Genomic DNA, 57,671 nt, shown 5'->3' with positions numbered 1-57,671 from the left:
CCCGCACCGACCGGGCGGGGCGGCGTCCCCGCGCGAGGCGGTCCTCCGGGCCGTGGGGCCGGGAGGACCACCCCTCAGAGCAGGCGCTCGCCCCGGATGGCGGCGTCGAGCACGACGGCGGTGTGCACGAACGGCACCGGCCGGCCGGCCCGTTCCAGCGCCTGGCTGATCTGCATCAGGCAGCCGGGGTTGGCGGTGACGAGCAGGTCGGCCCCGGTGGACAGGATGTTGGCCGCCTTGCGGTCGCGAGCTCGGCGGCCGGCTCGGGGTTGAGGATGTTGTAGACGCCCGCGGAGCCGCAGCAGATCTCGGCGTCCGGGATCTCGACCAGCCGCACCCCGGGGATGCCGCGCAGCAGCTCCCGCGGCTGACGGACCACCTGCTGGGCGTGCCGGAGGTGGCAGGCGTCGTGGTAGGCGATGACGACCTCGCCGTCGGTCCGGTCGTCGTCCGCCGGCGCGGCTCCCACCGGGTGGCGCGGGGCGACGGGACCCAGCTCGACGAGGATCTCGGACAGGTCCCGCACCTTCTCGCTGAACGCCCGGGCCCGGCCGGCGTAGTCGGGGTCGTCGGAGAGCAGGTGGACGTACTCCTTCATCGTGGAGCCGCAGCCGGCGGAGTTGACCACGACCGAGTCCACCCCGGCCTCCTCGAAGGTGTCGATGAGACGACGCGCGAACTCCGCACCCTCCTCCTCGCGGCCCGTGTGCACCGAGAGGGCGCCGCAGCACCCCTGGCGCCGGGGCGCGACGACGTCGCAGCCCTCGGCGGCCAGCACCCGGGCGGTGGCGGCGTTGACCTCGCCGAAGAACTCCCGCTGGACGCACCCGGTGAGCATGCCCACGACCGCCCGCCGTGGCCCCAGGGCCGGGGTGCGCTCGGGCACCTCCACGCGGGGACCGAGCGGGGGAGCCAGCGACTGCATGACCTCCAGCTCGGGGCTGACCCGGCCGACCAGGCCGGTCCGTCCGACCAGCCGCAGGGCTCCGGTGCGCTGGGCCAGCCGCAGGGGACCACGCAGCGCCCTCAGCCGTGCCGGGTGGGGGAACAGCCCGAAGATGAGGGACCGCAGCGCCCGCTCGCGGGCGGGCCGCTCGACCCGGCGCTCGATCTGCGCCCGGGTCGTCTCCAGGATGCGGTCGTAGCGTACGCCGGACGGGCAGGCGGTCACGCAGGCCATGCAGCCCAGGCAGGCGTCCAGGTGGGCCACGGTGGAGCCGGTCAGGGGCGCCCCCTCCCGGGCCGCGCGGACGAGGTCGATGCGTCCGCGGGGGCTGTCCATCTCCTCGCCCCAGAGCTGGTAGGTCGGGCAGGTGGTGAGGCAGAACCCGCAGTGGACGCAGTCGTCGAGCAGCTCGGTGCTGGGGGGACGGTGGTCGTCGAACGCCGGGTCCGCCACGACGCCCGAGCTCAGGCCGCGCACGGTCGGCATCCCCAGGTGGGTGACGTCCTGCGCGGCGGGCACCCGGGCGGGCTGGGTCGTGGTCGGCAGGCTGGTCGAGGCCGGCGACATGGTCGGGCGGGGGCGGGGGCGGTCCATCACAGTCCTCCGACGAAGCGTCCGGGCGCCAACGCCCGGGTGGGGTCGAACTCGTCCTTGACGCGGCGCATCAGGTCCAGGCCGGGCACCTCGCCCCAGCTGTCCGCGACCGCCTTGACCTCGGGCGGGGCGTCCAGCACCACCGTGGAGCCGCCGAGCCGTTCGCTCACGGCCCGCAGGTCGTCGAGGGCGGCCCGGGCATCCTCCGGCGCCGACGCTGCGGGCAGGAGCGCGTGCAGCACCCCCACGCCCGCCGACCCGGTCACCGTCATCCCGTGGGCGACGGCCGCGGCGACCAGCTCGGCCACCCCGGAGATGCGGGCCGTGGCGCGCACGAGCACGGGCCGCTCGTCGTGCGCGGCCGCGAGGGGACGGGCCCACCAGCCGGGGGCCCGGTCGGTGGACGACACGGACGGGGCGCCGCGCGAGGCGAGGGGGGCCAGCACGTCGACGAGGCGGGCCGCGCGCGCCTGCACCCCGCCGTCGGTGCCCCCCAGCAGGACGGCCACCTGGGGGGCCTGGCCGGGGCGGGCGTGCACCTCCAGGGCCTGCGGCACGGTCTGGGAGTGGACGGCCGAGCCCAGCACGGTGGCCAGGTCCTCCTCGGCGACGTCGAGGACCACCCACCGCTGCGCCTGCGGCAGGGGGTGCAGCCGGACGGTCACCTCGGTGACGACGGCCAGCGTGCCGAACGACCCGGTGAGCAGCTTGGCCAGGTCGTAGCCGGCGACGTTCTTGACGACCCTGCCGCCGGCCTTGGCGACCGTCCCGTCGGCCCGCACGAACCGGACGCCGATGACCAGGTCGCGCACCGAGCCGGTCCACAGCCGCCGGGGGCCGCAGAGGTTGGTGGCCACGGCACCGCCCAGGGTGGAGCCGCGCACCTCGGCCCCCCCGGCACCCGCCACGGGAGGGGCGGCGTCCGCCACCAGGTCGTCGACGACCAGCTGGTGGCCGCCCTCGGCGAGCCGCTCGGCCAGCCGGGCCAGCGGCATGCCCGCGCCCGCGATGGCGATCAGGTCCCCCCGGGAGTGCTCCACGAGCGCGTCCATCGCCGTCGTCTCCAGGATGACGTCGAGACGCTCCGGGGGCCGGCCCCAGGCCACCTTCGTCCCGTGCCCGCGCACGACGACGGCCAGGCCCTGCGCGTGGCAGGCGCGCAGCAGGGCCGAGGTCTCCTCGGTCGACCCCGGCCGGGCGACGACGCGGGCCGGGACCCCGTCGACCTGGTCCTCGGGTCCGGCCTCCCGGACCGGGCAGGTGCCCGCCAGCTGCTCGAGCGGGGTCATCAGAAGAGCTCCACGCCGTCGGTGGCCAGGGCGTGCGCGCCCTGGACGACCCGGGGCCGCTCTCCGCAGAGCCGGGGCGTGGGGTAGATCTTGCCGGGGTTGGCGATGCCGTCGGGGTCGAAGGCGCAGCGCACCAGCTGCATGGTGTCCAGGTCCTCCTCGGTGAACATCCGCGGCATGTAGCGGGCCTTGTCGGCGCCCACGCCGTGCTCGCCGGTGATCGACCCGCCGTGCCGGATGCACAGGTCGAGGATCATCCCGGACACCTCCTCGGCGCGTTCGGTGGCGCCCTCCTCGGCGGCGTCGAAGAGCACGAGGGGGTGCAGGTTGCCGTCGCCGGCGTGGAAGACGTTGGCCACGCGCACGCCCCGCTCGGCGCTGATCCGGGACATCTCGCGCAGCACCTCCGGCAGCGCCGTCCGGGGGACGACGCCGTCCTGCACGATGTAGTCGGGGGAGATGCGGCCGACGGCCGCGAAGGCCGACTTGCGGCCCTTCCAGATCTCGGCCCGCTCGAGGGCGTCGGTGGCCATCCGGAACTCGAAGGCGCCCTGCTCGGCACAGATCCGTTCCACCTGGTCGTACTCGTGGGCCACCTCCTCGGCCGCACCGTCCAGCTCGACGACGAGCACGGCCCCGGCACCGGCCGGGTAGCCGCAGGAGACGGCCTTCTCGGCCGCCTCGATGGCCAGGGCGTCCATGATCTCGATCGCGGCCGGCACGATGCCCGCGGCGATGATCGCGCTCGTCGCGGCCCCCGCCTGGTCGATCGTGGCGAAACCGGCCAGGACGGTGCGTACCTCCTCGGGCAGCCGGGTCAGCCGCACGACGGCCCGGGTCGCCACGCCCAGCGTCCCCTCCGAGCCGACGAAGGCGCCCACGAGGTCGTAGCCCGGGGCGTCGGGGGCCTCGGTGCCCAGGCGGACCTCCTCGCCCGAGGGGGTGACCAGGTCCAGCGCCAGCACGTGGTTGGCGGTGAAGCCGTACTTGAGGCAGTGCGCGCCGCCGGAGTTCTCCGCGACGTTGCCGCCGATCGAGCAGATCTGCTGGCTGCTCGGGTCGGGCGCGAAGTAGTATCCCCGGGGGTTGGCCGCCTTGGTGACCTGCAGGTTGATCACCCCGGGGTCCACGACGGCCCGCTGGTCCTCGGGCCGCAGCTCGTGCAGCGTCCGGAGCCGGCTGGTGACCAGCAGCACCCCGTCGGCGCGGGGGAGGGCGCCCCCGGACAGGCCGGTGCCGGACCCGCGGGCCACGAAGGGCACCCGGTGCCGTGCGCAGGCCCGCACGGTCTCGGTGACGTGGTCGGCGGAGTCGGCGAGCACCACGAGCGCAGGCGTCACCCGGTAGGCGGCGAGCCCGTCGCAGGCGTAGGTCTCCAGCTCGGCCGGGTCGGTGAGCAGCAGGGGGTCGGGGACGGCGCCGCGCAGGTCGGCGAGGACCTGCGCCACCGTCCCGCCCCGGGCGGGGCCGCCCTCCTGGGCACCCTCCCCGCCGCGGGCCCGCACGTCAGCCTGGGGGGCCGGTCCACGCACCTCGGGCTCGAGCGTCATACCTCGACCTCCTCGTCGTCGCTGCTCCCACTAGGACGGCCCCGGTGGGGGCCGCCCGTCGGGTCGCCGGCGCTCAGGGCATGGTCTCGTAGGCCGGGACGGTGAGGAAGTCGGCGAACTCGTCGGCCACGGCCACCTGCAGGAACAGGTCCTTGGCGGGGCCGTAGTCGACGCTGCCGTCCGCCGCCCCCGGCAGGGTGGGCACGATCTCGTCGGCGAGCCGCCGCACGAGCTCCCGGGTCACCGTCTCCCCGGTGTCGGCGAGGGTGACGTCGTTGTGGATCCACTGCCAGATCTGGCTGCGGGAGATCTCGGCGGTGGCGGCGTCCTCCATGAGGTTGTGGATGCCGACGGCGCCGCGGCCGGTGAGCCACACGGCCAGGTACTGGACCGCCACGTCGATGTTGGCCCGCAGCCCCTCCTCGGTCACCTCGCCCGGGGTGCCCTTGACGTCGAGCAGCTGGTCGGCCGTGACCTGCACGTCCTCCCGGGTGCGGTCGACCTGGTGGGGCTGGTCGCCGAGCACGGCGTCGAAGACCTCCATGCAGGTCCCGACCATGCCCGGGTGGGCCACCCACGACCCGTCGAAGCCGTCCTCGGCCTCACGCTGCTTGTCGCCCCGCACCTTGGCGTAGGCCGCGGCGTTGACCTCCTCGTCCTTGGACGGGATGAACGCGGCCATCCCGCCGATGGCGTGCGCGCCGCGCTTGTGGCAGGTGCGCACGAGCAGGTCGGTGTAGGCGCGCATCATCGGCGCCGTCATGGTCACCGCGTTGCGGTCCGGCAGGACGTAGTCCCCGCCACGGGTGCGGTAGGTCTTGATCACGCTGAACAGGTAGTCCCAGCGGCCGGCGTTCAGGCCCGCGGAGTGCTCGCGCAGCTCGTAGAGGATCTCCTCCATCTGGAAGGCGGCGGGGAGCGTCTCGATCAGGCACGTGGCCCGCACCGTGCCGCGGGGGATGCCGAGGTGCTCCTGGGCGATGACGAAGGCGTCGTTCCACAGCCGGGCCTCGAGGTGGTGCTCCATCTTCGGCAGGTAGAAGTAGGGGCCCTTGCCGGCGTCCAGCTGCGGCTGCGCGCAGGCGGTCATGTAGAGGGCCATGTCGACGAGGCCGCCGGAGGTGCGCTGCCCGTCGACGAGGACGTGCTTCTCGTCCAGGTGCCAGCCCCGGGGGCGAACGACGATCGTCGGCAGCCGGGACTGGTCGGTGGTGGCCAGCGCGTACTCCTTGCCCTCGGGGGAGGTGAAGGAGATGGTGCCCAGGACGGCGTCGCGCAGGTTCAGCGGCCCCTCGACCACGTTCTCCCACATCGGGGTGTTGGCGTCCTCCTGGTCGGCCAGCCACACCCGGGCCCCGGAGTTCATGGCGTTGATCGTCATCTTGCGGTCGGTCGGGCCGGTCATCTCCACCCGCCGGTCGACGAGGCCGGGCGCGTGCTCGGCCACCCGCCACGAGTCGTCCTCGCGGATCTGGCGGGTCTCGGGCAGGAAGTCGAGGTCCTGACCGTCGGCCACCGCCGCCACGACCTCCGCGCGGGCCGCCAGCCGCTCCTGGCGCCGGGTCTCCAGCTGCCGGTGCAGGGCCGCCACCAGCTCGAGGGCGGACCGGGAGAGGATCTCCTCGTAGCCGGGCCGGAGCGCGCCGGTCACCTCCACACCCTCGGGCAGGTCCAGCACGGGCGTCGTCGCATCGGTCATCCGAGTCCTCCTGGTGTTCCGCATCATGGAATGAAGCGTCCGTCGTGTGGAATCAGAGTCTACCGGCCGCGTCGGTCCCCGACCACCCCCCGCGCCCGGCCCGGCATGTGGCCCCCGTCACCCGCGGGGTGGCGGCCCGCCCGTCCGTGGGGCGGCGGGTCGCCTACAGTGACGGGGTGGGTGCGCACGAGATCGTCATCACCGCCGACGAGGTGCCAGGTCGGGAGGACCTCGTCACGCTCTACGACGCGGTCGGGTGGTCGAGGTACACCACCGACCCCGAGGTGCTCGAGGCCGCGGTGCGCGGGTCGACCCGGGTGGTCGTGGCCCGCTACGGGGAGGACCTGCTGGGCCTGGCCCGGGTCGTCTCCGACGGGGCCACCATCGCCTACCTGCAGGACGTGCTCGTCCGTCCCGAGCTGCAGCGGGAGGGGGTCGGCCGAGCACTCGTCCACGCGGCGATGGAGCCGTTCGCCCACTGCCGCCAGAAGGTGCTGCTCACCGACGACGACCCCGCCCAGCGGGCCTTCTACGAGTCGTTGGGCTGGGTCGAGGTCCGTGAGCACGGCGACGGCCGGCTGCGGGCCTTCGTGCAGATCACCTGAGCCGTCCCCGCCCGCACGCTCGAGGGTTCCGCCCCCGCCCCCGGTCCGTGGGAGACTGGCGGGACCGCCCGCCCCCACTCCATACCCGAGGTTGAGACCCAGCGTGTCCCCGCTCGCCCGCAGCAAGACCGACTCCGTGCCGCAGCCGGCGTCCACCCCGCCGGAGCTCATCCGCAACTTCTGCATCATCGCCCACATCGACCACGGCAAGTCGACGCTGGCCGACCGGATGCTGCAGGAGACGGGGGTCGTCGAGCAGCGCCTGATGCGGGCCCAGTACCTGGACCGCATGGACATCGAGCGCGAGCGCGGGATCACCATCAAGTCCCAGGCCGTGCGCATGCCGTGGGCCGTCGACGGGACCACCCACATCCTCAACATGATCGACACGCCCGGGCACGTCGACTTCACCTACGAGGTCAGCCGCAGCCTGGCCGCCTGCGAGGGGGCGGTGCTGCTGGTCGACGCCGCACAGGGGATCGAGGCGCAGACCCTGGCCAACCTGTACCTGGCCATGGAGAACGACCTGGTCATCATCCCGGTGCTCAACAAGATCGACCTGCCGGCGGCGCAGCCGGAGAAGTACGCCGAGGAGCTGGCCGGCCTCATCGGCTGCGACCCGGCCGAGGTGCTGCAGGTCTCCGGCAAGACGGGCGCGGGCGTGCCCGAGCTGCTGGACCGCATCGTCGAGCTCGTGCCGCACCCGGTCGGGGACGCCGACGCGCCCGCCCGCGCGATGATCTTCGACTCGGTCTACGACACCTACCGGGGCGTGGTGACCTACGTCCGCGTCGTCGACGGGGGGCTGTCGCCCCGCGAGAAGATCGCGATGATGTCGACCAAGGCGACCCACGAGCTGCTCGAGATCGGCGTCATCAGCCCCGAGCCGGTGCCCTCCCAGGGTCTGGGCGTGGGCGAGGTGGGCTACCTGATCACCGGCGTCAAGGACGTGCGCCAGTCCAAGGTGGGGGACACCGTCACCGGGGCCGGGCGGATGGCGACGAAGGCCCTGGGCGGCTACCACGACCCGCGCCCGATGGTCTTCTCCGGCCTCTACCCCATCGACGGGTCCGACTACCCGCTGCTGCGGGACGCCCTCGACAAGCTCAAGCTCAACGACGCGGCGCTCGTCTACGAGCCGGAGACCTCTGCCGCGCTGGGCTTCGGCTTCCGGGTCGGCTTCCTCGGCATGCTGCACCTGGAGATCGTCCGCGAGCGCCTCGAGCGCGAGTCCGGCCTCGACCTGATCTCCACCCTGCCCAACGTGGAGTACGAGGTCCGGCTGGACGACGGCACCGTCGTCGAGGTGACCAACCCCAGCGAGTTCCCCTCCGGCAGGATCGCCTCGATCACCGAGCCGGTCGTGCGCTCGACGATCCTGGCCCCCAGCGAGTACATCGGCGCGATCATGGAGCTGTGCCAGACCCGTCGGGGGACCCTCAAGGGGATGGACTACCTCTCGCCCGAGCGGGTCGAGATGCGCTACACCCTGCCGCTGGCCGAGATCGTCTTCGACTTCTTCGACGCCCTCAAGTCCCGGACCAAGGGCTACGCCTCGTTCGACTACGAGCCGGACGGCTCGCAGGAGGCCGACCTGGTCAAGGTGGACATCCTCCTGCAGGGCGACACCGTGGACGCCTTCAGCGCGATCGTGCACCGGGACAAGGCGTACGCCTACGGGGTCCAGATGGCCACCAAGCTCAAGGAGCTCATCCCGCGCCAGCAGTTCGAGGTGCCCGTCCAGGCCGCCATCGGCGCCCGGGTCATCGCCCGCGAGACCATCCGGGCCATCCGCAAGGACGTGCTGGCCAAGTGCTACGGCGGGGACATCAGCCGCAAGCGCAAGCTGCTGGAGAAGCAGAAGGAGGGCAAGAAGCGGATGAAGATGGTCGGGTCCGTCGAGGTGCCCCAGGAGGCCTTCATCGCCGCGCTCTCCCAGGACGGCGGGGCGGCCGAGAAGGCCAAGAAGTGACCCGGGAGGCACGCCGGTCTCCCTCCGCGGGCACTACGCCCTCGGCCACCCGGTCATCGGGCCCCGTCCGCTGGCCCGGACCCGGTCCTTCACCCGCCGGGGCGGGCGGATGCCGCACACCCACCAGCGCGCCTGGGACCAGCTCTCGGCGCAGGTCGTCCTCGAGGTCCCCCGCGCCGCGGGGGACACCTCCACGGTCGTGGACCCCTCCTTCCGGCTCGACCCGGAGCAGGTCTTCGGGCGGTGCGCACCGCTCGTGGTCGAGGTCGGGTCCGGGGCCGGGGACGCGCTGGTCGCCGGGGCGCTCGCCTCCCCGGGCCGGGACTTCCTGGCCCTGGAGGTATGGCGTCCGGGCACCGGTCACGCGCTCGCCAAGATGGCTGCGGCCACCGGTGGGCAGGCCCTGCCCAACGTCCGGGTCGTCGAGGTGGACGCGGCGCTTGCCCTGCGGACCATGCTCGAGCCCGGCACCGTCGAGGAGGTGTGGACCTTCTTCCCCGACCCGTGGCCCAAGGCCCGCCACCACAAGCGTCGGCTGGTCGGCCCCGACTTCACCGACGCGGTGGCCGACCTGCTGCGCCCGGGCGGCCGGTGGCGGCTGGCCACCGACTGGGACGACTACGCCCGGGTGATGAGGGACGTCGTCGGTGCCGAGCCGCGGCTGGAGCTGGAGTCCACCGACCGCTTCCCGCTGCGCCCGGTCACCCGCTTCGAGCGCCGCGGCACCGAGGCCGGCCGGCGCATCACCGACCTGACCTACATGCGGGTCGACTGATCCAGGCGGCGCGGGGCGGGGGCCTCTAGTCCCCGACGGTGTTGCGGGCCCGCTTGACGAGCCGCGGGTCGGGCCGCAGGACGACGTCGTGGTCCTTGCCCTCGTAGTCGAACTGGGACAGGAAGTGACGCATCGCGTTGATCCGGGCCCGCTTCTTGTCGTTGGACTTGATCGTCATCCACGGTGCCCAGTCGGTGTCCGTGCGTCGGAACATCTCCTCCTTGGCGGCGGTGTAGTCGTCCCACCGGTCCAGCGACTCCAGGTCCATGGGGGAGAGCTTCCACTGCCGCACCGGGTCCAGCTGACGGATCGCGAACCGGGTGCGCTGCTCGGTCTGGGTCACCGAGAACCAGAACTTGGTGATCGAGACGCCGGAGTCGACGAGCATCTTCTCGAACTGCGGCGCCTGCTCCATGAACAGCTCGTACTCGGCGTCCGAGCAGAACCCCATGACCCGTTCCACCCCGGCCCGGTTGTACCAGGACCGGTCGAAGAGCACCATGTCGCCGCTCGTGGGCAGGTGCTCGATGTACCGCTGGAAGTACCACTGCCCGGCCTCGACCTCGGTCGGCTTGTTGAGGGCCACGACGGTGGCGCCGCGCGGGTTGAGGTGCTCCATGAACCGCTTGATCGACCCGCCCTTGCCGGCCGCGTCCCGTCCCTCGAAGACCAGCACGTGCCGGCTGCCGTTGTCCTTGGCCCAGTACTGGAACTTGAGCAGCTCCACCTGCAGGAGCCACTTCTCGACCTCGTAGTAGTCCCGGGTCATCCGCTCGGCGTAGGGGTAGTCCTCGCGCCAGGTGTCGACCGCGCTGCCGTCCGGCGTGATGAGGTCCGGGTCCGACCCCTGGTCGTCCCGGACGGTGTACCCCTCGTCGCGGAGCCGGTCGATGTACTCCCGGAGACGTTGCTGCACCCTCCGACCCTATCGCCCGGCCCCCGTGCGTCGCGGGACGGGGCGGTCCGTCCCCGGCCGTCGGCGACAATGGGGGAATGCCCTCGACCTTCCCGCCCGGAGACCCCGCGCCCCCGGACGGGGCGCTGCCCGCCACCGCCCTGGAGGGTATGGCCGCGCGCACCCTGGGGGTGTACCTGCACGTGCCCTTCTGCCGGGTCCGGTGCGGCTACTGCGACTTCAACACCTACACGCTCCCCGAGCTGGGGGCCGACGCCGACACGGGCCGCTACCTGGGGGCGGCGCTGGCCGAGGTCGAGCTGGCGGGCCGGGTCCTGGCGCCGGGCGACCCGCCACCGGCCAGCACGGTCTTCGTCGGCGGGGGGACCCCGACGATGCTCGCCCCGGCGGCCCTGGGGGCGTTGCTCGGACGCGTGCGCGACACCCTCGGCCTGACGGACGAGGCCGAGGTCACGACCGAGGCCAACCCCGACACGGTGACCCCGAGGGTGGCCGAGGAGCTGGCCGCCCAGGGGTTCACCCGGGTCAGCCTCGGCATGCAGTCGGTCGTCCCGCACGTCCTGCGCACCCTGGACCGTACCCACGACCCCGCCAACGTCGAGCGGGCCGTCGCCGCCGTCCGGGCGGCCGGGCTCCAGGTCAGCCTCGACCTGATCTACGGCACGCCGGGGGAGTCCCTGGAGGACTGGCAGAGCAGCCTCGAGACGGCGGTGTCGCTGGAGCCCGACCACGTGTCGGCCTACGCCCTGGTGGTCGAGGAGGGCACCCGCCTGGCGGCCCAGGTCCGCCGCGGCGAGCTGCCCGCCCCGGAGGACGACGACGAGGCCGACAAGTACGAGCTGGCCGACCGTGTCCTCGCCGCGGCCGGCTACCACTGGTACGAGATCTCCAACTGGGCCCGGGGCGACGCGCACCGGTGCCGGCACAACGTGGCCTACTGGCGCGGTGGCGACTGGTGGGGGGTCGGACCCGGGGCGCACAGCCACGTCGGCGGGGTGCGGTGGTGGAACGTCAAGCACCCACAGGCCTACGCCGACCGGCTGGCCGAAGGCCTCAGCCCGGCCCACGCCCGGGAGGTGCTGGACGACGGGCAGCGCCACGACGAGACGGTGCTGCTGCGCTCGCGGCTGGCCGAAGGCCTGCCGACCGACCTGCTGAGCGCCCCGGCGCGGACGGCCGTGGCCGGCCTCGTCGCCGACGGGCTCGTGGACGGTCCGGCGGCGGTGCGGGGCCGGGTCGTGCCGACCCTGCGCGGTAGGCTGCTCGCCGACACCGTGGTCCACCGGCTGCTGCCGGGCTGAGCCGAGATCCGGGTCCCCCGTCCTCGACACGCCGGTGCCCGCTGCGCCCCGCCGGGAGCGGGCGCCGGTAGAACGGGAACGAGGAGCAGCCCCTGCCGGGTATGAGCCGGCAGGGACTGGCCCCAGACGATGGTGGCCCGCTTCGCGGCGTATGAGGTCGCGAAGCGGGCCACGGTCGGACGTGACGTCCCGACCGGTGCGCAAGGGGTCCGGAGGCTCGACCTCCGCGTCACCGGAGGTGGCGACGGTGTGCCCGGAGGCACGCGGTCCGCCGTTCGAATCCTCGACTGTCTTGCGACCCGCCCTGCCTTGCGGAAAGGGCGTGGTCCTTGTCTACTCCTCGGGCCGAGAGGTTGGCAAGAGGTTGGCCCGAAATCGTCCTCAGCTGAGGATGCGGATCTGGAAGGGGTACTCGAAGACCTCTCCGCGGGAGGCCATCATGGCCCCCTTGACGTGGGCCCAGATCTGGACGACGAAGAGGACGAGCCACAGCGGGAGCGCCCAGAGGAACCCGATCCCCAGGGTGAGGATCACGCTGAGCCACAGGGCCCAGCTGGCGATGGTCATCGAGACGTTGAAGTTGAACGCCCCGGCGGAGGCGGTCCGGACCGCCTGGCTGCGGTCCTTGTAGAAGACCCAGACCAGCAGCGGTCCCAGGAACGGCAGCCAGGCGCCGCTGAGCAGGAAGGAGATCGGCGCCGACAGGTGGGCCAGGAGCATCATCGTGCGCTCTCGCCCTCGACCGGGACCTGCCCGGACCGGGTCGGGGCCCACTCCTGGCCCTGCCGGGGCTCGGACGGGCGGTCGCCGGGAAGCGGGGGAGGCGGGGGTGCGGTGCTCATGTGTCACTCCTGGGGTAGGACCGGACGGAACCTCGACCCGCCCGCCCCCTTCTCAGGGGACGGTGACGAAGTCGATCAGTTCTTCGACGCTGGCGAGCAGCGTTGGTTCCAGGTCACTGTAGGAACGCACGGTGGCCAGGATTTTCTTCCACCCGCGGGCCACGTCGGCCTGCGAGGCGTGCGGCCAGCCCAGCTCCTGCAGCACCCCGTGCTTCCAGGAGCGCCCCCGCTCCACGACCGGCCACACGTCCAGGCCCAGCCGGGCCGGCTTGACCGACTGCCACACGTCCACGTAGGGGTGGCCCAGGATCCGGGCGTGGGGGCTGACGCGCTCGGCCTCGGCGACGATGCGGCTCTCCTTGGTGCCCGGCACGAGATGGTCGACCAGCACCCCCAGGCGACGGTCGGGGGTCGGCGCGAACCGGCGGATCTCGCCCGCGAGGTCGTCGACCCCGTCGAGCATCTCCACGACCACGCCCTCGACCCGCAGGTCGTCGCCCCACACCTTCTCCACCAGCTCGGCGTCGTGCCGGCCCTCCACCCAGATCCGGGACCCGGAGGCCACCCGCGCCGCCTGCCCGCGCACCGCCACCGAGCCGCTCGCGGTCCGGGAGGCCGCCTTCCGGGCCGCCTCCACCTGGGCGCGGCGCTCGCCGGTGGGCACGGTGAGCACGACCGGTCGTCCGTCGAGGAGGAACCCGGGCCCGAGCGGGAACCCCTTCGTCCGGCCCCGCCGGTCCTCCAGGTGCACCACCTGCATCCCCCCGGCCTTCTCCACCCGCACGACCGCCCCGCACCAGCCGGTGTCGACGTCCTCGACGACGAGCCCCGGCTCGGCCTCCACCGGCTGCGCGCGGCCCCTCCGGGGGCACGCCAGTCGCCGGAGAGCACGTCGGTCCCGTAGCGGTCGTTCACAGCGCCCGAGGGTATGCCGTGGGGCACCTGGGCCCGGTGAGGCGCGCCCGCGGACGGGCGCACGGGAACGGCGAGGGCCCGGCCGTCGCCGACCGGGCCCTCGCCGTGCGTCGCGGTGTCAGTCGACCTGCCGGGGCTGCGTCATGTCGGCGGGCACCACCCATGCGTCGAACTGCTCCTCCGACAGCTCGCCGCTGGCGACCGCGGCCTCGCGCAGGGTCAGGCCCTCCTTGTGCGCCTTCTTGGCGATCGCGGCCGCCTTGTCGTAGCCGATGTGCGGGTTGAGCGCGGTGACCTGCATGAGGTTGCTGGCCAGGTTGGCCTCGATGCGCGCGGTGTTGGGCTCCAGCCCCACGGCGCAGCCGTCGTTGAACGCCCGGCACGCGTCGGCCAGGAGGCGGATGCTCTCCAGCACCGCGTGCACCATGACCGGCTTGAAGACGTTGAGCTGGAAGTTGCCCTGGGTGCCGGCGAAGGCGACGGTGGCGTCGTTGCCGAACACCCGGGTGGCCACCATCGTCAGCGCCTCGGCCTGCGTCGGGTTCACCTTGCCCGGCATGATGCTGGATCCCGGCTCGTTCTCGGGGATGTTCAGCTCGCCGATGCCGTTGCGCGGCCCGGAGGCCAGCCAGCGCACGTCGTTGGCCATCTTCATCAGGCGCCGGCGAGGGTGCGCAGCGCGGCCGAGGTCTGCACGAGTGCGTCGTGCGCGGACAGCGCGGCGAACTTGTTCTCCGCCGAGCGCAGCTCCAGCCCGGCCTCCTCGCCCATCTTCCGGGCGGCGAGGTCCCCGAAGCGCGGGTGGGCGTTGAGCCCGGTGCCGACGGCGGTGCCGCCGATGGCCAGCTCGTGCAGCCCCTCGCCCGCATGGCGGACCTGACCCATCGCGTAGTCGATCTGGGCGACCCAGCCGCCGATCTCCTGGCCCAGCGTGATGGGGGTGGCGTCCTGCAGGTGCGTGCGCCCGACCTTGACGACGTCGGCATGCTCCTGGGCCTTGGCCGCCAGCGTGTCGCGCAGCACGCCGACCCCACCCTCGAGCCGGTCGCGCAGCTCGAGGAGCACGGCGATGTGCATCGCCGTGGGGAAGGTGTCGTTGCTGCTCTGGCCCCGGTTGACGTGGTCGTTGGGGTGGACCGGGGTCTTGCTGCCCAGCTCGCCGCCGGCCAGCTCGATGGCCCGGTTGGCGATGACCTCGTTGCTGTTCATGTTGCTCTGGGTCCCCGAACCGGTCTGGAAGACCACGAGCGGGAAGTGCTCGTCCAGGTCCCCGGCGATGACCTCGTCGGCGGCGCGGACGACGAGGTCGGCGACGTCCGCGGGGAGCTCGCCCAGCTCCGCGTTGGCCTGCGCCGCGCCCTTCTTGAGGATCCCCAGCGCCTTGATCACCGGACGCCCCCAGACGAAGGTGTCCCGGCCGATGGGGAAGTTGTGGATGCTGCGCTGCGTCTGCGCGCCCCAGTAACGGTCGGAGGGGACCTCGACCTGTCCCATGCTGTCGGTCTCCATGCGCACCTGGTTCATGGGCTCATCGTAGGTGTGCGGTCCGGCCGGCTTGCACCGGCCGCGTAGACTGGCACTCAGACCGTCGGAGTGCCAGCAGCGGGAGGTGGGCGAGAGCATGAGCGTCAGCGACGACCGTCGCCTCCACGTGCTGCGCGCCATCGTCCAGGACTACGTGCGCACCTCCGAGCCGGTGGGGTCCAAGGCGCTGCTGGAGCGCCACCAGCTGGGGGTGTCCGCAGCCACGGTGCGCAACGACATGGCGGTGCTGGAGGAGGAGGGCCTGATCACGGCCCCCCACACGAGCGCGGGCCGGGTGCCCACGGACGCCGGCTACCGCCTGTTCGTGGACCGGCTCAGCGCCGTCAAGCCCCTCGGCCGGGGCGAGCGCAGCGCGATCGAGCGTTTCCTGCACGGGGCGGTCGACCTGGACGACGTGGTCGCCCGGACCACCCGGCTGCTGTCCAGCCTGACCCACCAGGTGGCGGTCATGCAGTACCCCAGCCTGTCCCGGTCCACCGTCCGGCACGTCGAGCTGGTCCCCATCGGCGGTCCGCGTCTGATGGTCGTGCTGATCGTCAACACCGGCCGGGTCGAGCAACGGGTCATCGACACCGGGCGCGAGCTGGCCCCCGACGCCGACCTCGTCGCCGACCTGCGCTCCCGCGTCAACTCCGTCTCCGTGGGCCTGCCCCTGCCGTCGGTCCCGGCCCGCCTGAACGCCCTCCTCGAGGACGTCGCCCCGGAGGACCGCCACGTGGCGACCGCGGTCGCCCGGGCGCTGGCCGACGCCGTGGCCGAGCAGTCGGAGGAGCGGGTCGTCCTCAGTGGCACCGCGAACCTGGCCCGGTCCGGCAACGACTTCCCCACCTCGCTCTCCTCCGTCCTCGACGCCCTCGAGGAGCACGTCGTCCTGCTGCGTCTCATGGGCAGCATGGCCACCGTCGACGGCGACCAGGTCGCGGTCAGCATCGGGATGGAGAATCCCTACGAACCCCTGCGCACCACCTCGGTCGTGGCCACCAGCTACGGCGACGCCGGGGGCCTGGGGGTGGTCGGCCCCACCCGGATGGACTACCCCCAGGCGATGGCCGCGGTCCGGGCCGTGGCCCGCTACGTCGCCGAGATCCTGGACGGGTGAGGCCGTCCGTCCCCGACGGACGGGTGCTCCCGTCCGACACCCGGCGGCTGCCGCGGCATAGTTCGACCGCCCGCGCCGTTGTCCTTCCCGTTGCCCCCCACCACCAAGGAACTCCTACGCCGTGAACGACTACTACGCCGACCTCGGGGTCTCCCGCGACGCCAGCGCCGAGGAGATCAAGAAGGCCTACCGCAAGAGGCCCGCCAGCTCCACCCCGACGTCAACCCCGGCCCGGACGCCGAGGCCGAGTTCAAGCGGGTCTCCCAGGCCTACGACGTCCTCTCCGACCAGGGCAAGCGCTCGGCCTACGACCGGGGACAGGACCCCTACGCCGGCGCCAGCGGAGGCTTCGGGCAGGGCTTCACCTTCACCGACATCATGGACGCCTTCTTCGGCGGCACAGCGGCCGGTGCCCGGGGGCCGCGCTCGCGGGTGCAGCGCGGGCACGACGCGCTCGTGCGCCTGGACGTCGAGCTGGCCACGGCCGTCTTCGGGGGCGAGGAGAGCCTCACCGTCGACACGGCCGTCCGCTGCACCACCTGCACCGGGTCCGGCGCGCAGCCGGGCAGCGGCACCCGGACCTGCGCGGTGTGCTCCGGGCGGGGAGAGGTGCAGCAGGTGCAGCGCTCCTTCCTCGGCCAGGTGATGACCTCGCGCCCCTGCCAGGCCTGCCGCGGCTACGGCGACGTCATCGAGCACCCGTGCTTCGACTGCTCCGGCGAGGGGCGGGTGCGCACCCGCCGTGAGCTGACGATCAAGGTGCCGGCGGGCGTGGACAGCGGCACCCGCATCCAGCTGGCCGGCGAGAGCGAGGTGGGACCCTTCGGCGGGGAGGCCGGAGACCTCTACGTCGAGATCGCGGTAGCCCCCCACGAGAGCTTCACCCGCCGCGGCGACGACCTGCACTGCCGGGTGGAGGTGCCGATGACCGCCGCCGCGCTGGGTGCGACCCTGCCGGTCGAGACCTTCGACGGTCCGGTGGAGGTCGACGTGCCCGAGGGCACGCAGCCCGGGCAGACCGTCACGCTGCCCGGCCTGGGCGTGGGCCACCTGCGCTCGCAGGGTCGTGGAGACGTCGTCGTCCACCTCGACGTGAGGGTGCCCACCCGGCTCACCGCCGCCCAGCGCGAGCTGCTCGTGCAGCTGGCGGCGGAGCGCGGGGAGACCGACCCCGAGGGCCGCATGGCCACCACGGGCTCGCACGCGGGAAGGGCGGGCAAGTTCTGGGACGCCCTGCGCGGCCGGTGACGGCGTGACGGCCCCTCTCTTCGTCGTCGGCGCCGACCTCCTGGCCGACGGCGGGGACACCGTGCGGCTGGACGGGTCCGAGGGTCGGCACGCCGCCGACGTGCAGCGGATCGGGCCGGGGGAGTCGCTCCTCCTCGCCGACGGCGCGGGCACCTGGGCCCGGTGCACCGTCCTGAGCGCCCACCGGGGCGCGCTGGACCTGCGGATCGAGTCCCGCGGCACCCACCCCGCCCCTGCGGTCCGCCACGTGCTCGTCCAGGCCCTGGCCAAGGGCGACCGCGACCTGCAGGCCGTCGAGAGCGCCACCGAGCTGGAGGTCGACGAGGTCGTGCCGTGGCAGGCCGACCGCAGCATCGTGCGGTGGCGGGGGGAGCGGGGCGCCAAGTCGCGCCGCCGGTGGGAGCAGCAGGTGCTCGCCGCCGCCAAGCAGGCGCGCCGGACCCGGGTGCCCGAGGTCGCCGAGCTCGTCGGCCGCCCCGCGCTGCTGGAACGCGTCGCGGCGGCGGGCCTGGCGCTCGTCCTGCACGAGGAGGCCGACGAGCCCCTCACGACCGCCCTGGCCGGGCTGCCGACCCCGGACCGGGACGCGGCGGCCGCCGGCCCGGAGGTGCTCGTCGTGGTCGGTCCCGAGGGGGGGATCACCCCCGACGAGCTGACCGCCCTGGTCTCCGCCGGAGCCCGCCCGGTCCGGCTGGGTCGGGCGGTCCTGCGCACCTCCACGGCCGGGGCGGCGGCCCTCGCCCTGCTCAACGCGGCCGGACGGTGGCGGTGAGCACCACCTCCCCGGAACGTCCGGTCCGACCCCAGGTCCCGCCCTCGATCTTCTCCCCGGGCCTGCGCAGCACCTCGCTCGGGGCCGCGGCTCTCATCTCGCTGTTCGCCCTCGAGTACATCGCGGTCGGGGCGGCCATGCCGACCGTCGCCGCGGACCTGGACGGGTACCACCTCTACAACATGGCCTTCGGCGCCACCGTGGCCACGAGCGTCGTGGGCATGGTGGTCGGCGGATGGTGGTCGGACCGGTCCGGACCCCGTCCGGTCGTCCTCGCCGGCACCGGACTGTTCACGGCGGGCCTGCTCGTCGCCGGGCTCGCCGCCTCGATGGAGGTCTTCGTCGTCGGCCGCGGCCTGCAAGGACTGGGCAGCGGCCTGTCCACGGTCGCCCTCTACGTCGTCATCGCCCAGCGCATCCCCGACCAGCGCCGTCCCTCGGTCTTCTCCCTGCTCGCCGCCGCCTGGGTGGTGCCCGGGCTGGCCGGTCCGCTGCTGACCGGTGTCGTCGTGGAACGGTTCACCTGGCACTGGGTCTTCCTCGGTGTCGTCCCGTTCGTCGGGGTCTCGGTGCTCGTGCTGCGCCGGGCCCTGGCCGGCACCCGACCGGGCGCCGGTGCGCCGCACCTGCGCCCCCGGACCATCCTCTGGGCCGTCGTGGCCGCCGTGGCCGTGGGCGCGCTCAACCTGGCGGGGGACTCCGTCGACGGGTTCGAGCGGGCCGTCGGCCCGGTAATGCTCCTGCTGCTGCTCGCGGCCTCCTGGCACCTGCTCCCGGCGGGCACGCTCACGCTCGGGCGGGGGCTGCCCTCGGTCATCGGCGTCCGGGCCGCCATGGGCGGGTCCTTCCTCGCGGCCGAGGCCTACCTGCCGCTCATGCTGCGTGACGAGCACGGCTACTCCCCGGCGCAGGCGGGGGCCGTGCTCGCCGTCGCGTCGGTCGCCTGGGCGCTGGGTTCCTGGGCCCAGGGCCGTCTGGGGGAGTCCGTCGACCGCTACACGCTGATGCGGGTCGGGGTGACGGTGTTCCTCGCCCTCATGGTGGGGCTCGTCCTGGCCGTCGCCCTGCGGTGGCCCGGGTGGAGCGTGGTGCTGCTCTACGGCGCCGCCACCCTGGGGGTGGGGCTGGCCTACCCGACGACCTCGCTGCTGACGATGCGGCTGTCGCCCGAGGCGGAGATCGGGCGCAACAGCTCGGCGCTCCAGGTGGGCGAGTCGCTGACCGGCGCCGTGACGCTGGCCGTGACAGGGGTGGTCTTCGGCCTCTTCTACGCCTCGCAGCCGCACGCGGCCTTCGTCGGGACCCTGGCCGTGGCGGTGTCCGTGGGGGCGGTGTCGGTGCTGAGCGCCTGGCGCACCCGACCGTGACGACGACGACCAGGGTGGCCCGGGGCGGCCGCCTAGACTGGAGGACCTGATGACCGAACCACAGCACGGACCCCGCGTGGTCCCCACCCACACCGTCGTCGTGCCCGACGACGTGCCCATGGTCAGCCTGCTCGGGCCCCGGGACGAGCTGCTGCGCACGATCGAGCGGGCCTTCCCGCAGGTCGACGTGCACGTGCGGGGCAACGAGTTCCGGCTGACCGGCGACACCGGCGAGATCGCCCTCGTGGAGCGGCTCGTCGACGAGCTCCTGGCCGTGGCCGCCACCGGCCAGCCGCTCAACCGGGACGCGGTGGAACGGTCCATCGGGATGCTGCGCACGAGCACCACGGAACGCCCCGCCGACGTGCTGACGATGAACATCATCAGCAGCCGGGGCCGGACGATCCGCCCCAAGACGCTCAACCAGAAGCACTACGTCGACGCCATCGACGAGCACACGATCGTCTTCGGGCTGGGGCCGGCCGGCACGGGGAAGACCTACCTGGCCATGGCCAAGGCGGTCGCGGCCCTGCAGGCCAAGCAGGTCAACCGGATCATCCTGACCCGCCCCGCCGTCGAGGCGGGCGAACGGCTGGGCTTCCTGCCCGGCACCCTCAACGACAAGATCGACCCCTACCTGCGGCCGCTCTACGACGCGCTGCACGACATGGTCGACCCGGACTCGATGGCCAAGCTCATGGCGGCCGGGACCATCGAGGTGGCCCCGCTGGCCTACATGCGCGGCCGCACGCTCAACTCGGCCTTCATCATCCTCGACGAGGCCCAGAACACCTCGCCGGAGCAGATGAAGATGTTCCTGACCCGCCTGGGCTTCGGCTCCAAGATGGTGGTCACCGGGGACACCACGCAGGTCGACCTGCCCGGCGGGACGACCTCGGGCCTGAAGGTGGTCCAGGAGATCCTGCACGACGTGGACGACATCCACTTCGCCCACCTCACCAGCGACGACGTCGTCCGTCACCGCCTGATCAGCGACATCGTCGACGCCTACGGCCGCTACGACGCCCGGCGACCCGGGCACGAGCGCTCGCGCCCCGCGCGGCAGGGCCCGGGCAGGCGGTCCGCCGAGGGGACCTCGCGGTGAGCGTGGAGGTGCTCAACGAGTCCGGGGAGGTGCCCTCACCCTGCCCCGAGCAGGAGCTGGCCGACCTCGCCCGGCACGTGCTCGACCAGCTGCGCGTCCACCCGCGCGCCGAGCTGACCGTCACCCTCGTCGACGAGCGGACCATGAGCGCGCTGCACGAACGGTGGATGGACCTGCCCGGTCCCACCGACGTGATGAGCTTCCCGATGGACGAGCTGCGGCCCGGCCGGGGCGAGGCCGACGACGACCTCGTCGAGGGCGTGCTGGGCGACGTCGTGCTCTGCCCCTCGGTCGCGCGGGCCCAGGCCGCCCGCGCCGGGCACGCGGTCGGCGACGAGCTGCTGCTCCTGACCACCCACGGCATCCTGCACCTGCTCGGCTTCGACCACGCCGAGGCGGCCGAGGAGCGGGAGATGTTCGACCTGCAGCGCACGCTGCTGCTCACGTTCCTGGCGCAGCGCGGACGGACGACGACGGCGGCGCCGGAGGCGGGCCGCACGTGACGCCGTTGGTGCTGGTGGCGATCGTGGCCACCGTCGTGGCCTTCCTTCTCACCGCCGGGGAGACCGCCCTGCAACGGGTCACCCGGCACCGTGCCGAGCAGCTGGCCGACGAGGGGCGCAGCGGTGCCCGAGCGCTGCTCCGGATCAGCGCGGAGCCGGCCCCCTACCTGGCCGTGGCCACCTTCGTGCGGGTGACCGCGGAGGCCGCCACGGCCGTCGCGGTGACCGTCGCGGTCGACATGGTGACCGACTCCCACTGGCAGACGGCCCTCGTCGCGACCGGGATCATGGCGGTCGTCTCCTTCGTCGTCGTCGGGGTCTCCCCCCGCACGCTCGGCCGCCAGCACAGCGAGGCGGTCGCCCTCACGGCCGCCCCGGTGGTGCGTCTGCTGCGTCTGCTGCTCGGGGCCGTGGCCAAGCTGCTCGTCGTCTTCGCCAACGCGGTCACCCCGGGACGCGGCTACGCCGAGGGCCCCTTCGCGACCGAGTCCGAGCTGCGCGAGCTGGTCGACATCGCGGGGGACTCGGCGGTGATCGAGGACGAGGAACGGGACATGATCCACTCGATCTTCGAGCTGGGGGACACCGTGGTGCGCGAGGTCATGGTGCCACGACCCGACCTGGTCACCGTCAAGGACGAGAAGGTGCTCAAGCAGGCCATGTCGCTGTTCCTGCGGTCCGGCTTCTCCCGGGTCCCGGTCGTGGGCGAGGACACCGACGACGTGCTGGGGATGCTGTACTTCAAGGACGTGGCCCGGCAGGTGAACGCCAACCCGGAGGCGGCCAGGTCCGTCGCCGTCACCGAGGTCATGCGGCCGGTGCAGCGCGTCCCGGAGATGAAGCGGGTGGACGAGCTCCTGCGTGAGATGCAGCGGGCCCGCCAGCACGTGGCCGTGGTCATCGACGAGTACGGCGGCACCGCAGGGCTGGTGACCATCGAGGACATCGTCGAGGAGATCGTCGGGGAGATCACCGACGAGTACGACCGCGACACCGTGGACATCGAGCGGGTCGTGGACGAGGACGGGCAGGAAAGGGTCCGCGTCCCGGCCAACCTGCCGGTCGACGACCTCGCCGAGATGTTCGAGGTGGAGATCGAGACCGAGGACGTCGACTCGGTGGGTGGCCTGCTGGCGACCGTCCTGGGCATGGTGCCGATCCAGGGCGCCGTCGCCGAGGTCGCCGGGCTCGAGCTGACCGCGGAGCGGATGGCCGGCCGACGGCGGCGAGTGGCGACCGTGCTGGTCCGCCGGCTCCCGCACCCCCACGAGCCCGGCGGCCGGGACGAGCCGCAGGAGACGACCGGCACCGACCACGATCCCACGGAGGTCACCCGTGCATCCTGACACCCCGGCCGAGGGCGCGGGCGAGCACCGCAGCGGGTTCGCCTGCCTCGTGGGCCGCCCCAACGCCGGCAAGTCCACGCTCACCAACGCCCTCGTCGGCAGCAAGGTGGCCATCACCTCCTCCAAGCCGCAGACGACCCGCCACACCATCCGGGGGATCCGCACGCGCCCGGCTCCCAGCTGGTGCTCGTCGACACCCCTGGGCTGCACCGGCCCCGGTCCCTCCTGGGCCAGCGGCTCAACGACCTGGTGCGCGAGACCCTGCTCTCGGTCGACGTCATCGGCTTCTGCCTGCCCGCCGACCAGCGGGTGGGCCCGGGGGACACCTACATCGCCAACGACCTGGCCGAGCTGCACCGCGTCCGGAAGGTCCCCGTGGTGGCCATCGCGACCAAGGCCGACGCGGTCGACCGGGACCGGCTGGCCGAGCACCTCGTCGCGATCGACCGGCTCGGCGACTGGGACGCGATCATCCCCTGCTCGGCGGTCGGCGGCGAGCAGGTCGAGCAGGTCGGCGACCTGCTGGCCTCCTACCTGCCGCCCTCCCCGCCGCTGTACCCCCTCGACCAGGTCAGTGACGAGTCCACGGTGGTGATGATCGCCGAGCTGGTCCGGGAGGCGGCCCTGGAGGGGGTGCGGGACGAGCTGCCGCACAGCCTGGCCGTCCAGGTCGAGGAGATCGTCCCGCGGGAGGGCCGGCCCGAGGGCGACCCGATGAGCGACGTGCGGGTGAACGTGTTCGTGGAGCGGCCCAGCCAGAAGGCCATCGTCATCGGTCGCGGCGGCACCCGCCTGCGGGAGGTCGGCACGACCGCCCGCCGGGGCATCGAGGAGCTCCTGGGCCACCGCATCTACCTCGACCTGCACGTCAAGGTCGCCAAGGACTGGCAGCGGGACCCCAAGCAGCTCGACCGGCTCGGTTTCTAGGGGTTCCCGTCCCGTCGCCGTGTGCCACCGCCCGGCAGGTGGCAGAGTGAGCCCATGAAGAAGCTCCTCAACGACCCCGCCGACGTGGTGGTCGAGGCGCTGACCGGGATGGGCCTGGCCCACCCGGACCTGATCGCCGTGGACCTTCAGGCCCGTGTCGTCGGCCGTCGGGGCGGACCGGTCAGGGGCAAGGTGGGGGTGGTCGCCGGGGGAGGCTCGGGCCACGAGCCGATGCACGCCGGCTACGTGGGCACCGGCATGCTCGACGCCGCCTGCTGCGGGGAGGTCTTCACCTCCCCGGTCCCCGAGCAGTGGCTCGCCGCGGTCCGCGCGGCGGACGGGGGCGCGGGCGTGGTCCTGCTGGTCAAGAACTACACCGGCGACGTGCTCAACGCGGACATGGCCGTCGAGCTCGCCGAGCTGGCCGGAGGCCCGCCGATCGAGGTGGTCGTCGTGGCCGACGACGTCGCGGTGCGGGACAGCACCTGGACGGCCGGTCGGCGAGGGACGGGACTGACCGTCCTGCTGGAGAAGGTCGTCGGTGCCGCCGCCCAGGAGGGCAGGTCGCTGCAGGAGTGCGCCGCGCTCGCCCGCAGCCTCGCCGGCAGGGGCGGGTCGATGGGGGTCGGTCTGGGGTCGCCGACGGTCCCCGCCGGGGGTGCCCCCACCTTCGTCCTGGCGGAGGGGGAGATGGAGCTGGGCGTGGGCATCCACGGCGAGCCCGGCCGGGAGCGCATCGCGTCGCTCCCGCGCGCGAGGTCGCCGCCGCCCTCGTCGAGCCGGTCGTGGCCGACCTCGACCTGCGGGCCGGTGACCAGGTCCTGTGCCTGGTCAACGGGCTCGGCGGGACGCCCATCATGGAGCTGTACCTCATGCACCACGAGGTCCACGCCCTCCTGGACCGGGCCGGCATCCGGGTGGCCCGGGCGCTGGTGGGCAACTACATCACGTCGCTGGAGATGGCCGGCTGCACGGTCACCCTCCTGCGCGCCGACGACGACGTCGTGCGCCTGTGGGACGCCCCGGTGGCGACCCCCGGGCTGCGATGGGGATCCTGAGAGGAACGCGATGGCAGACCTGAAGTCCTTCCAGCGGTGGATCGGCGAGGCCGCCGCCGACCTGACCGACCAGGCGGACCACCTCACCGAGCTCGACCGGGCCGTCGGGGACGGCGACCACGGCACGAACATGGCCCGCGGGTTCGGCCGGTGCGCGGAGCTGGCGGACCACGAGGAGTTCGCCGGGATCGACGCCTACCTCAAGAAGGTCGGGATGACGCTGGTGGGCACCGTCGGTGGTGCGTCGGGGCCCCTCTACGGCACGTTCTTCCTCCGGATGGCCGGACCGTTGTCCGCGACCGCGGACGGTGGCGCCTTCGAGCTGGGCCAAGGGCTGCGCGCCGGGGTCGAGGGGGTCGTCGCGCGAGGCAAGGCCGAGCGGGGCGACAAGACCATGTATGACGCGCTCGCGCCTGCGGTGGACGCGTTCGCCGCGGCGGTGGCCCGGGGAGACGGGCTCGGCGACTGCCTGGCGGCGGCGGCGGCCGCCGCCGAGGAGGGACGGGACGCCACCGTCCCCCTGGTGGCACGCAAGGGCCGGGCCTCCTACCTGGGGGAGCGGAGCGCGGGACACCTCGACCCCGGGGCGGCCAGCGCAGCCATCCTGCTGCGCGCGGCCGCGCGGACGCTGGGGTGAGGCCGGCGGTGGTCTCCCTGGTCGTCGTCTCGCACAGCCGTGCCCTCGCGGAGGCTGCCGTCGGACTGGCGACGCAGATGCTGCACGGCCCGACCAGGCCGCACGTCGAGGTGGCCGCCGGCCTGGAGGACGGTGGTCTGGGCACCGACGCCGGGGCCGTGGCCCGGGCCGTGTCCCGGGCGGACGCGCTCGGCGGCGGTGCGGGGGTGCTCGTGCTGGTCGACCTGGGCAGCGCCGTCCTCTCCGCCGAGATGGCGCTGGAGCTGCTCGATCCGGAGGTGGCCGCCCGGGTGCGGCTCAGCCCCGCCCCGCTGGTGGAGGGCCTGCTCGCGGCGGTGGTCACCGCGGCCGGCGGCGCCGACCTGGACACGTGCGCCCGCGAGGCGGACGCCGGTCTGCGCGCCAAGGACGAGCACCTGCGGGACCCCCGGGGCGGCGTGGCGTCCGCGCCCGCCGAGGCGTCGGAGACGGGGGCGACGACACCCCCTGCGTCCTCGCTCGAGCTGGCCGTCACCGCCGAGCACGGCCTGCACGCCCGCCCGGCCGCCCGCCTGGTCGCCTGCGCGGCAGGGCGGGCGCCGAGGACGACCCTGCGTCTGCGCAACCTGACCGCGGGGCGCGGACCGGTGGACGGGTTGTCGCTGTCGGCGGTCGCCACCCTCGACGCGCAGCAGGGGCACGTGCTGCTCGCGGAGGCCGTCGGCCCGGAGGCCGAGCAGCTGCTCGCCGAGCTCGAGGAGCTCGCGCTGATGGGGTTCGGGGACCTTCCCGGTCCGGCCGAGCCCCTCGCGGAGGTCGACGTCCCCGCACCAGCCGTGTCCACCGAGCCCGGGGTGGCCGGGTCGGGCCTGGAGGCGGCGATCGGACCGGCCGTCCGGGTGGAGTCGGTGCTGGAGACCGCTGACGACCACGCCGGCTCCGTCCCCGAGGAGCATCAGCGGCTGGCCGACGCCGTCGCCGGCGTGCGGGCACGGCTCGGCGAGCTGGCCGAGCAGGCCCGTCGGCACCTGGGCCAGGGGGAGGCCGAGGTGTTCGAGGCGCACGCCACCCTGCTGCAGGACCCCCGGATCACCGAGGCCGCCCATGCCCGGATCGAGGCGGGCGAGCCGGCGGCCGAGGCGTGGTCGGCGGCGGTCCGCGCGGCGGCGGAGGCGTTCGCCACGCTGGCCGATCCCTACCAGCGCGAGCGGGGGCAGGACGTGCACGGCGTCGGGGACCGGGTGGTGCGGATGCTGCTGGGGCTCGAGGAGCCGGAGAGCACGGCCCACGGCGTCCTCGTGGTCGACGAGCTCGACCCGGCGCTGGCCATCTCGCTGGACGCTTCGAAGGTCCAGGGGGTCCTGACCCGGAACGGGGGGACGACCGGCCACGGGGTGCTCATCGCCACCGCCCGCGGGGTGCCGGTGCTGACCGGGGTCGGGGACCGGGCGGACGTCCCGGACGGCACGGTCGTGGCCTTCGACGCCCGCAGCGGCGACCTCGTGGTCGATCCCGAGCCCGCGCTGCGGGAGGCCTTCGAGGAGATGGTCTCGGCGCGCAGCCGGGAGCGGGGGCGGGCGCTGCGGCACGCGCGCTCCCCGGCGGTCACGACCGACGGGGTGCGGGTGCGGGTCAAGGCCAACGTCTCCTCCCTGGCCGTCGCCCGCCTCGGGGCCGACCTGGGCGCCGAGGGGTCCGGGCTGGTGCGCACCGAGGCTGTCTTCGCCCAGTGGCGCCAGGCCCCGTCGGTGGACCAGCAGGTCGAGGTGTACGCAGCCATGGCTGCCGTCTACCACCCGCACCCGGTGACCATCCGGACCTGGGACGTCGGCGGCGACAAGCCGCTGCCGTTCCACCCGGTGCCCGTCGAGGGCAACCCCTTCCTCGGCGCCAGGGGGCTGCGGGCCTTCGTCGAGGACCCCTCCCTGCTGCTCGACCAGCTGCAGGCCGTCTGCACGGTGGCGGTGGACCACCCCCTCGCCGTGCTCTTCCCGATGATCACGACCGTCCAGGACGTGCGGTGGGCCCGGGAGCTGCTGGCCACGGCCGCCCGCAGGGCCGGGCTGAGCGCCCCGCCACCGGGCCTGCAGGTCGGCATCATGGTGGAGGTGCCTGCGGCGGCCCTCGGGATCGCCCACCTGGCCCAGGGTCTGGACCTGGTCTCGATCGGCAGCAACGACCTCGTGCAGTACACCCTGGCCGCGGAGCGGGGGAACCCGCGGCTGGCGGCGTGGTCGGACGCCCTCGACCCGGCGGTGCTCTCCCTGGTCCGGTCCGTGACCGACGGGGTCCCGGAGGGGGTCCGGGTCGGGCTGTGCGGGGCGATGGCGGGCGACCCGGACCTGGCCGGCCTCCTCGTGGGGCTCGGGGTCCAGGAGCTCAGCGCGTCGGCCGCCTCGGTGCCCCTCGTCAAGCAGCGTCTGCGGACCGGGAGCACCGCCGAGTTCGGCGACCTGGCGGCCCGGGCGCTGGCCTGCCCCGACGGCGCATCCGTGCGCGCGCTGGTCCAGGAGGCGCAGCCGACCCCGACGGTGCGGCTCAGCGGACCCCGCGCGGTCGGAACTGCACGCTGATCCGTGGCCCGACCGGCTGGCCGGTCTTGGGGACGCAGTGGTCCCAGGTGCGCTGGCAGGCCCCGCCCATGACGAGCAGGTCGCCGTGGCCCAGGACGAACCGCGTGCTGGCCCCGCCACCGCGCGGGCGCAGGAGCAGGGCCCGCGGGGCGCCCAGGCTGACGATGGCCACCATCGTGTCGGCCCGCGAGCTGCGTCCGTGGCGGTCGCCGTGCCAGGCGACGCTGTCCCGGCCGTCCCGGTACAGGCACATCCCCGCGGTGCGGAACGGCTCTCCGAGCTCGGCGGCGTAGTGCGCGCTGAGCTCGTCCCGGGCCCTGGTCAGGACCGGGTCGGGCAGCGTCTCACCCTCGCCGTAGAACCGCAAAAGACGGGGCGTCTGGACCTCCCGCTCCCACATCTGGCGTCGCTCCCCGCGCCACTCCACTCCGGCCGGTCCGCCGAGGAAGAGCCGGGCGAAGAGCTCGTCGGAGCCGGTCACCCAGCCGGGCCGCAGGTCGACCCAGGAGCCGGCGTCCAGCGCGGTCCGGCGCACCGCGCCCGAGAGCGGGCGCACCCCGACCTCGTCGACCTGGTCGAGCAACGAACCCTGCAGCATCATGCCAGGATTGGAACACATGTTCGACATCTCGCGCAAGGGTGGCCGCGGGTGAGGTGCGGGGGCTGTCCGCACGGGGCCGGCACGGGGCGGTCCTCCCGCCGTCCACGGGCGACGTGGGAGATGATGGGGGCATGCCCACCTACCGCGAGGCCGCGATCGTCCTGCGGACCTACAAGCTCGGGGAGGCCGACCGCATCGTCATCCTGCTGACCCGCGGGCGCGGCAAGGTGCGGGCCGTGGCCAAAGGGGTCCGGCGGACGAAGAGCCGGTTCGGTGCCCGGCTCGAGCCGGGCATGGTCGTCGACGTCCAGTGCTACGAGGGACGCACGCTGGACACCGTCACCCAGGCCGACGGGCTGGCCGCGTACGGGGAGATGATCGCGCGCGACTACCCGGCGTGGACGTCGGCCCACGTGATGCTGGAGACCTGCGAGCAGCTCACCGAGGAGGGGCAGGTGGCTCCCCAGCACTTCCGCCTGCTCGCCGGGGGGCTGGCGGCGCTGGCGGCCGGGGAGCACGAGCCGCGGATGGTGCTCGACTCCTACCTCGTCCGGGCGCTGGCCGTCGCCGGCTGGCGGGCCAGCTTCGTCGACTGCGCCCGGTGCGGGATGACCGGCCCCCACCGGGCCTTCCACGTCCCCTCCGGCGGTGCGGTGTGCCCCGTGTGCCGGCCGCCGGGGTCGACGGCCCCCGCCCCCGAGACGCTGGCCCTGCTCGGGGCGCTCCTCACCGGGGACTGGGAGCTCGCCGACGCCAGCCAGAGCCGGCACCGGGCGGAGGCGAGCGGCCTGGTGGCCGCATACCTGCAGTGGCACCTCGAACGGGGCGTGCGCTCGCTCCGCCACCTGGAGAGGATCCGTTGAGCATGGCCGCAGGTTCCCGCCGGGTCCCCGTCCCGCCCGACCCGCACCCCTCGGGGGCGCGCCCTCCGGACGTCCCGCGTGAGCTGGTGCCGCGGCACGTGGCGATCGTCATGGACGGCAACGGCCGCTGGGCCAACCAGCGGGGGCTGCGCAGGACGCAGGGTCACGAGCCGGGGAGGCGTCCCTGCTGGACGTCATCGCCGGCGGGATCGAGATCGGGGTGCGCTGCATCAGCGCCTACGCCTTCTCCACCGAGAACTGGCGGCGCAGCCCGGACGAGGTGCGCTTCCTCATGGGCTTCAACCGCGACGTCATCCACCGCCGCCGCGACCAGCTCGACTCCTGGGGGGTGCGGGTGGTCTGGTCCGGCCGCGCGCCCCGCCTGTGGCGGTCGGTGGTCTCCGAGCTGCAGGACGCCGAGCGCCGGACCCGGGACAACGACGTCATCACCCTCAACTTCTGCGTCAACTACGGGGGCCGGGCGGAGATCGCCGACGCGGTCCGTCGGATCGGCGAGGACGTGCGGGCGGGGAGGCTCTCGCCCCGGGGCATCGACGAACGCACCGTGGCGCGCTACCTCTACCACCCCGAGGTGCCCGACGTGGACCTGTTCCTGCGCAGCTCGGGGGAGCAGCGCACCTCCAACTTCCTGCTGTGGCAGAGCGCGTACGCCGAGATGGTCTTCCAGGACGTCCTCTGGCCCGACTACGACCGGCGCCACCTGTGGCAGGCGATCGAGGAGTATGCCGCGCGCGACCGGCGCTACGGGGGAGCGGTGGACCGGTCGGCCGGCCCGTCCACGCCCTCGGAGGGCTAGCCGGACGCCTCGGTCCTCGCCGTGCCCGGGCCCGGCCCGGCGCACCCGGAGCAGGTGCCGAAGAGCTCGAGGGTGTGGTCGACGTCGACGAACCCGTGCTCGGCGGCGACCCGTTCGGACCACGTCTCCACCCCGGGTCCGGCGACCTCGACCGTGCGGCCGCAGTCCCGGCATACCAGGTGGTGGTGGTGGCCGGTCGAGCAGCGGCGGTAGCGGGCCTCGCCCTCGTCGGTGCGCAGCACGTCGACCTCGCCGTCCGCCGCCATCACGGTCAGCACCCGGTAGACGGTGGCCAGACCCACCCTGGTCCCGCGCTCACGCAGACGGGCGTGCAGCTCCTGGGCGGAGCAGAAGTCGTTGTGGCGGCCGAGCTCGTCGGCGACGGCGAGCTGCTGACGGGTGGTCCGGCGGCGTGGTTCCTCGGGGCTCGTGCTCATGGTGGCGTTCCTCGGCTCGGGACGGTGCTACGCTAATGATAACCGATCTCAGTAACTATCAGGAGCCAGACCATGCGGACCTCCGGCACCGCCCTCGCCGCGGCAGTCTCCCTCGTCGTCGCCGGCTGTGGCACCCCGTCCGCCGACGCACCGGACGGTGCCTCCGGGACCGGCGGCACCGGCACGTCGGCACCCGTCGCCGTCAGCACCACGACACCGCTGGGCAGCGTGGTGCAGGACGTGGTGACCTGCAACGGCGGGACGGCCAGCACCCTCATGGCACCGGGCGACGACCCGCACACGTTCGCGCCGTCCTCGGCGCAGCTCGCGCAGCTGACCCAGGCCGAGCTGGTGGTGGCCATCGGCCTGGGCCTGGAGGAGGGCCTGGGCGCGGCGATCGAGAACGCCCGGTCCGACGGAGCGCGGGTGCTGGAGCTGGCCCCCCTGCTCGACCCGCTGCCCTTCGACGGCACGACCGGGCCCGCCGAGGACGACCACGAGGGGGAGGAGGACGAGCACGCCGACGACGAGCACGCGCACGACGGGGACGACCCGCACGTGTGGCTCGACGCCTCACGGATGGCGACGGCCGCCGAGCTCGTCGGCGAGGAGCTCGCGACCGTGACCGGCGACGACGCTACGCCGGGTGCGGGACGCAGGTCGCCGCCGAGCTGCGGGACGTCCACGAGCAGGTCGTGGAGATCCTGGCGGCCGTCCCGGAGGAGCGTCGCGTCCTGGTCACCGACCACCAGTCGTTCGGCTACTTCGCCCAGGCCTACGACTTCGACCTCCTGGGCGTCGTCGTCCCCGGCGGCTCGACGGACGCGGAGCCGTCGTCGCAGGAGCTGGCCGAGCTGGTCGAGGTCGTCCAGGACGCCGGTGTCCCGGCCGTCTTCTCCAACACCGCCGTCAGCTCCAGCCTGGTCGAGGCCGTCGCCGCCGAGGCGGGCGGGGAGGTCCAGGTCGTCGAGCTCTACGTGGGGTCGGTCGGGCCGGAGGGGTCGGGGGCGACCACCTACGCCGACCTCATGCTCACCGACGCCCGGCTCATCGCCGACGCGCTGGGCTGACGGGAAGGATCACGGTATGCAGTGGTGGGTCGAGCCCTTCCTCCTGGGCTTCCAGCAGCGAGCCCTCCTCGGCGGGCTGCTCGCGGCGCTGATGGCCTCCGTCGTCGGGGTCTGGCTGGTGCTGCGGGGCATGAGCTTCTTCGGGGACGCCTTCGTCCACGGGGTGCTGCCCGGCATCGCCCTGGCCGTCGTGCTGGACCTCAACGTCTACCTCGGGGCGGCCGTGGCCGCCGTCGTCATGGTCGCCGGCATCCACTACGTGCACCGGGCGACCCTGCTCAAGGAGGACACCGGCATCGGGCTGCTCTTCGTCGGGATGCTGGCGCTCGGGGTCGTCATCATCTCCCGGAGCAGCTCCTACACCGGCAGCCTGACCTCGATCCTCTTCGGGGACGCGCTGGGGGTGACCGCCACCGACCTGCGCTGGCAGGCGGGTGTGGTCGTCGTGGTGCTGGTGGCCTCCGTCCTGCTCTACCGGCCGTTCCTCTCGCTGAGCTTCAGCGCGACCAAGGCGAGCTCGCTGGGGATGCGCCCCGGCCTGGCGCACGCGCTGCTCCTCGTGCTCATCGCGGTGGCGGTCATCGGCAGCTTCCGCACCGTCGGCACCCTGCTGGTCTTCGGCCTGCTCGTCGGGCCGGCCGCCACCGCGGCCCTGGTGAGCCGGACGATCCCCCAGATGTTCGTCGTGTCGATGGTCGTCGGGGCGCTGTCCGTCTGGCTGGGGCTCGTGGTCAGCTACCACCTCCAGACGGCCGCCTCGGCGACGATGGCGCTGGTGCCCATCGTGCTCTTCTTCGTCATCCTGCCCGTCACCCGGCTCCGTCGGCGGGCGCGCGCCAGGGCGGTGACGGCATGAGCGCCGGCACCGGGTGCACGCCCCTGGCCAGGCAACCGACCTGGTCCTGCGCTACGACGGACACCTGGCGGTCGACCGGTCCAGCCTCGAGCTGCCGGCCGGCCAGGTGACCGCGATCATCGGACCCAACGGGTCGGGCAAGTCGACCCTGCTGCACGCCCTCGCCGGCCTGCACGAGGTGGCCGCAGGGAGGCTGGAGGTCCTCGGCACGAGCGCCGCGAGGGCCCAGTCGCAGATCGCGTACGTCGTGCAGCACGTGGCCGTCCCCGAGGGGGTGCCGATCACGGTCCGCGAGGTCGTGGCCATGGGCCGCTACCCCACGCTGGGCTGGTGGCGCCGCCCCCGGCGGGAGGACCGCGAGCGGGTCCGTGCGGCCCTGGCAGCCCTGGAGATCGAGGACCTGGCCGCCCGGCACCTGGGCGAGCTCTCCGGGGGCCAGCGGCAACGGGTCTACGTCGCCCAGGCGCTGGCCCAGGACCACGTGGCGATCTTCCTGGACGAGCCGCTCACCGGCCTGGACATGGTCTCGGCCAGGGCGATCGACCGGATCATCCACTCCGAGCACGAGGCCGGCCACTCCGTGGTCCTGACCACCCACGACCTCGAGGAGGCCCGGGCGGCCGACCAGGTGGTGCTGATGGCCGGCCGGGTGGTGGCCTGGGGGCGGCCCGAGGAGGTGCTCACCCCCGCCCACCTCACGTCGGCCTACGGGCTGGGAGCGCTGCACGGGGACGCGCAGGGACCCTTCCTCGACGACCCGCACGCGCACGACCCCGCCCGCGACGACGGGATCAGCCCCGGGGCACCAGCTGGGTGACGGTGACGACGGCGAACAGCAGCAGCACGGTGGCCCGCATCAGGCGTTCCACGGTGGTCAGCCGGGGCCACGACAGGTAGAGCAGCCACAGGATGAAGGCCAGCGCCAGGCCGACCAGGACCCAGCCGACCGCCCCGCCGACGAAGCCGCCGACCAGCATCAGGACGAGCAGGACGAGGAAGGGCAGCCACACCGGCAGCCGCGCCAACCGGGTCAGGACGGGCAGGGAGCGCTGCTCCACGGCATACCGGAGAGGACCGGGTCCCGGCCCCCCGTCGGGGGTCGCGGAGGCGCGCCGGGGGTGGGGATCTGAGGGAGGGGACGTGTCGGGCACCGCACCAGCGTAAGTCCCGTGCAGGGTCCGGCCGGGCCCGGGCGGGACCGTACACTGGCGCCCATGTCGCAGACCTCCACCGTCGATCTCGTCGTCTCCCTCGCCAAGCGCCGTGGCTTCGTGTTCCCGTGCGGGGAGATCTACGGCGGCACCAGGTCGGCCTGGGACTACGGGCCGTTGGGCGTGGCCCTGAAGGAGAACATCAAGCGGCAGTGGTGGCGCTCGATGGTGCAGACCCGCGACGACGTCGTCGGCCTGGACTCCTCGATCATCCTGCCCCGCCAGACCTGGGTGGCCTCCGGCCACGTCGGCGAGTTCTCCGACCCCCTGACCGAGTGCCAGTCCTGCCACAAGCGGTTCCGGGTGGACCACCTGCAGGAGGCGGTGGCCGACAGGGCCGCCCGCAAGGGCAAGGAGGTGAACCCCGACGACGTGCCGCTGGCCGAGATCACCTGTCCCAGCTGCGGCAACAAGGCCTGGACGGAGCCGCGGGAGTTCAACATGATGCTCAGGACCTACCTGGGCGCCGTCGAGGACGAGTCCGGCCTGCACTACCTGCGCCCCGAGACCGCCCAGGGCATCTTCGTCAACTTCGCCAACGTCATGGGTGCCTCGCGCAAGAAGCCGCCGTTCGGGATCGCGCAGACCGGCAAGAGCTTCCGCAACGAGATCACCCCCGGCAACTTCATCTTCCGCACCCGCGAGTTCGAGCAGATGGAGATGGAGTTCTTCGTCAAGCCGGGCGAGGACGAGGAGTGGCACCAGTACTGGATCGACGAGCGGACCAGCTGGTACACCGACCTGGGGATCCGCCCGGAGAACCTGCGCCACTACGAGCACCCGGCCGACAAGCTCTCGCACTACTCCAAGCGCACCGTGGACATCGAGTACCGCTTCAACTTCACCGGGTCCGAGTGGGGCGAGCTCGAGGGCGTGGCCAACCGCACCGACTTCGACCTGGGCACGCACAGCGAGCACTCCGGCCAGGACCTGTCCTACTTCGAGCAGGCGACCGGGGAGCGCTGGATCCCCTACGTCATCGAGCCGGCGGCGGGGCTGTCCCGTTCGCTGATGACCTTCCTCGTGGACGCCTACACCGAGGACGAGGCTCCCAACGCCAAGGGCGGGGTGGACAAGCGCACCGTGCTGCGGCTCGACCCCCGCTGGCGCCGATGAAGGTGGCCGTCCTGCCGCTGTCCCGCAACGCCGACCTGACCCCCAAGGCCAAGGACCTCGCCGCCCGGCTGCGTCAGCACTGGATGGTCGACTTCGACGACGCCGGCGCGATCGGCCGTCGCTACCGCCGCCAGGACGAGATCGGCACGCCGTTCTGCGTGACGGTGGACTTCGACACCCTCGACGACCAGGCCGTGACCATCCGTGAGCGGGACTCCATGGCCCAGGAGCGGGTGGCGCTCGACCAGGTGGAGGGCTACCTGGCCCAGCGGCTCCTCGGCTGCTGACCCTCAGCCGCCGAGCACCAGCCCCACGCCCAGCGAGACCATGACCACGGCGATGAGGGCGTCGAGCACCTGCCAGGCCCGGGGCCGGGCGAAGAGCGGCTGCAGCCGACCGCTGCCGTAGCCGAGGGCGGTGAACCAGGTGACGCTGGCCACCACGAGACCCGCGTAGTACCACCACCGGTCGCCCGGCCCGTGGCTGTTGGCGATCGCCCCGAGGACGACCATGTCCAGGTACAGGTGCGGGTTGAGCCAGGTCAGGGCGGCCATGGTCGCCAGGGCCGGCCCCAGGCCCCGGTCGGCGGTCGTGGCGGCGCGCAGCGACTCCTCCGCCCGGAGCGCGCGCCGGGCGGCCAGCAGCCCGTACGCCACGAGGAAGGCCCCGCCGCCCCACCGGGCGACCTGGAGGAAGGGGGGCCAGGCCTCGACGAGGGCACCGATCCCCAGGACCGCGGCCAGGATGAGGACGACGTCGGACAGGGCGCACAGCGCGACCAGCGGACCCACGTGACGGCGCACGATCCCCTGCCGCAGCAGGTAGGCGTTCTGCGCGCCCACGGCGGCGATGAGGGCCCACCCGGTGAGCAGCCCGGCGACGGCGAGGGAGAGCGGCACCGGCACAGGGTATGCGGTGCGGGTGGGTACGCCGCGCGCGTGCGACCGGCACGGACGCGGCATACGGTGGACGGGACCGAGGACCCCGAGAACGAGGAGGATCTGCCATGGCAGAGCTGGACGGACGCACGATCGCCTTCCTGGCGACCGACGGTTTCGAGGACAGCGAGCTGACCTCGCCCTGGGACGCGGTGACCGGGGCCGGTGCCCGCGCGGTGCTCGTCTCCGCCAAGGAGGGGGCGATCACCGGCAAGAAGGGGCACGAGGCGACCGTCGACCAGACCACGTCGGCGAGCGACCCGTCGGCCTTCGACGGGCTCGTGCTGCCCGGTGGCGTGGTGAACGCCGACCACATCCGCATGGACGAGGACGCGGTGGCCTTCGCCCGGCACTTCTTCGAGGCCGGCAAGCCCGTCGGTGTGATCTGCCACGGCGCCTGGATCCTGGCGGACGCGGACGTGCTGAAGGGCCGCACGCTCACCTCGTACGCCAGCCTGAAGACCGACCTGCGCAACGCGGGGGCCACCTGGGTCGACGAGGAGGTCCACGTCGACCAGGGCCTGGTCTCCAGCCGCACGCCCGACGACCTCCCGGCGTTCAACGCCAAGATCGTCGAGGAGTTCGCCGAGGGGCGGCACGAGGGCCAGCAGGCCTGACGCGCCCGCCCCACGGCCGCGGCGCGCCCGGCCGGGTGGCCGGGCGTGCCGCGCCGAAGGGAGTTCTGGGCATCTCCGCGCGGATGGGACAATCGCTGACGTCATGACGCTCACCCACCCCTTCGCACCGCCCGCCCCGGAGACCCCCGTCCCCGCGGGGCGTCCGCTCCTGCCCCCGTTGCAGATCGGCCCGCACCGGATCGAGGCACCGGTCGTGCTGGCGCCCATGGCCGGGATCACCAACCGGGCCTTCCGGCAGCTGTGCCGCGAGTACGGCGACCAGGGGCTGGACCACGCCGGGACCGCCGGAGCCGGTCCGGGGCGGGGTGCCTCTACGTCAGCGAGATGATCACCAGCCGCGCCCTCGTCGAGCGCACGCCGATCTCGATGAAGCTCATCGAGCACGGTCCGGGGGAGGACCCGCGCTCGGTCCAGCTCTACGGCGTGGACCCCGCGACGGTCGGCGCGGCGGTGCGGATGCTCGTGGACGAGGACCGGGCCGACCACGTCGACCTCAACTTCGGCTGTCCCGTGCCCAAGGTCACCCGCAAGGGAGGCGGGTCGGCCCTGCCCTGGAAGACCGACCTGTTCCGCGGCATCGTGCGGGCGGCCGTCCGCGAGGCCGCCCCGGCGGGGATCCCGGTCACCGTCAAGATGCGGGTGGGGATCGACGCCGAGCACGAGACCTTCCTGGACGCCGGCCGGATCGCCGAGGAGGAGGGGGTCGCCGCCGTGGCACTGCACGCGCGCACCGCGGCGCAGGCATACTCCGGGCAGGCCGACTGGGACCGCATCGCCGAGCTCAAGCAGGCGGTGACCAGCATCCCCGTGCTGGGCAACGGGGACATCTGGTCCGCCGACGACGCGGTCGCCATGGTCGAACGCACCGGCTGCGACGGGGTGATCGTGGGACGCGGCTGCCTGGGGCGACCCTGGCTGTTCACCGACCTGGCGGCCGCCTTCGCCGGCTCCCACGTACGGGTCGTGCCCGACCTGCGCGAGGTCACCCGGGTGCTGCGCCGCCACGCCGAGCTCCTCGTGGAGTTCCACCAGGACGAGCCCGCGGGTGCCGGGACATCCGCAAGCACATCGCCTGGTACCTCAAGGGCTTCGCCGTCGGCGGCGACCTGCGGCACCAGCTGGGCCTCGTGGACTCGCTGGCCGCGCTGGACCGGCTCGTCGACACCCTCGACCTCGACCAGCCGTGGCCCGGGGAGGCGGCCGAGGGGCAGCGCGGCCGGGCCGGGTCTGCCCGCGTCGTCGCGCTCCCGGACCGCTGGCTCGACTCGCGCGAGCTCGACGCCGAGCAGGCGGCGTCGGTGGCGCAGGCCGAGCTGTCGGTCTCCGGCGGTTGACGGCGCCACCGGGTCGGCGGCCGACCTTCACACGATCTGCACACGTCCCGCGCCCCCCGTCCACGCCCACCCTCCTAGCCTGAGGACATGCCTCCCCAGCCCGCGCCGGACGCGCCGCTCGTGCTCGTCGTCGAGGACGACCCGACGATCAACCAGGCGCTCGCCGACCGGCTGCGGGCCGACGGGCTGCGCGTGCAGCAGGTGCACGACGGGCCGGCCGCCGTGCAGGCGTGCGAGGCGACCCCGCCCGACCTGGTCCTGCTCGACGTGATGCTGCCGGGGATGGACGGCCTGGAGGTGTGCCGCCGCATCCAGGCCCGCCGGCCGGTCCCCGTGCTCATGCTCACCGCCCGCGCCGAGGAGACCGACGTCCTCGTCGGGCTGGGGGTGGGCGCCGACGACTACCTCACCAAGCCCTTCCGGATGCGGGAGGTCGTCGCGCGGGTGCGCGCCCTCCTGCGGCGCGTGGACCGTGCCCGGGCGCTGGCCGTGGACCCTCCGCCGGTGCTGCGCTGCGGCGACCTCCTCGTCGACCGTGCCGAGCGTCGGGTCCTCCGGGCCGGCGGCGAGGTCCACCTGACACCGTTGGAGTTCGAGCTGCTGGCCACCCTGGCGCTGGCCCCCGGGACCGTCCGCACGCGGGCGGAGCTCATGGAGGAGGTCTGGGGTTGGGCCGACGCGCGAGGAACCCGGACCCTCGACAGCCACGTCAAGGCGCTGCGGGCCAAGATCGGGGCCGAGCGGCTGCGGACGGTCCACGGCGTGGGCTACGCGCTGGAGGCCCAGGATGCCCGCTGAGCAGGGTCGGACCGGTCCGGCCCCCGTGGCGCCGGGCACGGCCGACCGTGCCCCTGGCCCGCTGGGCGGTGTCGGGACGGTCCGCACCAAGATCGGGCTGCTCGTGGCCGGCAGCGTCCTGGCGGCGGTCGTCGTGCTCGAGGCCGGCCGTGGGGCAGGCGTGCCGGGATGGCTCACCCTGCCCGTCACGCTGGCGGTGGCGCTGGTGGTCACCCAGTGGCTGGCCAGGGGGATGACGGCTCCGCTGCGGGCGATGACCGAGGCCGCCGACCGGATGGCCGCCGGCGACTACAGCACCGTGGTCACCGCCACCGGTCACGACGAGGTCACGCGGCTGGCCGACGCGTTCACCCGGATGGCCGGCGACCTGGACCGGGCCGACACCACCCGCCGGCAGCTGCTCGAGACCGTCTCCCACGAGCTGCGCACCCCGCTCGCCGCCCAGCGGGCCCTGCTGGAGAACCTGGTCGACGGGGTCGTCCAGCCCGACGACGCGGCCCTGCAGGGGGCCCTCGCCCAGGCCGAACGCCTCAGCGACCTGGTCACGGACCTGCTCGACCTGACCCGGCTCGAGTCGGGGGCGGTGCCCCTGGTCCTGACGCCCACCTCGGCGGCCGACCTGCTCACCCAGGCGGTGGCCGAGGCCGGGCTCGGTGCCCGGGACGTGCAGCACCGGACGGTCGTGACCCCGACGGACCTGGAGGTCCTCGTCGACCCGGCCCGGATGTCGCAGGTCGTGGGCAACCTGCTGGACAACGCGAGCCGGCACAGCCCGACCGGCGGCACGGTGACGCTGCACGTCCGTGGCCCCGGCGAGACGGGGACGTCACCGGACGGGTCCGAGGACCCGGTGCCCATGGACCGCTGGCGCCTGGAGGTGGTCGACGAGGGCCCCGGCATACCGCCCGATCGTGCCGAGGCGGTGTTCACCCGGTACGGCCGCGGCGACGACCGCGGCGGCGGGACGGGGCTGGGCCTGGCCATCGCCCGGTGGATCTGCGAGCTGCACGGCGGCTCGGTGTCGGCGCACCCGCGCCCGGACGGACGTCCCGGTGCCTGCCTGCGGGTCGAGCTTCCCGTGCGCCCACCGTCCGGCCGCCCCGCCGGCAGCCGCGAGGACGGGAGCACGGAGCGCCCGTCCACCGGGGCGGCGACGCCTGGCCCCGTGGCCGTCCCCGTCGCCCAGGGGCCCGCCGCCCACGCGGTGGACCCGCTCTTCGGCCGCCTCTGGCCGCCGGAGCGTATGCCCGCCGCGCCGGTCCAGCTGGTCGGTGCGGTCGGGATCGGTGCGTTCGCGGCGCTGGTCCTGCCCGATCACGACGCCGGTCTCGGACTGCTGACGGTCCTGCTCGCCGGCGGCGCCTGGTGCTCTGGTCCTCGGTGCGCCGGCGCGCGGCCTGGACCGTCGTCAGCGCGCTGCTCAGCGTGGGGCTGGGCGCCCTCGTCGTCCTACGGGCGGCCGAGTGGCTGCCCGTGCTCGTGCTCCTCGTCGTGGGCCTGCTCGTCACCACGGCCCTCACGGGTGCCCGTCGGCTGGGTGCGCTGCTCCTGGGGCCCCCGGCCTGGGTGCTCTCGGCGGTGCGCGGACTGCCCCTGCTGCAGCGGACCCTGGCGACCACCCGCGGCCACCGGCTGCTGTGGCCGGTCGTGCGCACGGTCGTGCTGTCGGCGGTGGCCCTCGTGGTCTTCGGCGGGCTGTTCGCCTCGGGCGACGCCGTCTTCGGGGCCTGGGTGGACCGGCTGCTGCCCGACGTCGACCTGGTCCTGGCCGACACCCTGGTGCTGCGCGCCTTCCTGTGGTTCTTCGTCGCCGGTGTGGTGCTCGCCGGGACCTACCTGGCGCTCAACCCGCCCCCGGTGGAGCGGGCCGCCACCCCCTCGCCACGGACGGTGACCCGTCCCTGGGAGTGGGCCGTGCCCGTGGGCGCGGTCGTGGCGGTGCTCCTGGGGTTCCTCGTCGCCCAGGCCAGCGCCATGTGGGGTGGTCACGACTTCGTCCGGCGCAGCACCGGCCTGACCTACGCCGAGTACGTCCACCAGGGTTTCGCCCAGCTCACGGTGGCCACGGCCCTGACCCTGGGGACGATCGGCCTCGCCGGCCGCGTGGCTCCCCGGCGCACCCGGGGCGACCGGCTCCTCCTGAGGGCGCTGCTGGGCACGCTGGGGGTGCTCACCCTGGTCGTCGTGGCCTCCGCCCTGTTCCGGATGGCGGTCTACCAGGAGGCCTACGGCTACACGGTCACCCGGGTCCTGGTCGACCTGTTCGAGCTGTGGCTGGGACTGGTCGTCGTCATGGTCCTCGTGGCCGGGGTCCGGCTCTCCGGCCGCTGGGTCCCCCGGGCCGCGCTGCTCGCCGGCGCCTCGATGCTGCTGGCGCTGGGGGTGGCCGACCCCGAGGCCCGGGTCGCGGGGGCCAACATCGAGCGCTACGAGCAGACCGGGCGGCTCGACCTGGTCTACCTCGCCTCGCTCGGCCCCGACGCCACCCCCGTCATCGCCGAGCGGCTGCCCGACCAGCTGGCCGCCTGCGTGCTGGCAAACCTGCGCCATGACACCGACCCGGACCCGTTGTGGGGCTGGAACCTCGGGAGGGCACGGGCCGCGGAGGCCGTGCCTGCCGGGTCCGACGCCCAGTCCCCGCCGGAGGAGGGGGGCCAGGGCTGCCTGCGGGTGATCGGGGAGGACGGCCGGTAGGCGCGGAACGGTCGCCCGTGACCGGTCAGGCGGTCGGACGCCCGGGGTCGCTGATCCAGTCGCTCCACGAGCCGACGTAGACGGCGGAGCGTCCGGCCCCCAGGCCGGCGGCCTCCAGGGCCAGGGCGGCATGGGCGGCCTGCACGCCGGAGCCGCAGTAGACCGCCGTCGCCGCGTCCGGGTCGGCACCCGCCTGCTCCAGCAGGGTGCGGAGGGCCGGCGCGGGCAGGAAGGTGCCGTCCTCGGCGAGCAACGAGAGGGCCGGCAGCGACAGGGCGCCGGGGATGTGGCCGGCGACCGGGTCGATCACCTCGTTCTCCCCCCGGTAGCGGTCCGCGGGGCGGGCGTCCAGCAGCTGCCGGTCCGCGGCCAGCCAGCGCCGCACCCCCTCGGCGTCCAGCAGGTCGTCCTCTCCCGGACCCAGGACCACGTCGCCGACGCCGGTGTCCACCGGTCCCTCCTCGACGGCCAGCCCGGCCGCCCGCCACGCCTCCAGCCCGCCGTCGAGCACCCGCACGTCGGAGATCCCGTAGTGCCGCAGCACCCACCAGGCCCGCGCGGCACCGAGCGAGGTGCGGGCGTCGTAGACGACGACGGGTGCGTCCTCCCGGACCCCGGCCGTCCGCAGGGCCTCCTGCACCCGCGTGCGGGACGGCAGGGGGTGGCGCCCGCCCCGGCCGTCGGGGGACACCGGGTCCGACAGGGCCTGCTCGAGGTCGAGGAAGGCGGCCCCCGGCAGGTGCCCCTCCAGGTAGGCGGCGCGGTTGGCGGCGGTGCCCGCGCCGAGGCTCCACCGGACGTCGAGGAGCACGGTGCGGCGCCGCGGCGAGCTCGTCGGCGAGGAGCTGGGGGCCGTGACGAGGGGGGAGGGGGTGGCGGGGGAGGGGTCCGTGGTCATGCGCCCATGCTGCCACCGCCCCGGGCCCCAGGGTCCTCGGATCCCTGACCGGACACGGTGGGGCGTGGCACAGTGGACGGATGTGCCGCAACATCCGCCCGCTGTTCAACTACGAGCCGCCTGCGACCGACGAGGAGGTGCGGTCCGCGGCCCTGCAGTACGTCCGCAAGGTCGCCGGGACCCCGCGGCCGTCCCGGGCCAACGAGCCCGCCTACGAGGCGGCGGTCGAGGCGGTGGCCCGGGCGACCCGGGAGCTGCTTGACTCCCTGGTGAGCTCCGCGCCGCCGAAGGACCGGGAGGTGGAGGCCGAGAAGGCCCGGGCACGGGCCAGGGCCCGGTATGCCTGACCCCCTGCACGGGGCGGGCTCGCCGGGGACGACCGGGTCAGGCCGACGTGGTGACCGCCTCCGGCACGTCCTGAACTGGGTCAACCTGTCGACGCCGCTCGGGCTGGGCGTGGCCGCGGCCGGCGGGGCCAGGATCCGCCGGGGTCCGCGACACTGCTTCCTGGCCGACCACTACCGTTGGCGCTTCCCCGTCGCCGGTGCCTTCACCGTCGGCGACGTGGTGGTCAGCCGGCACGACCTCGACCGGCTCATGGCTCGGCGCCCCTCCCTGCTGGACCACGAGCTGGTCCACAGCGCCCAGTGGGCGTTCTGCGGAGGCCTTCCCTTCCTGCCGCTCTACCTCGCCTCGATGGCATGGTCCTGGATCCGCACCGGGGACCGGGCCGCCCGCAGCGTCTTCGAACGCCAGGCGGGGCTCGCCGACGGGGGCTACCGGGACGTCCCCGTCCGCCCCGTCGCGCCGTGCTCGCCGCCGCACTCGGTCGCCGGCCTGCCGGACCAGCCCCGGAGCCGCACCGGGGTGGCCCGAAGGGGACCCTCCCGGCCTAGGTCGGTGCCCGTCGACCGCATACCCTCGCTGTCGTGGACCAGGGAACGCAGGCAGCGGCGGGCTACACCGACGCCGACCGGGAGCGCTGGGTCGCCGAGGACCCGGCCCAGAAGCGGGCCGACCGGCACGACTTCGCCCGTGACCGCGCCCGCGTGGTCCACTCCGCGGCCCTGCGGCGGCTGGCGGCGACGACGCAGGTGGTCCAGCCCACCAGCGACGACTTCGTGCGCAACCGGCTCACCCACTCCCTGGAGGTTGCCCAGATCGGGCGGGAGTTCGGCGCTGCCCTCGGCTGCGACGCGACGTGGTCGACACCGCCTGCCTGGCCCACGACATCGGCCACCCGCCCTTCGGGCACAACGGGGAGCAGGTCCTGGACGAGCTTGCCGCGGACGTCGGGGGCTTCGAGGGCAACGCGCAGACGCTGCGGGTGCTGACCCGGCTGGAGGCCAAGAGGTCCCACCCGGACGGGCGCCCGGCCGGTCTCAACCTCACCCGGGCCAGCCTCGACGCGGTGCTGAAGTACCCCTGGCACCGCGACGGCCCCGGGACCGCCAAGTTCGGGGTGTACGCCGACGACACGCCGGTCTTCGAGTGGGTCCGGCAGGGCGCCCCGTCCGGGCAGCCACGACGTCGGTGCCTGGAGGCCCAGGTGATGGACTGGTCGGACGACGTCGCCTACTGCGTGCACGACGTCGAGGACGCGATCGCCTCCGGACGGGTGGACCCACGGGCACTGCGCTCGGCCGACGTGCAGGCGGACGTCGCCGACCTGGCCCACCGGTGGTACGCCCCCGACCTGGACCCCGAGCAGGTCCGGGACGGACTGTGCGACGTGCTCGACAGCGGGTGGGTCCCGCTGCAGCACACCGGGACCCGGTCCGACCTCGCCGCACTGAAGGACATGACCTCCCGCCTGATCGGGCACTTCGTGCACACCGTCGAGACGGCCACCCGTGACCGGCACGGCCCCGGACCGCTGCGCCGCTACGCGGCCGACCTCGTCGTCCCCGACGGCGTGCGGGCCCAGGCCGCCGGTCTGAAGGCCGTCGCCGCGCACTTCGTCATGCTCAGCGAGGAGCGACGGGTGGTGATGCACTCCGAGCGCGAGGTGCTGGCCACGCTCGTCGAGCGCTACACGCTCGACCCCGGGCTGCTGGACCCGCTCCACCGGGAGGCCTACGAGGCCGCGACCGACGACGGCGGCGCACGCCGCGCCGTCCTGGACCAGGTGGCCAGCCTCTCCGCGCCCGGGCCCTGTCCGTCCTGTCCCGCACCGCCCCAGGAGGTATGCCGTGACCGTGCTCGACGCCCTCGACGTCCCCGTGGTGGGGGCTCCCATGGCCGGTGGCGTGAGCAGCCCCCTGCTCTTGGCCGCCGTGAGCGACGCCGGCGGTCTGGGCATGCTCGCCGCGGGCTACCGCACCCCCGAGCAGATGGCCACCGACCTGGTGCACGCGCGGGGGCTGACCGACCGCCCCTTCGGCGTCAACCTGTTCGTGCCCCGGCCGGTGGACCGGGCCCGGCACGAGCAGGCCGTGGCCGTCTACCGGGAGGCGCTGGCCCACGATGCCGCTCGCCTGGGGGTCGAGCCGGGCACGCCGTCCTGGGGGGACACCGACCACTGGGCGGACAAGGTCCTGCTCGTGGAGACCTTCCGGCCCGCCGTGGTCTCGTGCACCTTCGGCGTGCCGGACCGGGAGACCGTGGGCAGGTGGCAGGCCGTGGGCTGCGAGGTGCACGTCACCGTGACCTCGGTGCAGGAGGCGGCGGTCGCCGAGGCGGCCGGCGCCGACGTCCTGGTCCTGCAGGGGCAGGAGGCCGGGGGCCACCGTGCCTCCCACGACCCCGAGGCCGAGCCGGCGGCGATCGACCACCTCGGGCTGCTGGAGACCGTCGGTCCGACGACGTCGCTGCCGCTCGTCGCGGCCGGCGGGGTGACCACCCGCGGGGACGTCCGCCGCGCGCAGGACGCGGGTGCCGCGGCCGTCCAGGTCGGCACGGCCCTGCTGCTGGCGACCGAGTCGGGGGCCTCGCGCACCTACCGGGCTGCCCTCCGGGACCCCTCGCTCACCGAGCGGGTCACCACCCGGGCGTTCAGCGGGCGGGTGGCCGGTGCGCTGCGCAACAGGTTCGTCGACCGGTTCGCACCGCTGGCCCCGCCGGCCTTCCCGGTCCTCGACCAGGTGAGCCGTCCGGTGCGCACGGCGGCCGCCGCCGCCGGGGACGTGCACGGTATCCACGTGTGGGCAGGCAGCGGCTGGCGGGCCTGCCAGGACCGGCCGGCCGGGGAGATCGTGCGGGAGCTCGCGCCGTAGGCGCGCTCAGGCGCCCGGGTCCTCCGGGGTGGCCCGTCCCTCCGCCTCGTCCCGCTCCGCCCAGGCGAGCAGCGTCCCGAGGTCGAAGACCGCCTCGTCGATGCCCGCGTGCAGGTCGCCCACCGCGGCGTAGCGTCCCGGCATCGTCAGCACCGTGAAGTCGGCCGGGTCGCAGTCGTCGACCTCGTCCCACGTCAGCGGGGCGGACACGCGGGCGTCCGGGGTGGCGCGGACGCTGTAGGCCGCGGCGATGGTGTGGTCGCGGGCGTCTGGTTGAAGTCGACGAAGACCGCGCGGGGATCGCGGTCCTTGCGCCACCAGACGGTCGTCGCCTCGTCGGTGCGCCGTTCCACCTCCCGGGCGAACGCCAGGGCGGCACGGCGGACGTCGCCGAAACCGTGCGTGGGCGGGATGCGGACGTAGACGTGGATCCCCCTGCTGCCGGTGGTCTTGGGCCAGCCGACGGCCCCCAGCTCGGCCAGCACCTCCCGCACGACGCCGGCCACCCGACGCACCGTCGCGAAGTCGCAGTCCTCGCCCGGGTCCAGGTCGATCCGCCACTCGTCGGGCTGCTCGACGTGCCCCCTCCGGCTGTTCCAGGGATGGAACTCCACGCACGACATCTGGACCGCCCACACCACCTGGGCCACCTCGGTGACGCACAGCTCGTCGGCGGTCCGGTTCCAGCGCGGGAAGGTGACGTGCACCGTCTCGACCCAGTCGGGAGCGCCGCGCGGGAGCCGTTTCTGGTGGACCCGTTCCCCGGTGACGCCGTCGGGGAACCGGTGCATCATGCAGGGCCGCTCGCGGAGGGCGTTGACGATGCCCCCGCCGACGGACACGTAGTAGCGGGCCAGGTCCAGCTTGGTGATGCCCGGTTCCGGGAAGTAGACCCGATCCGGGTTGGAGATCCGCACGGTCCGCCCGTCCACCTCCAGCTCGGTGGCCGGCGTGCTCTGCTTGACCATCGGCCCACAGTAGCGAGGGCGCCGGTGTGGACGCCGCGCGTCCTGGTCGGCGGCGCCGCCTAGACTGCCCCGGACAGCCCCAGGAGGAGGTGCGCGTGGCCGGACGGATCAGGAACGAGGACGTCCAGACCGTCAAGGAGCGTGCCTCCATCGAGGAGGTCGTCAGGGAGCACGTGACCCTGCGGGGCGGGGGCGTGGGCACGCTCAAGGGCCTGTGCCCCTTCCACGACGAGAGGACGCCCTCCTTCACCGTGCGGCCGGCCGTGGGCTACTTCCACTGCTTCGGCTGCGGGGAGGGCGGGGACGTGCTCGACTTCGTCCAGAAGATCGACCACCTCACCTTCACCGAGTCCGTCGAACGCCTCGCCGGGCAGCTGGGCCTGACGCTGCGCTACGAGGAGGGCGGGGGAGCGGACGGGGGCGGGCCCCAGGCGCCGGCCGGCCAGCGGATGCGGCTGATGGAGGCCCACCGGGTGGCCGAGGAGTTCTACCACGACCAGCTGCTCTCCTCCGGCGAGGGGCGGGCCGCCAGGGCCTTCCTCCGCGAGAAGGGCTTCACCGGGGAGCACGCCCGGCAGTTCATGGTCGGGTATGCCCCGCGCGGCGGCTCGGTCCTCTCGGACCACCTGCGCGGCAAGGGCTTCACCGACGAGGAGCTGGTCCTCGGCGGGCTGTCCGCCCGCAGCTCCCGGGGCCTGTACGACCGTTTCCGGGGCCGGGTCGTCTGGCCCATCCGGTCGATCGCCGGTGACACCGTCGGTTTCGGCGCCCGCCGGCTCTACGACGACGACCGGGTGGCGGCCAAGTACCTGAACACCTCCGAGACCCCGATCTACCGCAAGACCAGCGTCCTCTACGGGCTCGACCTGGCCAAGAAGGCCATCGCGACCGAACGGCGGGCGGTCGTCGTCGAGGGCTACACCGACGTCATGGCCGCCCACCTCTCCGGCGTGGGCACCGCCGTGGCCACCTGCGGGACCGCGTTCGGCGGCGACCACATCTCCATGCTCCGCCGCATCCTGCGGGACGAGGCCGGTCGCGCGCCGGCCCGGGTGATCTTCACCTTCGACGGGGACGCCGCCGGGCAGAAGGCGGCGATGAAGGCCTTCGAGCACGACGAGCGGTGGGCCGCCCAGTCGTTCGTCGCCGTCGCTGCGGAGGGCCAGGACCCCAACGACCTGTGGCTGCGGGGCGGTCCGGAGGCCGTGCGTGCGCTCGTGGACGGGGCCACCCCGATGTTCGAGTTCGCGGTGCGCACCACCCTGGCCCCCTACGACCTGGGCCTGGCCAGCGAACGGGTGCAGGCGATGCGGGCCGTGGCCCCGATCCTCGCCGGGGTCAAGGACCCTACGCTGCGCCCCGAGTACGTCCGCGACGTGGCGGGATGGATGGGGGTGGACCCCACGGCGCTGACCGTGGAGGTGACCCGGGCCGCCGCTGCCCCGGCCCGGTCCGGCGGGTCCCGCACGGCCGCACCACCCGTCGCCGCCGAGCCGGTGGTCCCGGGGGCCGACCTCTCCGACCCCGTCCAGGTCGCCGAGCGGCACCTGCTCCAGGTGGCGTTGCAGTATCCCCTCGCCATCTACCCGGCGGACATGGACGAGCTGCCTGCGGCCGAGCTACGGGCACCGGTGCACCAGGCGGTCTGGCACGCCGTCAAGGAGGCGGGCGGCGTCTACGCCGCGGAGGGGGCCAGCGTGGCCAGCTGGACCCGGGCGGTGCTCGCCCGGACGCCGCCAGCCGTGCAGGGGCTGGTGCACGAGCTCGCCGTGGCCCCGCTGCCGACCAGGCTCGACCCGGAGACCGGGACGCCCACCGAGGCCTACGTCGACTCGCTCGTGCTCCGGGTGCGGCTCGCGGCGTCCGAGCAGCGGATCGCCCAGACCATCAGCCGGCTCCAGCGGCTGACGCCCGGAACCCCGGAGGCCCGACGGGTCGACGAGGAGCTGATGGCCCTCCAGCGCGAGCACGCAAAGCTCAAGGACAGGATGAACTGACATGGCATGGTGGCGACGAGCGCGCACGGACCGGTCCGCGGGACCGGATCCGCAGCGATCCCCCAAGGACGTGCCCCACGGGGCGCTGCCCGAGCTGGCCCGGGGCGAGCAGGTCCTGGCGACCGCCCAGGAGGACGGCAGCGGACACTGGGTCGTGCTGACGACCTGGCGCCTCTTCGAACGGACCGCCGAGGGCGACTCGGTGGTCGAACGCCCCTGGCACGAGGTGGACAGCGGCGCCTGGGACCCGGACGAGTGGCTGCTGACGGTGGACTTCGTGGACGGCGCGGACCCCCGACGGTGGCGATTGCGTGACCGGACCGGCCCAGGCTCGGTGCCGGTGGTGCTGCGCGACCGGACGACCGCCAGCGTGGTGCTCACCCGGGCGATCGACCTGGGGCCCAGGCGCACCGCGCGGGTAACCGTGCGCAAGGTGCTCCATACGCGTGAGCTGGTGGAGCAGGTGCTGCTGGGGCCGGGTGCCCGGACCGTCGACCGGGACCTCGCTCGTGCCGTCCACGAGGCGAGGCGGGACGTGCGTGACCAGGCAGGTCTGGACCCTGACCCGCCGCAGCTCGTCTGACGGACGGAACGACACGGCGGACGCCACGGCGCCCGGGCACCGATTTCGACGCCGTCGTGGCCTTTGCTAGAGTCTGTCCTCGCTGCGACATTCCCCTGTAGCTCAATTGGCAGAGCAGCCGGCTGTTAACCGGCAGGTTGTTGGTTCGAGTCCAACCGGGGGAGCGTTGTGAAAAGGCCTCTGAACTGCGGAAACGCAAGTTCAGGGGCCTTTCTCCTTTCGAGTGCAGCGACTATGCATCGTTCGCAGCTGGCTGCCCCTCGACTGAATGGAGGAGCAGTGACCCTTCTCGGTCGCGTCTGGGCAGGCCTCTGACCCCTCAGCCGATCCGGCGCCACCCTCCGACTGGGCAGGCGTCGATGAACCTCTCGATCGAGTCCAGCTTGATCCGCAGCGTCTTGCGCCCGAGCCGGACGGCGTCGAGGTGCCCCTCGGCGATGTAGCGGCGCACGGTCTTGGTCGAGACCGCGAGGACGTCGGCCGCCTCGGCCAGCGAGACGAGTTTGTGGGAGAGGGTGGCAGCATGGTCGTCTCCTGGGTCAGGGGCGGCCCGTGTGGCCGCACTCATCCCCCAAGGCCGCTGAGTAGTCGCGAGTGGCCACCTGCGTCTGCCGCACGCCGAGCAATCGAGGCGCAGCGGCGCACGGGCCGCCCAAGGCGTCAGATACCAGAGTGATACCATCAGCGGATGGCGATGACTCTGCGGCTTTCTCCGGAGGACGAGCGCGCCTTGGCGGCCCTGGCCGAGGCCGAGGGTGTGAGCAAGCAGGAGGCGACGGTGCGGGCGATCCGGGAAGCGGCCGCGCGGCGCGGGCACGAGGAGCGGGTGCGCGAGTTGTCCGCACGGGGGCGTGAGCGGTACGCCGATCTGCTCGAGCGTCTCGGGCGCTGACCCTTGGAGTATCTGACTACGGAGGACCTGCTCGCCCTGGCATCGGACCTGCGCGTAGGTCCGATGCAGGACCTTGGCCTCTTGGACTCCGCCGCCCACCGTCCCCGCGCCAGCGTTTTCGGACGTGACGCCTATCCCGGCATCGATGCCAAGGCGGGTGCGCTGCTGGAGTCCATCGTCGTCAACCACCCGCTCGTCGATGGCAACAAGCGCCTGGGATGGCTCGCCGTAGTCGTGTTCTACGGCCTCAACGGCATCGACCTCCAAGCACCCGACGACGCCGCCTACGACCTGGTCATTGCCGTCGCCAGCGGCAAGGCCGACCACCAGGTGGCAGCCCGCCAACTGACCCAGTGGCACTAGCTCAAGCTACGGCTCGCGGCAGTTGCGGATGTCAGAGCAGTGAGGGAGTTCGTCCTGGACGCGGCGTGTAGCCCTCTGCTGCCAGCCATGCTCGAGCGCGGCCGCGGACGCGGTCTTCGCTGAATGCGTACCAGCGATCGGCGGCCTCCGGGTGGTGTGCAATCGCGTCCTTGAACCGGCGGAAAGCACCTTTCCCGCTGATGGCCATAGACAACAGCTCGGCCAGGTGTTCATCCTCGACAGTCTCGGTAAAGACTTCCATGTCGCGGTAGCCGGACCGCGAGCCAACCGGGTCGACCCACAGCCACCTCGTACCGGCTGCTTCGTCTTCTTCTTCCTCTTCTTCGTCGCTCTCATCGGCGCGGAAGTCCTCGTACACCGTCTGGGGCCAGACCTGCCCCGTGGCCAGGTCGACTCGCCCGCCTCCGTGGGTGGGGTCGCCCTCGCGCACGCTGGCGAGCTCCTCCAGATCGACACGGACCGGCCTCAGGAGTGGCTGGGGGCCATCACCGAGCCGCGCCGCAAGTGCGTCGGCCAGATCGACGTCGCCGTCCCATCCCCGCGCCTGCAGTCGTGCGACGCAGGCTCGAGCCAGGTCATGGGCGCTGGCGGATCCAGAGGTGACCGCGACCAGGAGAGCGTCACCGATGAGCTGCAGCACCTGCTCCGGCCAGGCTCGCTCCTCAAGAAGGCGCAGCACCTCAAGCGCGTCGGCGCGGTACGTGGCTCCGCGTAGGGCAGCACGGAACTCCTTCAGCGACATGCCGCCATTGTGGCCCTGACGCCAGTGGAAGCGGTGCAGGCAGGATGGGAGACATGGTCATCGTGCGCGCTACCCGCAAGCTCCTGCAGCGATTAGGCCCGGTTAGCGCCGTCGAGGAGCAGGAATCGACGAGCCTGCTCGGCGACTGGTACGCCACGCTCCTGCCCTGGCGGCCACGTCAGGTCGCGCTCCTGGTCAGCCAGACGACCCTGCTCCCGGTGCTGATGCCGTTGGCTCCCGCCGCGACCCTGCTCGACAGGTTCCCCGAGCACCTGGCCGCGGTCCTACGGGCGCACAAAGTCCCCGAGACCGTCGTGCAGAGCGAAGCCGCAGAGACGGCCGACTACACCCTCGCCACCACTGCCAGCCGCAGCCTGACCGGGTCGATGAACGAGTTTGCCTACCTAGCTCAGGCCCACCGCGTCGCGGACCGCAACCCCGATCTGCTTGCACTTTCCTTACAACTGGCCACGGTCCCGTGCGGCCCTCTGTACCCACGTCACGTCAGCCCCGACCGCGAACTGACAGCCCTCCTGCAGAACGTGACCTGAGCCCGGTAAGCACGGCCGACCAGCGGCTACGTGTTTCATTGACGTCAGGATCGGGCCCGGCCAGGCTCGGTCCTAGGTGACCGGGATGGTCGTTCTCTTTGCGGCTGCCCACGCTCTTGGCGTGAGGCTCACAATTGGCGTGCGTCGTCCCGGTCACCGCCAGGGCTGCGAGAGGCTCAAGAGGGGTATGCCCAGCCGTACGTAGCGGTGCCCTCCCAGCTCGACATCTGTCGCGAGCAAGGAGGAGAGCATGGACGAGAAGGTTCCGCGGGTCGTGATCGGGATGGACCCGCACAAGCGCAGCGTGACGATCGAGGTCATGACCGCTGACGAGTCCGTCGTCGGCGGTGGCCGCTTTGGCACGGACGCCGAGGGGTACACCCGGCTGCTGGCCTACGCCCGTCAGTGGCCTGAGCGGGGGTGGGCGGTCGAGGGCTGCGCCGGTATCGGCAAGCACGTCGCCGACCGGCTGGTCGCCGATGGTGAGGAGGTGGTCGACGTGCCGGCGAAGATGTCGGCGCGGGTGCGGATCTTCGCCACCGGGCAGGGCCGCAAGACCGACGCAACCGACGCCCACTCCATCGCCCTGGTCGGGGTGCGGATGTCCGGCCTGCGCCCGGTCATCAACGACGAGCAGCTCGAGGTGTTGCGGATGTGCGTGGACCGGCGCCGCTCCCTGGGTGAGGAGCACACCCGCAAGGTGTGCCAGCTGCACAAGCTGCTGCTCGAGCTGATCCCGGGCGGGGCCAAGACGTTCCTGTCCGCGGCCCAGGCCAAGGAGCTGCTGAAGAGGGTCCGCCCCACCACGGCGGCCGGCAAGTTGCGCAAGGCCCACGCCCTGGAGCTGACAGCTGACCTGGCCACGATCTACGCGCGGACCAAGGCCGCGGACAAGGAACTCAAGGCCCTCGTCGCCGAGACCGGCTCCTCGCTGATGGACCTGCACGGCATCGGACCCTCCGGCGCCGCACGCCTGCTGGTCGAGGTCGGGGACATCACCCGCTTCCCCGACCGCAACCACTTCGCGTCCTGGACCGGCACCGCCCCGGTCGACGCCTCCTCCGGCGAGCACGTCCGCCACCGACTCTCCCGGGGTGGGAACCGGCAGATCAACCGGGTGCTGCACGTCATGGCCATCGTCCAGCTGCGCACGAGAACCACCGAGGGCCGCGCCTACTACGACCGGAAGAAGGCCGCGGGGAAGACGTCGATGGAAGCGCTGCGGTGCCTCAAACGGCGCCTGTCCGACCTGGTCTACAAGGCGATGCTCGACGACCTCGCTGGGCACACGACGACGGGCCCGGGAGGGCAAAGGGGTGACGACTCTGACTCCAGCGCGACCGGCTCACAACCCGCTGCCGGCTCTTCGGACAAGCCACTTCCCGGACCCGCCACCACAAAGCCTAGAACGACCCTGCCAGCGGCGTCTTGACACAGAGGGGTGCCAGATGAGTGCGTTTTCGCTGCGCCCACCACGCCGCCAAGCACTCGCCCCCTGGGGTTCCCCTGATGACGGCGAATTCAACTCGAGGTTGAGCGGCGTAAGCCAAGGCGCCGCGGCGCTTAGAACGCGCTGAAACTGGTGAGCCAGTTGGAAGCTCGCTCGCGGTCAGCCGGGCTGTCGGGTCACGCGTGGGACTTCGAGAGAGTGTCAGTCTCGACGCCACGAAAGTCGACACCAGTGTGGGAATCCTCGACTACCGCAAGCACGGGCCCTCGCATGCCTCCGCGAACCAGGCCTGAAGATGACCCAGGGCTGCTGCTGATGCTGATGCTGATGGTGGCATCATCTGGGTGTGGCACGAAGAGGACAGAGGAGGGAGCCTAAGCGGAACGCCACTCGCCCCCTGCGACGTGACCACCGCGTCGACGCGGCGGCGCCGACACCAACCGGGCGGAGTGGCGAGGGCAACGAATCGGAGATCGTCTGGAGTCGCACACGGGCGGGGGCACGGGCCGGTCGCGGGTTCCATTTTCAGGACATGGTCGGTGCCTGGCTTTGCGGCCAACTGTTGACCGGTGCCTTAAGCGCCGAGCGCATCGTCCCAGAAGGGCCGGAAGACCTGTCGTGCGAAGGCGAATTCCCATGGCAGATACAAGTCAAATCGCGTCAAGAGCGCGTTGGCCCCTTCAGAGCAGCGGAAGTGGCAAGCCACGTGCTCGATGTCGCGAGACGCCGGTCCCGGGATTCGACACGCGCTGCCCGCGAGCGTGCGGTTGTCGTCCTGGAGCGTCCTATCGGAGCGTGGGCGCCCGACATGTGGGGTGCCGCCATAGTCGAGGTGCCGGGAAATGAAGAGCTCCTCCACGCATTGGCGACTGTTGGAGCTAAGCGCGGACTCGAAGAGAAAGATCTGCTCGACGTTTCGCGGTCCGTGTGCGTGTTTGTCCTTCCGTGGCACACGGCGGGTGACCAGACGAGCGCAGCCGTGGCTGCACGAACGAGACTCCCGCCGGCGGCAAACGACCCTGTGGTGCTTGCCCTCCGCGCCGCTGTAGCCAACTGCGCTGACGAAAACGCAGAGAACGATTGGCACAAACGAAGTTCATGGATCGAACGAGGATCGAGCGTCTCGTTACCGAGACCGCTGAAATGATCGACCGCGAAGCTCTTGAGGAAGCCATTCTGGAGGGCATCTGTGAACCGGTTGACTTCGACACCGCGCTCGAGACCGAGGCATTCTACGAGGGAGTCGACGTGCAGCCGGGCCACATCGCGGCTGGGCTGCCGTCGCCTCGGCCAGACGTTACGGGCCAAGTGGTGGCCAACCTGCAGACTGGAGCTAGTGTCCTCGTTACGGGGCCTTCAGGAGTCGGTAAGTCCACGGTGATGTGGGCTGCCGCCTACTCCGCCCGTCACGTGCTGTGGTACCGCGTTCGACGGCTACGCGACGGCGACGTCCCCGCTCTCGTGCGGCTCGCTAGGGCACTGCGCCCGACAGAGCGGGCACCCGTCGGCTTTATTGTTGACGCAGTGGGAGTCGGTGATTCGCAGGCCTGGGACGCCCTACAGCGACAACTGGTGGCAACACCTGGAGTGATGCTTCTTGGCTCGGCCCGGTTGGAAGACTTGCTTCCACTTCGGTCCCTGTCGAACTGCACACTGATCCAAGTCGGCCTTGACGAGGAGACCGCCGCGCAAATCCATTCGGGCTTGGTCCGCACTGGCGCCACCAAAGCCCTTTACTGGCGGGAAGCGTTCAATGCTTGCGGTGGACTCACATTGGAGTTCACGCACCTACTCGCACGCGGCAAACGTCTCGCCGACGTCCTGAGCGAGCAGGTCCGGCGACGCGTCGTTGAAGGGCGTGAGACAGAACTGCGCATCATCGCCCTCGTCGCGACTGCCCACCGGTGGTCTGTTGTGCTTCACCTCGACGAGGTTCAAGACGCAGTGAATGCGAGCGCTGGAGAGTTCAGAGCAGCATTGGCGAGGCTGGCTGACGAGCACTTGGTCCATATCCGAGGAACAGAATTGAGGGGACTGCACCAACTACGCTCGGCGGCCCTCTCAGTGGCCGTACATGCCGTCCCGCCACCTAGTCTTAATGACACAGTGGAAGACGTGCTAAAAGGCCTTGAGGGCAAGCAAGCCTACTCTTTCATCGTGGGTTTGCTGGCGGATAACTCCGAATTGGAAAACGCCCTGATCAACCAACTCTTCGACAGTATCCGAAGGGAGCCAACTCCCGCTCTGTTAGCGACGTTCCTAGAAGCACTAAGGTTCGTGGAGTTCGAGCGCCAAGCTTCCAGCTGGAGCCGGATCTTGGAAAAATACCAAATCCAACCTGCCCATCGTGGGATCGCGACACAACTAGCGCTCTCCGGTGCGCACACCATGCCTGGGCTGCGTCCCGACATCGTGGCCGCAGCGCAGGCCATCGAGGCCCAACCCGAGGATTCGCACCTGCGAGACCAACTGCTCACGCTTCTCGGTGGGACTCGAGTCGCCTCGATCGTGGCCTCATGCGACGACCTCCAGCGCGCAGCGTCGCTCCTCGCAGCGATGGTCGGCTCCACGCAGGACTTAGTCCGATGGGCAGAGTCCCCAGAGGCGCGCCAATCACCGCTCGCCAGAACTCTCCTCACCGCGCCCCCTCCACAACTCGGCGAACTTCTGTCCGTAGCACGTCGCCACTCGCCCGTTCTGGCTCGCGCCCTATTCGAATTGGCCGGCGGAGAATCCTCCGTGCAGAGTCGACTGCAAGCGCAGTGCCCGTGGCTCATCGAGATCAGCACAGTTCAACGCGATAGCAATCACGTTGCGTTCGCAAGACTCCTCCACATATCAGATGGAGCACAACCTGACCCAGATGACTTCACTCGGGAGTTTGCCCTTACTCTCCTGCGTTGTTTTCCGATGTGTGATTCAGTGGATGTCCAGACTGTCCTGCCCGGTGACACCCCACTCCAGATTGGTGATCACGTATTTGGTGTGAGCAAGCTGCATCGGAAGTCTGATCACCCCGCCGCCGTCGTCAGTTGGAACCGGGTGAAGTCCTATGTCGCCGCCATGGCCGCGGGGGTGACGGATCCCACTACGCGGGCGGTGACCTCCTACGAGCTGCTACGAGACCTTCGAGCGTATCTGGAGGACATGGCACGGGCTTGGTGCATCTCGAGGGGACAGCCTGCCGAAGCCAACGACCTGGAGAAACGGCGCACCGCTCTACGTAGACGGGTGAACGGCCTAACGCTACCCCTCGACCGCACGGAGTTGCTCGAGTCCATCGAGTCCGGCACTACTCCGTCCACGGTCGGTAGCGATCACATGCATACCTTGGTCCACGGGATCGTGGACAACATGACTCAGCGCATGCACGCTCGTGATGCTCACTGGCCTTCCTTGGCGGCATACGTGGGAGATACTCTCCGCACTACAGTTGGCCGAGTACGCCAGGAAGAGAAATGGAACCTTATCGATCGTGACCCGCCAACAGACCTTGATGCACTCGATACGCTTCTCGACGATCTGTATGCGGTGTTCGCAGAAATGGCGTGGGGTGGTCTTTCACCGGTGCGGGTGGTTTCCGTGTCGAAAGCCGGTGCTTATACGGAAGCGCTGCACAGAGTTGCGGCATTGGCGCGGGGGCGCGCGGAAAAGCGCTTCTTCGATGGAGTGCAGAACCTGCAGTCGAGAGCGCAGACCGTCGGCCTAGATGTAGTGACCTATACACGTGCCCTACGCAAACCCGCAGCGGTCGACTGGCCCGCGCTTCAGGCGGCGGTCGGCGTTGCAATAACGACCATACCTCAGTGGGAGACCGCGTCCTCAAGCATCGCGGGCATGATCGAGGAGGCTCTCCCCTCAGACGCTAGACGGGCGCCAGTTCTAATCGTTCCGCTAGTCGACGGTCGCCCGGTACGCCAACTGTCACATGTTCTGCACAATCAGTTATTTCCCAACCCGGATTCATTCGATGAGTGGCGAGATTCCTTCGAGGATCCACTATCAACACCACTGGCCGATGCAATTCTTGATGCCCACCAAGCGCTGCAAGGCCTTTCTGGACTTGCTGTGCTTTCGACCAGACGTGGTGGTGACACAGCGATGCTGCAAAAATATGCCGATGACGAGACGGAACGTTATCGCGCTGCGATGCAGCGGCTTGACGAGCTGGGCGCCGATGTTGACCCCGTGGTTGGCGTCGTCCGGGACTTCCTCGCCAGCCTTGGCTTGCGGGTGCAACAAGAAAACGATAGTAGGCCTGACGAAATGGGGACATTGGCCGCAGGTGTAGCACGAGGGGTGGTGCGCGGCGGGTCGAACGACATGGAGCAGCTCAATGGCGTTCTCACCGTCGGCATCGAATGGGATATTGATCCAGCGGCGGCCCTTGCTTTACTGGACCGCGTCGGGGATGAGTGAAGGATAGTTTGGAAGCAAATTACGCCGAACGGTTCCTCGATCATTTCTTCTGACGGAGTCGTCATGTCACATAAAGGAGTCGAGTCAGCGTGACCCGGCTAGCGCGCGCGCAACTTCCGGACCGGAGAACGCGCGGACATCGGCGGAGTCGCGATGTCACGCACCTCTGGGTGGAGCGCGTCACGCACTCCGTCGGGCAGCGCCGCCCTGTGGCCCACCGCCAGGCATGGTCCCGCGGCATGCCGGACGTGACGAGGCGGCGTTCGGCCCGCCGGCGTCGCAAGGTCGCGACGAGGCGCGACTCGCTCCCGTCGAACGCCCTCCACTGCTGGCCACTGTGACCCGTCACCGTCGCCCTGCGACACGACCACGCCACCCAGACCGGCGACTCTGCGATGTATGCATGCCTGGCCCCGTCCGCTACCGACCGGCAAGCTTCCCGTCCTGGCCCGCGCACGAGATTCGACCTGCAAGTCGACCGTCCCTACCGATCCTCCGCTGTCCTGAAAGCAGACACACCTTTTTCATCCTGGCCCGAAGCGAGCATTATCGCGTCAGAAGTCACACCCGCCGGGTGGTCTGCGGATTAGTAGGGACTCCGACGTCCCCACGCGTGTCCGTTGACCAGGGACGCCC

Annotated in this window: 41 protein-coding genes, 1 tRNA gene and 12 pseudogenes; 37 read left to right on the top strand and 17 right to left on the bottom strand. The window is 72.5% G+C overall.

The genetic code is table 11. The annotated features are described in order from the left end of the window. Nucleotides 1-175 precede the first annotated feature (175 nt). The 4 genes from BJF81_RS10915 to aceB all read right to left on the bottom strand — a co-directional run bounded on the left by BJF81_RS10915 (nt 176) and on the right by aceB (nt 6,078). Nucleotides 176-1,540 carry a heterodisulfide reductase-related iron-sulfur binding cluster gene (locus tag BJF81_RS10915; RefSeq protein ID WP_237770187.1) on the bottom strand — a complete coding sequence of 455 codons (1,365 nt, stop codon included), beginning with the start codon at nt 1,538-1,540 and terminating at the stop codon, nt 176-178. Continuing rightward, the gene (locus BJF81_RS10910) at nt 1,540-2,829 is read right to left on the bottom strand and encodes an FAD-binding oxidoreductase (RefSeq protein ID WP_075958363.1); all 1,290 of its coding nucleotides are present in this window, start codon (nt 2,827-2,829) and stop codon (nt 1,540-1,542) included. The genes BJF81_RS10915 and BJF81_RS10910 overlap by 1 nt, the downstream gene beginning before the upstream one ends. Then, a complete protein-coding gene (locus BJF81_RS10905) occupies nt 2,829-4,379 on the bottom strand; it encodes an FAD-linked oxidase C-terminal domain-containing protein (protein ID WP_083664167.1) in 1,551 nt (516 codons plus the stop codon). Before BJF81_RS10905 ends, BJF81_RS10910 begins: the two co-directional genes overlap by 1 nt. Before the next feature lie 73 nt (nt 4,380-4,452). Next, nucleotides 4,453-6,078: a malate synthase A gene (aceB, locus tag BJF81_RS10900; protein WP_075958362.1), complete on the bottom strand. Its 1,626-nt coding sequence runs from the start codon at nt 6,076-6,078 to the stop codon at nt 4,453-4,455. 176 nt (nt 6,079-6,254) lie between these two features. Between aceB and BJF81_RS10895 the strand changes: the two genes are divergently transcribed. From BJF81_RS10895 to trmB, 3 genes are all read left to right on the top strand, one after another. Further along, nucleotides 6,255-6,683: a GNAT family N-acetyltransferase gene (locus BJF81_RS10895; protein WP_143780805.1), complete on the top strand. Its 429-nt coding sequence runs from the start codon at nt 6,255-6,257 to the stop codon at nt 6,681-6,683. Nucleotides 6,684-6,786: 103 nt separating this feature from the next. Next, nucleotides 6,787-8,655, top strand: a complete 1,869-nt coding sequence (gene lepA / locus BJF81_RS10890; RefSeq protein ID WP_075958361.1) for a translation elongation factor 4 — start codon at nt 6,787-6,789, stop codon at nt 8,653-8,655. Nucleotides 8,656-8,764: 109 nt separating this feature from the next. Further along, nucleotides 8,765-9,430, top strand: a complete 666-nt coding sequence (trmB, locus tag BJF81_RS10885; protein WP_202817473.1) for a tRNA (guanine(46)-N(7))-methyltransferase TrmB — start codon at nt 8,765-8,767, stop codon at nt 9,428-9,430. A gap of 25 nt (nt 9,431-9,455) precedes the next feature. On the opposite strand, the gene ppk2 is transcribed toward trmB, so the two are convergent. After that, nucleotides 9,456-10,346, bottom strand: a complete 891-nt coding sequence (gene ppk2, locus BJF81_RS10880; protein WP_075958359.1) for a polyphosphate kinase 2 — start codon at nt 10,344-10,346, stop codon at nt 9,456-9,458. A gap of 77 nt (nt 10,347-10,423) precedes the next feature. On the opposite strand from ppk2, the gene hemW reads away from it, so the two are divergent. After that, nucleotides 10,424-11,647: a radical SAM family heme chaperone HemW gene (hemW, locus tag BJF81_RS10875; RefSeq protein WP_075958358.1), complete on the top strand. Its 1,224-nt coding sequence runs from the start codon at nt 10,424-10,426 to the stop codon at nt 11,645-11,647. A 381-nt stretch (nt 11,648-12,028) separates the two neighbouring features. Here hemW and BJF81_RS10870 read toward each other — a convergent pair whose 3' ends face one another. The 4 genes and pseudogenes from BJF81_RS10870 to fumC all read right to left on the bottom strand — a co-directional run bounded on the left by BJF81_RS10870 (nt 12,029) and on the right by fumC (nt 14,928). Next, a complete protein-coding gene (locus tag BJF81_RS10870) occupies nt 12,029-12,370 on the bottom strand; it encodes a DUF4870 domain-containing protein (RefSeq protein WP_075958357.1) in 342 nt (113 codons plus the stop codon). Continuing rightward, nucleotides 12,367-12,489 carry a hypothetical protein gene (locus tag BJF81_RS20345; RefSeq protein WP_269087329.1) on the bottom strand — a complete coding sequence of 41 codons (123 nt, stop codon included), beginning with the start codon at nt 12,487-12,489 and terminating at the stop codon, nt 12,367-12,369. The genes BJF81_RS10870 and BJF81_RS20345 overlap by 4 nt, the downstream gene beginning before the upstream one ends. A gap of 52 nt (nt 12,490-12,541) precedes the next feature. Next, nucleotides 12,542-13,404 (bottom strand): annotated as a pseudogene (locus tag BJF81_RS10865) (DUF3097 domain-containing protein). Nucleotides 13,405-13,522: 118 nt separating this feature from the next. Then, nucleotides 13,523-14,928: pseudogene (gene fumC, locus BJF81_RS10860) on the bottom strand (class II fumarate hydratase). A gap of 97 nt (nt 14,929-15,025) precedes the next feature. On the opposite strand from fumC, the gene hrcA reads away from it, so the two are divergent. From hrcA to ptsP, 11 genes and pseudogenes are all read left to right on the top strand, one after another. Beyond that, the gene (gene hrcA / locus BJF81_RS10855; RefSeq protein WP_075958356.1) at nt 15,026-16,048 is read left to right on the top strand and encodes a heat-inducible transcriptional repressor HrcA; all 1,023 of its coding nucleotides are present in this window, start codon (nt 15,026-15,028) and stop codon (nt 16,046-16,048) included. Nucleotides 16,049-16,169: 121 nt separating this feature from the next. Continuing rightward, a pseudogene (gene dnaJ / locus BJF81_RS10850) lies at nt 16,170-17,296 on the top strand (molecular chaperone DnaJ). 4 nt (nt 17,297-17,300) lie between these two features. Continuing rightward, nucleotides 17,301-18,068 carry a 16S rRNA (uracil(1498)-N(3))-methyltransferase gene (locus BJF81_RS10845; protein ID WP_075958355.1) on the top strand — a complete coding sequence of 256 codons (768 nt, stop codon included), beginning with the start codon at nt 17,301-17,303 and terminating at the stop codon, nt 18,066-18,068. Continuing rightward, nucleotides 18,065-19,435: an MFS transporter gene (locus BJF81_RS10840; RefSeq protein WP_075958471.1), complete on the top strand. Its 1,371-nt coding sequence runs from the start codon at nt 18,065-18,067 to the stop codon at nt 19,433-19,435. The genes BJF81_RS10845 and BJF81_RS10840 overlap by 4 nt, the downstream gene beginning before the upstream one ends. 49 nt (nt 19,436-19,484) lie before the next feature. Then, nucleotides 19,485-20,540 carry a PhoH family protein gene (locus BJF81_RS10835; RefSeq protein ID WP_075958354.1) on the top strand — a complete coding sequence of 352 codons (1,056 nt, stop codon included), beginning with the start codon at nt 19,485-19,487 and terminating at the stop codon, nt 20,538-20,540. Then, a complete protein-coding gene (gene ybeY, locus BJF81_RS10830) occupies nt 20,537-21,043 on the top strand; it encodes an rRNA maturation RNase YbeY (RefSeq protein WP_075958353.1) in 507 nt (168 codons plus the stop codon). Before BJF81_RS10835 ends, ybeY begins: the two co-directional genes overlap by 4 nt. Further along, nucleotides 21,040-22,389, top strand: a complete 1,350-nt coding sequence (locus BJF81_RS10825; RefSeq protein WP_075958352.1) for a hemolysin family protein — start codon at nt 21,040-21,042, stop codon at nt 22,387-22,389. The genes ybeY and BJF81_RS10825 overlap by 4 nt, the downstream gene beginning before the upstream one ends. Beyond that, nucleotides 22,379-23,316: pseudogene (gene era / locus BJF81_RS10820) on the top strand (GTPase Era). The gene BJF81_RS10825 and the pseudogene era overlap by 11 nt, the downstream one beginning before the upstream one ends. Before the next feature lie 138 nt (nt 23,317-23,454). Next, nucleotides 23,455-24,374, top strand: a pseudogene (locus BJF81_RS21550) (dihydroxyacetone kinase subunit DhaK). Nucleotides 24,375-24,384: 10 nt separating this feature from the next. Further along, nucleotides 24,385-25,011 (top strand): dihydroxyacetone kinase subunit DhaL, encoded by a 627-nt coding sequence (dhaL, locus tag BJF81_RS10810; protein ID WP_075958351.1) that lies wholly within the window; start codon nt 24,385-24,387, stop codon nt 25,009-25,011. After that, entirely contained in the window at nt 25,008-27,563 is a 2,556-nt protein-coding gene (ptsP, locus tag BJF81_RS10805) for a phosphoenolpyruvate--protein phosphotransferase (protein ID WP_237770186.1), read from the top strand. Before dhaL ends, ptsP begins: the two co-directional genes overlap by 4 nt. On the opposite strand, the gene BJF81_RS10800 is transcribed toward ptsP, so the two are convergent. Next, nucleotides 27,529-28,164 carry an alpha-ketoglutarate-dependent dioxygenase AlkB gene (locus BJF81_RS10800; protein WP_075958350.1) on the bottom strand — a complete coding sequence of 212 codons (636 nt, stop codon included), beginning with the start codon at nt 28,162-28,164 and terminating at the stop codon, nt 27,529-27,531. The genes ptsP and BJF81_RS10800 overlap by 35 nt on opposite strands. A 131-nt stretch (nt 28,165-28,295) precedes the next feature. On the opposite strand from BJF81_RS10800, the gene recO reads away from it, so the two are divergent. Continuing rightward, nucleotides 28,296-29,027 (top strand): DNA repair protein RecO, encoded by a 732-nt coding sequence (gene recO / locus BJF81_RS10795; RefSeq protein ID WP_075958349.1) that lies wholly within the window; start codon nt 28,296-28,298, stop codon nt 29,025-29,027. A gap of 2 nt (nt 29,028-29,029) precedes the next feature. Further along, nucleotides 29,030-29,844 (top strand): annotated as a pseudogene (locus BJF81_RS10790) (isoprenyl transferase). On the opposite strand, the gene BJF81_RS10785 reads toward BJF81_RS10790, so the two are convergent. Next, nucleotides 29,841-30,281, bottom strand: a complete 441-nt coding sequence (locus BJF81_RS10785; RefSeq protein ID WP_075958348.1) for a Fur family transcriptional regulator — start codon at nt 30,279-30,281, stop codon at nt 29,841-29,843. The pseudogene BJF81_RS10790 and the gene BJF81_RS10785 sit on opposite strands and share 4 nt — an antisense overlap. A 72-nt stretch (nt 30,282-30,353) precedes the next feature. Here BJF81_RS10785 and BJF81_RS21545 point away from each other — a divergent pair. From BJF81_RS21545 to BJF81_RS10770, 3 genes and pseudogenes are all read left to right on the top strand, one after another. Further along, nucleotides 30,354-31,351 (top strand): annotated as a pseudogene (locus tag BJF81_RS21545) (metal ABC transporter substrate-binding protein). A 16-nt stretch (nt 31,352-31,367) separates the two neighbouring features. Continuing rightward, nucleotides 31,368-32,207 (top strand): metal ABC transporter permease, encoded by an 840-nt coding sequence (locus BJF81_RS10775; RefSeq protein ID WP_075958347.1) that lies wholly within the window; start codon nt 31,368-31,370, stop codon nt 32,205-32,207. A 13-nt stretch (nt 32,208-32,220) separates the two neighbouring features. Continuing rightward, nucleotides 32,221-33,024 (top strand): metal ABC transporter ATP-binding protein, encoded by an 804-nt coding sequence (locus BJF81_RS10770; protein WP_075958346.1) that lies wholly within the window; start codon nt 32,221-32,223, stop codon nt 33,022-33,024. Here the strand turns inward: BJF81_RS10770 and BJF81_RS10765 are convergent. Continuing rightward, nucleotides 32,999-33,358, bottom strand: coding sequence for a DUF6703 family protein (locus BJF81_RS10765; RefSeq protein ID WP_237770185.1), 360 nt, complete (start codon nt 33,356-33,358; stop codon nt 32,999-33,001). The two genes, BJF81_RS10770 and BJF81_RS10765, sit on opposite strands and share 26 nt — an antisense overlap. 63 nt (nt 33,359-33,421) lie before the next feature. On the opposite strand from BJF81_RS10765, the pseudogene BJF81_RS10760 reads away from it, so the two are divergent. After that, nucleotides 33,422-34,821, top strand: a pseudogene (locus tag BJF81_RS10760) (glycine--tRNA ligase). Between the two features lie 3 nt (nt 34,822-34,824). Here BJF81_RS10760 and BJF81_RS10755 read toward each other — a convergent pair. Beyond that, nucleotides 34,825-35,433, bottom strand: a complete 609-nt coding sequence (locus BJF81_RS10755; RefSeq protein WP_075958469.1) for a LysE/ArgO family amino acid transporter — start codon at nt 35,431-35,433, stop codon at nt 34,825-34,827. A gap of 107 nt (nt 35,434-35,540) precedes the next feature. Between BJF81_RS10755 and BJF81_RS10750 the strand changes: the two genes are divergently transcribed. The 5 genes and pseudogenes from BJF81_RS10750 to BJF81_RS21040 all read left to right on the top strand — a co-directional run bounded on the left by BJF81_RS10750 (nt 35,541) and on the right by BJF81_RS21040 (nt 40,936). Then, on the top strand, nt 35,541-36,089 hold the full coding sequence (locus BJF81_RS10750) for a type 1 glutamine amidotransferase domain-containing protein (protein WP_075958344.1): 549 nt from the start codon (nt 35,541-35,543) through the stop codon (nt 36,087-36,089). A 103-nt stretch (nt 36,090-36,192) separates the two neighbouring features. Beyond that, nucleotides 36,193-37,444: pseudogene (gene dusB / locus BJF81_RS10745) on the top strand (tRNA dihydrouridine synthase DusB). 87 nt (nt 37,445-37,531) lie between these two features. Beyond that, complete coding sequence (locus BJF81_RS10740) at nt 37,532-38,242, top strand: response regulator transcription factor (RefSeq protein WP_075958343.1); 711 nt, start codon at nt 37,532-37,534, stop codon at nt 38,240-38,242. Next, nucleotides 38,232-39,266: pseudogene (locus BJF81_RS21045) on the top strand (HAMP domain-containing sensor histidine kinase); the annotation flags it as partial. The gene BJF81_RS10740 and the pseudogene BJF81_RS21045, both read left to right, overlap by 11 nt. Continuing rightward, nucleotides 39,233-40,936, top strand: a complete 1,704-nt coding sequence (locus tag BJF81_RS21040) for a DUF4153 domain-containing protein (RefSeq protein ID WP_342447130.1) — start codon at nt 39,233-39,235, stop codon at nt 40,934-40,936. The pseudogene BJF81_RS21045 and the gene BJF81_RS21040, both read left to right, overlap by 34 nt. A 25-nt stretch (nt 40,937-40,961) precedes the next feature. On the opposite strand, the gene BJF81_RS10725 is transcribed toward BJF81_RS21040, so the two are convergent. Continuing rightward, nucleotides 40,962-41,834, bottom strand: a complete 873-nt coding sequence (locus BJF81_RS10725) for a sulfurtransferase (protein ID WP_075958340.1) — start codon at nt 41,832-41,834, stop codon at nt 40,962-40,964. Nucleotides 41,835-41,914: 80 nt separating this feature from the next. Between BJF81_RS10725 and BJF81_RS10720 the strand changes: the two genes are divergently transcribed. From BJF81_RS10720 to BJF81_RS10705, 3 genes and pseudogenes are all read left to right on the top strand, one after another. Beyond that, nucleotides 41,915-42,181 (top strand): DUF2277 domain-containing protein, encoded by a 267-nt coding sequence (locus tag BJF81_RS10720; protein ID WP_075958339.1) that lies wholly within the window; start codon nt 41,915-41,917, stop codon nt 42,179-42,181. A 582-nt stretch (nt 42,182-42,763) separates the two neighbouring features. Next, nucleotides 42,764-44,030, top strand: a pseudogene (locus tag BJF81_RS10710) (deoxyguanosinetriphosphate triphosphohydrolase). Further along, on the top strand, nt 44,027-45,049 hold the full coding sequence (locus BJF81_RS10705; protein WP_075958337.1) for a nitronate monooxygenase: 1,023 nt from the start codon (nt 44,027-44,029) through the stop codon (nt 45,047-45,049). Before BJF81_RS10710 ends, BJF81_RS10705 begins: the two are co-directional and overlap by 4 nt. Before the next feature lie 6 nt (nt 45,050-45,055). Here BJF81_RS10705 and ligD read toward each other — a convergent pair. Then, nucleotides 45,056-46,017, bottom strand: a pseudogene (gene ligD / locus BJF81_RS10700) (non-homologous end-joining DNA ligase). Nucleotides 46,018-46,112: 95 nt separating this feature from the next. On the opposite strand from ligD, the gene dnaG reads away from it, so the two are divergent. The 3 genes from dnaG (at nt 46,113) to BJF81_RS10685 (ending at nt 48,761) form a co-directional block, all read left to right on the top strand. Continuing rightward, nucleotides 46,113-48,014 (top strand): DNA primase, encoded by a 1,902-nt coding sequence (gene dnaG, locus BJF81_RS10695; protein WP_075958336.1) that lies wholly within the window; start codon nt 46,113-46,115, stop codon nt 48,012-48,014. 70 nt (nt 48,015-48,084) lie between these two features. Beyond that, nucleotides 48,085-48,597, top strand: a complete 513-nt coding sequence (locus BJF81_RS10690; RefSeq protein WP_075958335.1) for a hypothetical protein — start codon at nt 48,085-48,087, stop codon at nt 48,595-48,597. 91 nt (nt 48,598-48,688) lie between these two features. Beyond that, nucleotides 48,689-48,761, top strand: a tRNA-Asn gene (locus tag BJF81_RS10685). A gap of 155 nt (nt 48,762-48,916) precedes the next feature. On the opposite strand, the gene BJF81_RS10680 is transcribed toward BJF81_RS10685, so the two are convergent. Next, nucleotides 48,917-49,165: a helix-turn-helix domain-containing protein gene (locus BJF81_RS10680; RefSeq protein ID WP_083664165.1), complete on the bottom strand. Its 249-nt coding sequence runs from the start codon at nt 49,163-49,165 to the stop codon at nt 48,917-48,919. Between the two features lie 120 nt (nt 49,166-49,285). Between BJF81_RS10680 and BJF81_RS10675 the strand changes: the two genes are divergently transcribed. Both BJF81_RS10675 and BJF81_RS10670 read left to right on the top strand, forming a co-directional pair. After that, on the top strand, nt 49,286-49,489 hold the full coding sequence (locus tag BJF81_RS10675; protein ID WP_075958334.1) for a toxin-antitoxin system HicB family antitoxin: 204 nt from the start codon (nt 49,286-49,288) through the stop codon (nt 49,487-49,489). 3 nt (nt 49,490-49,492) lie between these two features. Further along, nucleotides 49,493-49,852 (top strand): type II toxin-antitoxin system death-on-curing family toxin, encoded by a 360-nt coding sequence (locus tag BJF81_RS10670; RefSeq protein ID WP_075958333.1) that lies wholly within the window; start codon nt 49,493-49,495, stop codon nt 49,850-49,852. A gap of 31 nt (nt 49,853-49,883) precedes the next feature. Here the strand turns inward: BJF81_RS10670 and BJF81_RS10665 are convergent, their stop codons facing one another. Then, nucleotides 49,884-50,615, bottom strand: coding sequence for a UPF0158 family protein (locus BJF81_RS10665; protein WP_075958332.1), 732 nt, complete (start codon nt 50,613-50,615; stop codon nt 49,884-49,886). Between the two features lie 53 nt (nt 50,616-50,668). Here BJF81_RS10665 and BJF81_RS10660 point away from each other — a divergent pair, with 53 nt between their 5' ends. The 3 genes from BJF81_RS10660 to BJF81_RS17575 all read left to right on the top strand — a co-directional run bounded on the left by BJF81_RS10660 (nt 50,669) and on the right by BJF81_RS17575 (nt 57,035). Then, nucleotides 50,669-51,166 carry a DUF6933 domain-containing protein gene (locus BJF81_RS10660; protein WP_075958331.1) on the top strand — a complete coding sequence of 166 codons (498 nt, stop codon included), beginning with the start codon at nt 50,669-50,671 and terminating at the stop codon, nt 51,164-51,166. A 250-nt stretch (nt 51,167-51,416) separates the two neighbouring features. Beyond that, nucleotides 51,417-52,598 (top strand): IS110 family transposase, encoded by a 1,182-nt coding sequence (locus tag BJF81_RS10655; protein WP_075958330.1) that lies wholly within the window; start codon nt 51,417-51,419, stop codon nt 52,596-52,598. Nucleotides 52,599-53,714: 1,116 nt separating this feature from the next. Then, the gene (locus BJF81_RS17575) at nt 53,715-57,035 is read left to right on the top strand and encodes a hypothetical protein (RefSeq protein ID WP_143780804.1); all 3,321 of its coding nucleotides are present in this window, start codon (nt 53,715-53,717) and stop codon (nt 57,033-57,035) included. The last annotated feature ends 636 nt before the right edge of the window (nt 57,036-57,671 follow it).

The organism is Ornithinimicrobium sp. CNJ-824 (assembly GCF_001942405.1).
GTDB classification, from domain to species: domain Bacteria; phylum Actinomycetota; class Actinomycetes; order Actinomycetales; family Dermatophilaceae; genus Ornithinicoccus; species Ornithinicoccus kibberensis.
Note: the sequence above shows the minus strand (reverse complement) of the source record. Positions and strands in the feature narration are given on the sequence as shown.

Coding starts and splice junctions, on each gene's coding strand:
- BJF81_RS10800 (WP_075958350.1), bottom strand. CDS start 28,164: ATGATGCTGCAGGGTTCGTTGCTCGACCAGGTCGACGAGGTCGGGGTG.
- BJF81_RS10680 (WP_083664165.1), bottom strand. CDS start 49,165: ATGAGTGCGGCCACACGGGCCGCCCCTGACCCAGGAGACGACCATGCT.
- BJF81_RS10870 (WP_075958357.1), bottom strand. CDS start 12,370: ATGATGCTCCTGGCCCACCTGTCGGCGCCGATCTCCTTCCTGCTCAGC.
- BJF81_RS10740 (WP_075958343.1), top strand. CDS start 37,532: ATGCCTCCCCAGCCCGCGCCGGACGCGCCGCTCGTGCTCGTCGTCGAG.
- hemW (WP_075958358.1), top strand. CDS start 10,424: ATGCCCTCGACCTTCCCGCCCGGAGACCCCGCGCCCCCGGACGGGGCG.
- aceB (WP_075958362.1), bottom strand. CDS start 6,078: ATGACCGATGCGACGACGCCCGTGCTGGACCTGCCCGAGGGTGTGGAG.
- dhaL (WP_075958351.1), top strand. CDS start 24,385: ATGGCAGACCTGAAGTCCTTCCAGCGGTGGATCGGCGAGGCCGCCGCC.
- BJF81_RS10905 (WP_083664167.1), bottom strand. CDS start 4,379: ATGACGCTCGAGCCCGAGGTGCGTGGACCGGCCCCCCAGGCTGACGTG.
- BJF81_RS10910 (WP_075958363.1), bottom strand. CDS start 2,829: ATGACCCCGCTCGAGCAGCTGGCGGGCACCTGCCCGGTCCGGGAGGCC.
- BJF81_RS10750 (WP_075958344.1), top strand. CDS start 35,541: ATGGCAGAGCTGGACGGACGCACGATCGCCTTCCTGGCGACCGACGGT.
- trmB (WP_202817473.1), top strand. CDS start 8,765: ATGCCGCACACCCACCAGCGCGCCTGGGACCAGCTCTCGGCGCAGGTC.
- recO (WP_075958349.1), top strand. CDS start 28,296: ATGCCCACCTACCGCGAGGCCGCGATCGTCCTGCGGACCTACAAGCTC.
- BJF81_RS17575 (WP_143780804.1), top strand. CDS start 53,715: ATGGATCGAACGAGGATCGAGCGTCTCGTTACCGAGACCGCTGAAATG.
- BJF81_RS20345 (WP_269087329.1), bottom strand. CDS start 12,489: ATGAGCACCGCACCCCCGCCTCCCCCGCTTCCCGGCGACCGCCCGTCC.
- BJF81_RS10915 (WP_237770187.1), bottom strand. CDS start 1,540: ATGGACCGCCCCCGCCCCCGCCCGACCATGTCGCCGGCCTCGACCAGC.
- BJF81_RS10720 (WP_075958339.1), top strand. CDS start 41,915: ATGTGCCGCAACATCCGCCCGCTGTTCAACTACGAGCCGCCTGCGACC.
- BJF81_RS10655 (WP_075958330.1), top strand. CDS start 51,417: ATGGACGAGAAGGTTCCGCGGGTCGTGATCGGGATGGACCCGCACAAG.
- BJF81_RS10835 (WP_075958354.1), top strand. CDS start 19,485: ATGACCGAACCACAGCACGGACCCCGCGTGGTCCCCACCCACACCGTC.
- BJF81_RS10665 (WP_075958332.1), bottom strand. CDS start 50,615: ATGTCGCTGAAGGAGTTCCGTGCTGCCCTACGCGGAGCCACGTACCGC.
- BJF81_RS10675 (WP_075958334.1), top strand. CDS start 49,286: ATGGCGATGACTCTGCGGCTTTCTCCGGAGGACGAGCGCGCCTTGGCG.
- hrcA (WP_075958356.1), top strand. CDS start 15,026: ATGAGCGTCAGCGACGACCGTCGCCTCCACGTGCTGCGCGCCATCGTC.
- BJF81_RS10660 (WP_075958331.1), top strand. CDS start 50,669: ATGGTCATCGTGCGCGCTACCCGCAAGCTCCTGCAGCGATTAGGCCCG.
- BJF81_RS10785 (WP_075958348.1), bottom strand. CDS start 30,281: ATGAGCACGAGCCCCGAGGAACCACGCCGCCGGACCACCCGTCAGCAG.
- BJF81_RS10725 (WP_075958340.1), bottom strand. CDS start 41,834: ATGACCACGGACCCCTCCCCCGCCACCCCCTCCCCCCTCGTCACGGCC.
- BJF81_RS10775 (WP_075958347.1), top strand. CDS start 31,368: ATGCAGTGGTGGGTCGAGCCCTTCCTCCTGGGCTTCCAGCAGCGAGCC.